The following is a 57,671-nucleotide window of genomic DNA, read 5'->3' on the forward strand; positions in this document are numbered from 1 at the left end:
CTCATTGCGATTAATCATATAAAGAAAAACGAAGAGTACACGGTAGGCTCGATAATAAGAGAGGCTTTTTCACGATATGGCCCAATCCTTGGCAGCAGTATCCTATTTGTACTTCTTCTCATCGGTCTAATAATCATACCAATCATTATCGTTGTGCTTGTCGGGGTTATTGGAGCTCTTGCAAATCCTTTTGCAGGAATTTTGATGGCGATTCTATTATTTATTGGGTTTGCTATCGGAATAGGACTATTGTTAACGCGTTGGGGTTTTTATTTTGGTGCAGTTGTCTTGGATGGTGAAGCAATCGGTTTTACAAGGAGCTGGAAACTGTCGAAGAAAAGAACATGGGCCTTATTCGGCTTATATATCGTATTTTCATTGATTGTTTCAACGATTAGCTATGCTGTCGAAGTCTCTTTCGGGCTGTTCTTAGGCAATAGCATCTTGCTATCGATCATTTCAAGTGTTGTTAGTTTATTTACGATGGTGATTTTTTCAGTTGGATATGCCGTCATGTACCTTGATGCAAAAACACGACATGATGCAGATGATTTAAAGGAAATGATTGAAGACTATAATGTGGTGCAATCGTGAATCGATTATTGTTAGGTGATATGAATGGAAAACTTGAATAAGGCAAAAGAAGAGATTCGCGACATTTTGAATGGAACAGAATATCAAATGTATGCGAACGAATCAAAAAGTATATTCACGATATGGTGGGAACGTGCAAAAGAGTGGATTGCCGATCAACTGGAAAAATTGTTCCCTTCTTTAGAATCGGCCAGTCATACAGCAGCTGGCCCGATTCTTATTGCCATTATCGTCGCAGTTGTTGCTATGGTTGGAGTATTAGTGTTGTTTCTCGTTCGGGGACAAATGCGGAAACGGAAATATAAGGATTATAAGCCTTTCCAATCTATGAAAGAAATGGACTGGACTTTTCAAACCCATCTAGAAGAAGCAGTAAGATTCGAATCATTAGGAGATTATACAACATCGACACGTCATCTCTTCCTTGCCTTGCTTTTATATTTCCATGAAAAAGAATGGCTCATAGCAAGAATATGGAAAACGAATTGGGAATACTACGATGAACTTCGCAAGGTGAACAAAGAGTGGGCTGAACGCTTTTTTAATTTGGCTCTTATTTTTGACGAGGCTACTTATGGAGAGAGGATTGTTGAAAAGGAAGAGTATGTACATTATAAATCGCAAGTGATGGAATGGCTTGGCGATTCACAGGAGGCGCCAACCAATGCAACAAAGTAAAAGATTAAAAACATGGATTTGGCTAGTCGTCCTATTAGTTATTTTTGTGCTGGCAAGCTTTCTTATGTTCTCACAAAAGCCGAAAAGTTATCCGAAGTATGTATCGGATTCTCCATCACCAACAGGAGTTAAGGCAGTATATACGTATTTACATAATCATTATGACACAGTAAAAAGATGGAAACATGCTCCTAATCTTTTAAATCATAGTGCAGAAAAACAGCTTCTTATTATAATAGAACCATTTTTTATGCCGACAACTGAAGAAATAAAAGAATATAAGGACTTTATGAAGTCTGGAAATACGATTTTATTTGTCAGTGAAAATCCTGAAGGCTTTTTCAATCTTAAATCGGAAAGGTTGGAAGAAGATCTTGCGGAAATAGAATTAAAAATTAAGGATCAAAACGAAACGAATTACAAAGGACAAATACATTCTTCCGTAAGAGTTCAAACACAAAAACAAGATAAAGTCTTATTACACGATAAAGAAGGCGCGATTGCCTTAAAACGATCATTTGGAGATGGGCATTTAATTGTTGCCATTACACCAGAATGGTTCACAAATGGCCAAATATTATCAAGTGACAATATTCCTCTCACTCTCTCACTTTTAAATGAGGAAAAGATTGATTCAATCCTTTTTGATGAATACATTCATATGGGGGAAAATGCCTCCACCATATGGACAGTCTATCCAAAATGGTTTTTAATTTTGATGCTGCAAATCATAGTGTTTTCCATTTTGTGGCTTTGGGCAAAAGGGAAGAGATTCGGCCCGATTTTAGTGCAAAGGGAAGAAACGGTCCGTTTTAGTGACGAGGGGATTAAGGCTTTGGCTGCTTGGTATTTGAGAGGTAGTAGATACAGAGAGTCTTTAGTAATACAGGCTGATTACGTAAAACAACTATTTCAGGAACGCTATGGAATTCCTACTACCATGGAGTGGACCGACATAGAAGATTTGTTGCAACGAAAACGCATCGACATTACGAATATGCAGATTTTGAAAAATATTGGGCAAGTTTTACTAAAAAATCGATTAAGCAAGCACGAATATTTAGTATGGTCGAAAAGATTAGATCGATTAAGAGAAGAGGTTGTCAAGCGATGAAAGAAGAATTACAGAACTTAATAGAAAAGTATGAAGAAAGAATATTAGGGCAAAGCTTAAATCTTAAACTATTATTGTCAGCAATATTAGCTGATGGGCACGTCCTTTTAGAAGGTGTTCCAGGCACAGGAAAAACACAAATGGTTAAAACACTTGCAGGACTTCTAGGCGGAAGATTTAATCGAATTCAATTTACACCCGACCTGTTACCTAGTGATATTACGGGAAGCACGATTTACAATATGAAAGATAGTACATTTGAAACGATTAAGGGGCCGGTGTTCACAAACATTCTTTTAGCAGATGAAATTAATCGTACTCCTGCAAAAACACAGGCTGCACTATTGGAAGCGATGGAAGAAAAGCAAGTGACGATTCAAGGGGAAACATATCAGTTGTCCGAGGTATTCTTCGTTGTCGCTACTCAAAATCCAATCGAATTTGAAGGAACTTACCCGCTGCCTGAAGCGCAGCAGGATCGTTTTCTTTTTAAGCTCTATATTGATTTCCCTAGCTTTGAGGAAGAAAAAAATGTATTGCATCAAGTAATAGAAAATAAAAATGGTTCTGGCCCTTTGTCAGCTATTATGAATATGGAAGAGTTTATTGCGCTGAAGGAAGAAATTTCCAGAGTGACAGTCGGGGACAATGTGATGGATTATATTATGAGAATAGTAAGAAAAACGCGGGAGGCAGAATCGATTCGTTTTGGAGCAAGTACAAGGGCAGCTATATCAATCGGTAGAGCGGCCAAGTCATGGGCCTATTTATCGGGAAGAGATTATGTTACACCAGACGATGTAAAAATGGTGTCAAAACCGTCTTTACGTCATCGTATTCAACTATCTCCACATATAGAATTGGAGGGAGCGTCTGTTGACCAAATCATTGAAGAACTTGTGGGCTCGGTTCCTGTTCCAAGGTAGAGGGATATTACCTTCCGGGCGCTTGCTCGCTATTTTCGGCATACTTTCCCTCGTACTTATTGCCTTAAGCTTCGGCAAGTTTTCATGGTGGCCCTTCATTATTGTAAATATTATTGTTTTTTTATTGAGCTTGATTGATTTATTTTTTTCTCCTAGGAAAAAGGAACTTCATTTTAGTCGTCATATTCCGGATGAATTGGAAAGAAATTTATCTTATAAGGTAGAGCTAGAAGTGACGAATCGTTCGAAGTATTCGTTGTTGTATTCGATGATAGATGGGATACCGCAAAGTTTTCAGAGAGTTTTTCCTCTGAAAGGGAGTATCACTCATGGAGTCACGTTAGTTGAGTATGAAACTGCTGCTCCAGTACGCGGAGACTATGAAGTAACAAAGCTGTATTTCCGTTATTCAAGTTCGTTGCGTTTATGGGAAAAACAATTGACAGTTGATTTAAGAGAAACTGTTAAGGTGATTCCTGACCTATCTGAGACAAAACAATTTTTAGAAAATGCTCAAAAATATTTGCTGTTCGAAGGTAATAAAATTCGCAGGCATCATACGGGAATTGGCGATTTTGCCCAAATACGCAACTATGTTGTAGGAGATGACCCTCGTAAAATAAATTGGCGGCAGACAGCAAAACTACGCCAAGTGATGACGAATGAATATGAACCTGAGCACGGAAAATATATTACGATTTTAATAGATTGTGGAAGAATGATGGGAGCTGAGCTCACAAAAGGAAATCGCCTTGAAAAAGCATTGGAGGCCGCTCATTTAGTCGCAGCAGCAGCACTGCAAAATGGTGATTATGTTTCAGTTTTAGCTTTTGCGAAGGATGTAAAAGTGTTTGTGCCTGCTGCAAAAGGAATGGCCCATTTACAAACAATCCTTCATTCCATTTATAACGTATCAGTTGATTCAGCAGAATCCAATTACGCTGCGGTTTTTTCTTTTTTAGAAACGATGCAAAAGAAAAGAAGCTTGCTCCTTCTATTTAGCGACGTAAGAACATTTTTGTATGAAGAACATGCCCTTTTGTATTTAAAGCGGCTTAGACAAAGGCACCTATTTTTAATGATTGGAATCGAGGACACGACTCTTCAAAATCGAGCTAATGAGACGTCAAATAGTGTGCAACAGACTATGATCAAAAGCATCGCACAACAGCAAATACTCTTTAAGAAGAAAGAAAAAATAAAATGGGAAAGGCAAGGGCTTGTCATGATAGAAGCCAAAGAAGAAAACCTAGCCACTGCCGCAGTTTCTCATTATATCGATGTCATGAACCGGAATTTGCTGTAGCAGTAAGACTGGCCAATCATCTAATAGAACTGGTGAAACGTCTAATAGAGTCGTTCAACCATCTAATAGAACTACCGAAACGTCTAATAGGACCGGTCAATCGTCTAATAGAAGCTACGAATAGCAAATACATTCTGCAAAACAGCAGAAAAAAAGAAAAAAAAGCGAATCTATCAACATAAAAGCTGGTAGATTCGCCAAATAGTGTATTTATATCTTATGAATTAGAAACTGAACGTTTTAACAGTATTTTTCCAATCAGTACATAAAGGATTAAGCCTAATACTGTTAGAATTGCTACTATGTACTTCCACTCTAAAGAGATTGCTGCTGGGGTAATGAAACCCTCAATGATTCCAGCGATAATAAATAGGGGGATGGTTCCAAGCAATAATTGTACGGATCGTTTTGCTTGGTGTTTTAAATGAAAGGACCTTGAAAACTGACCAGGTACTAAAAGCTTATAACCCATTAATAAGCCCGCACCGCCAGCAATGAAAATAGCAGTGAGCTCAATCATTCCATGAGGTACGATATATGCCCAGAAGTCATACGTTTTTCCGTATTGCCAAAATAGTGCAGCAAGGGCACCTATTATAATGCCATTATAAATCATTACATACACAGTTAATAATCCAAATGTTACGCCACCTGCAAAAGCCAAGATAGCAACTTGAATATTATTCGTCATAATACTAGCGGACATTAAAGGAGAATCAACAGCTCCATCACCGCTCCCCAACTGATTTGGATCAACATTTTGCGCAATTTCAGCAGGAAGGATTGAATACAAGTTCAAGGGATCGTTTATAACAGAGAAAAAACTACCGATTGCACCAAGGGAAAAGAGCAACATCGCAATGGCAACAGCTTTCCATTGTCCTAATAATAACCCAATAAATGTCGTACTAAAAAAATGTCTGATTTGCTTAAAACTTGAGATTTGATCTTTATATAAAAGATTATGAGATTTTGAAACGAGACCATTTAAGTATTCTGTTACTTCTTCTTTTGGAAAATACGTTTGACTATACGATAGATTTTGGGCAGCTTTTTGATAAAGCCTGTTAAAATGTTCGATATCCGCCGCTGTATACGTATTTTTCCGTTTTTGTAAAACATTTATAAGTTGTTCAAGCAGTTTCCAGTCTTCACGATGTTGCTTTATAAATTGCTTTAGATTCATCATAGCACCTGCACTATCTATAATTTAATTCCTAATCTATTCTTCTTATTATAGTAATTTAATTATAAAATAGAAACAGCTTCTAGAGAAATAACAAAGAAACGAGGTTTTTCTTTTGAACGAAGACCGTTTAGATATAAAAACACCCGAGTATGTATCTCTTCAATTTCAAGTTGCAGGACTTGGAAGCAGGACGGCTGCTTTTATAATCGATCAGCTTATTTTAATGGCTTTTAATATAGCAATTGTTGTCATCTTTCTTATTATTGCTTATGGGCAGCCAGACATTTTGTTTTTCCTTGATCTGCATTCATATCTTATAGCTTTTATCATCATCGGAATATTTTTTATAAACTGGGGCTATTTTTTTGCATTTGAATACTTTTCTGGGGGTAGAACTCCCGGAAAACGTGCGATGGGGATTAGAGTAATCCAAGAAAATGGGCATAGCATCACATTATTATCGAGTTTTATTCGTAACCTTTTACGAATCATTGATTCATTACCATCTGGTTATTTTCTAGGAATCATTATGATTTTCTTCCACTCAAAACATAAGCGTGTCGGTGACATAGTTGCTGGCTCGATTGTAGTACACGAAAGAAAAACGAATAGAAAAAACAAGCTTTCTCCTATTGAAAAGGAAATTCAAGCTAGGGGATTATCAAAAAACGATTTAATCATTGAAGAATGGTCATTAAAATCTATTAATATGAAAGATTGGAAATTAATCCAAACATATGTCAATCGTTTTTTGCAATTGCCGAAAAATGAAAAAGATGATTTAACGAAACAAGTTGCTGCAATTTTATTTCCAAAGCTTGGCATTGAACTAGAAGATGTGGATTTAGAAAATAAGCTGCTCATCGTCTATTTAATGTTAAAGGAAGAATGGGAATTTGAACTATAAGGGGCAGCTATATGGTAAAAATTCGTATATCTTTATTGTTATTGATTGGAATTTTGTTAGTAGGTTGTACTAATACTGAAGTAATTACTGAGCCCGAAAAGAAAGAAGAGGAGCCAGCAAAACAGGAAGTCAACATCATTGATTATTTTCTTCCCATAGAAAATTCAGAGATTCGAACAGAAATACCAACTCATGTGGTTTTACACTTTATAAGCAATGTAGGAGAAAATATTGAAGACCCTTATAATGTCGAAAAAGTGAATTCAATATTTACTGAATATGGCGTTTCAGCTCATTATTTAATTGGCAGGGCTGGCGAGATCTACCAGCTTGTGCCTGAAGATAGGGTAGCGTACCATGCGGGATCAGGTGTTTTACCTTATTTTACAAAGTACAGAAATAAAATGAATCAATTTTCTATTGGCATAGAAATGTTAGCAATTGGTACGAGGGAAGAAATGGAATCAATGATAAGTGGAGATATATATGATTCTATTAATCCTTTATTCATTGGATACACTGATGATCAATATAAAGCATTAATCTTATTATTGGATGACATTATTGATCGGAATTCATCCATCGAGAGAAATCGGAACTACATTATCGGGCATGATGAATATGCCTCTGGCAGAAAAACAGATCCTGGTTCATTGTTTGAGTGGTCGAAAATCGGGTTTTAGCAAAAAAGGTGATAATATGGAAAAAGAATTAATTATTTCTCAAACAGAAAAATTTGTTTATGAACAATTGCATGATGATTCAAGCGGTCACGACTGGTGGCATATATATCGGGTTACTAAAGTGGCAAAAGCACTGGCATTAAAAGAAAATGCTAATATGTTTATTTGCGAAATGGCTGCGTTCCTCCACGATGTGGCTGATGAAAAATTGAATGCATCCGAAGAAGAAGGAATTAATAAAGTAAGGGAATTTCTACTATCTATAAAAGTTGGAGAGGATTATATTTCCGCTATTATGGAAATCATTACGACTATGTCCTTTAAAGGTGGAGGACGGCCGCCAATGAAAACGCTAGAGGGAATGATTGTCCAGGATGCCGACCGTCTTGATGCAATTGGAGCAATTGGCATTGCCAGAACGTTTGCGTATTCAGGGACAAAAAATCAATTAATATATCATCCTAAAATAAAACCGGAAGAGAAATTGGATCCAACACAATACCGAAAAAGAGAAACAACAGCCATTAATCATTTTCATGAAAAGCTTTTTAAACTTAAGGATACTATGAATACTAAAATGGCTAAAGATATGGCTGAAAGCAGACATCAATATATGGAAGAATATTTAGAGACATTTTTAAAAGAATGGGGTGGAGATCTTTGATAAAAAAATCAAGATCTCTTTTCTTTACTTATTATTTCAGTAATAACAAAAGCTAAATTATCATTTCCAAATAAAGATAAAATATTTAATAAAGTATCGTTGCTGATGTCACTGCCATTTTCTTTAGCTACTGTTGAATGAATCGCTTTCCTTAAAGCCGAATTAGCTGCCTGATCAGGATATGCTTGTCCATATACTTTTTCTGGATCAAGGTCATGGTTTATACACCATTGAGCAAATATTAAAATCATCATTTCCTCGTCATTTTGATAATTTTCTTTTACACGTTTTTCTATATCTTGATAATTCAAGACTATTCACTCCTTTGAATGAAGATAATAAACCGTCATTTCAATATTTGGTAGTTGTGACAATAGTGATTTTCCTATATTATAGATTAGGCAACGTTTTTATTGAAACTCAATGTTTTAGAAATGAGGAATCATAATGAAACAATCAATATATGGATTGACAATGGAACAATTAACCGAATGGTTATTGGAACAAGGACAAAAAAATATCGTGCCCAGCAAATTTGGGATTGGCTTTATAAGAAAAGAATAACATCTTTTTCAGAAATGAAAAATTTAAATAAAGACTGCTTAGAATTATTAGAAGAACATTTCGAAATTGAACTTTTACAGGAATCCGTAAAACAAGAGTCAGCTGATGGAACGATTAAGTTTCTATTTGAATTGCCAGATGGAAATTTGATTGAAACCGTGTTGATGAGTTTTTCATACGGATTATCGGTTTGTGTGACAACTCAAGTAGGCTGCAATATCGGATGTAGTTTTTGTGCCAGTGGTATTTTGAGAAAAAGCCGTGATTTAAACAGTGGTGAAATTGTCGGCCAAATTATGAAAGTGCAACATTTCCTTGATGCGAGAGGAAGAGATGAGAGGGTTAGCCATATTGTTGTTATGGGTATCGGAGAACCATTTGATAACTATACTAATTTGATGAATTTCCTGCGTGTAGTGAATGATCCGAAAGGACTTTCAATTGGTGCTAGACATATTACCGTCTCAACAAGTGGACTCGCTCAAAAAATTCGTGAATTTGCTGATGAGGATTTACAAGTCAATCTAGCTTTATCCTTGCACGCTCCAAATGATGAATTAAGAACAAAAATCATGAAAATCAATAAAGCATTCCCAATTGAAAAACTAATGGCCGCCCTTGATTATTATTTAGAAAAAAATAACCGTAGGGTGACAATCGAATATATTTTATTGAGGGACGTTAATGATCATGAGAAGGAAGCATTGGAACTTGCAAAGCTGCTTCATGACAAGCGTCATCTCACATATGTTAATTTGATTCCATATAATCCAGTTAATGAACATATACAATATGAGCGCAGTGAAAAGAAAGATATTCTTGCTTTTTATGATATATTAAAGAAAAAAGGCATTCAATGTGGTATTCGCCATGAACAAGGTACGGATATCGATGCTGCATGTGGACAGCTTAGAAGTAAACAAATAAAGAAAACAAAAGCAGTGTAAAACGTATCTATTGTATAGATGCGTTTTTTTTTATTGAGAGGAGATAGAAAAATGATTGAGGCTGTGTTTTTCGATCTATATGAAACGTTGATAACAGAGTGGGAGAACGGAAAAAAGAAAGCTGATTTTAGTCCCGCAAGTATGTTAGGAATGGAGCAAGTAATTTTTAAAAGAGAATGGAGCAAAAGAAAGGAACGAAGGATGGATGGATCTTTTTCAGATGCAAAAAGTTGTTTAGTCGATATATTAAATGCATTGGATACTCCTATTAAGATGGATGAAATTAATAATGCCATCGAACAAAGAAAGAAAGCAAAAGCAATCCCATTTCAATCAATTGATGAAAAAATTATTGAGACGATTTTGCAAATAAAAGCAAAGGGCATCAAAGTCGGACTAATTAGCAATTGTGCACCTGAAGAGGTATTAGAGTGGGAGAATTCATCATTAGCCAATTTATTTGATACAGTTATTTTCTCATATGAGGTAAGATGCGCCAAACCGAATAAACAAATATATGATATCGCGTGTACTAACTTGAATGTTTTACCTGTACATTCCTTATTCATTGGTGATGGCGGATCGAATGAATTATATGGGGCAAGAGAGGCAGGTTTAATGGCTTATCATGCAACATGGTTTCAACCATCATTTATCAGTAAAAAAATATCAGAATTTCCAAAGCTAAAAAAACCATCTGATATCCTAAAGTTTATAAAATCAAATAGTTATAAAACCTCATAACATATCATGAGGTGATCTTATGGCTAAATGGATCAGTATTTCGACATCAAAGCATCAACTAGCACTCCATGATGGAAACAGAATCATTAAAGTGTACCCGATTGCAGTAGGGAAAATGTTAACTCCAACACCTTCAGGAACGTATACCATTATTAATAAACAACCCCATCCAGGTGGTCCGTTTGGAGTGTTGTGGATGGGGTTATCAAGACCTCACTATGGAATTCATGGGACAAATAATCCTTCATCGATTGGAAAAAATGTTTCCCATGGCTGTATTAGAATGCATAACCGTGATGTATTAGATTTATCCTCACGCGTTCCAATCGGGACAAAAGTTGTTATTCATCGATAAACGACTAAGCTTGAGAAGTAATCGGATGTTTTATGTGCCTCGGAAAACTATCATTATTCGATTTAACAAATAAAACTTCAGAGCCACTATACTTTTTTCGCCCAATTTGAATATTTGGATAGTCTGGTGTGTAATGAAATATTATTTTTCTGGTTGCATCATCTGAAATTTCACATAAAATTTGTTGAATGTCAATTTCATTTTTACTGACGATGTCAAAAATATGGATGTGATCATGTTCTTTCTTAAAGAGCACGATCACATTTTCTTTTTCAATAAAGTAGATATCGTTAGGGAAAACGCTCAGGCAATAAAACATCAAAACCCCTATTGCATTTTCCGTACAAAACTTTTGGGAAAGTGGTGCTCTTTCAGATACGAACTGATGGATGAAATTCAAATCCTTTGGATTCTTTATATCTAGTTTACGTATGTTTGCAGGAGAGGCTTCCTCAGCTTTAAAGTCTATTGAAAACTCATCCTCCTCAACTGCTTTAAATCCAAACTTTGGATAAAAGTCTAATACAGACTGATTAGCGAACAAATAAATAAAGTCACACTTTCCTTCATACTCTGCCATTACTTTACGCATTAAAGCACCTGAAAGTCCTTTATTCCGGTAATCAGAATGGGTCATGACAGTCCCGATCTGGACGGCTATTTTTCTTTCTCCGTCAATGAGTAGGTTTAATAAATTGACCGATACATTAGCAATAACATGATTTCCATCCACGTAAGAAAAAGGAATGTAATGACCATCCCAGTATCCTTTTTGATACCATTCTTCAAAATCAATTCCAAAAATGTGATTTGCCAACTCATTGAAACTTTTTCTTAAGACATCATTTTTTTGATAATCTGTTATAAATTGTAGTTGTTCCATATCTCAACCTAAATCCTGTCCGGTTATGAGAATATAACCTATTAAAAATATATTTAAAACAATGATGACAGCTGTGCATATCCATGCCAATACTTTTGTGCCTCTTTTATTGGCAAATACACCCATTTTCTTTTTACTATTCGTGAATAAAATGAGCGGTACAACAGCAAAAGGAAGTTGTAAACTAAGAATAACTTGACTCCAAAGCAGAAGATCTGCCGTTCCTCTTGATCCTGCAATCCATGTAACTACAAAGGCTGGTACGACAGCAAGCATACGAGTAATAACCCTTCTAAGCCATGGAGAGATTCTTAAATGTAAAAACCCTTCCATCACAATTTGACCAGATAATGTTCCGGTAATCGTTGAATTTTGCCCTGATGCAAGTAGTGCGACAGCAAATAATGTACTTGCAATTCCAACTCCTACAGTAGGGCTTAGTAATTTATATGCTTCTTCGATTTCGGATACTTGTATTCCGTTTCCATGAAAGGCAGCCGCTCCTAATATTAGTATCGCAGAATTGATCAAAAAAGCCATCGTTAAAGAAAAAGTAGAATCAATAACGGAAAATTTCACCGCTTCTTTTTTGCCTTTTTCCGTCCTTTTATATTGACGCGTTTGCACAATGGAGGAATGCAAATAAAGATTATGCGGCATTACTGTAGCACCTAGAATCCCTAATGAGATAAAGAGCATTTGAGGATTTGTTACAATTTCCATTTTTGGAATATATCCATTTAATAGAGCGCCAATTTCCGGTTTTGAAGCAATAACTTCAAAAACAAAAACGCCAAATATCGTAACCATCAGCACGATGACGATTGATTCAATAATACGGAATCCTTTTTTCTGTAATAATAAAAGCAATAATACATCAACTGTCGTTATTAAAATTCCGATCAGTAAAGGAATTCTAAAAAGCAAATTCAATGCAATAGCAGAGCCAATAACTTCGGCAAGATCGGTTGCAATAATCGCAAGTTCCGCCATGATCCATAGGAAAAATGCTGTTTTCACGCCTGTAGCATCCCTTGTTGCTTGGGCAAGATCCCTTCCAGTTACAATCCCAAGTTTTGCAGACAATGTTTGTAATAAAATAGCCATAAGACTAGAAATTAATATGATTGAAAGTAATATATAGCCGAATCGGGCTCCGCCTGCAATAGAAGTTGCCCAATTTCCGGGGTCTACATACCCGACAGCCACAAGAGATCCTGGGCCGGAAAATGCGAATAATTTTCTCCAAAACCCAGCATTATCAGGGATTCGAACAGAATTATTTACCTCTTCTAAGCTAATGTTGGAACTACTTTTTAACCAACCTTGCTTATGATCTAAGACAGTATCTTTATTCCTCAACTTTCCCACCCCTTAAATTTTAGCTGTTAACTAAATAAGTTTACCTTGTGCAAATTTTATTGTAAAAAAATCCTTTTGTTTTTATAATAAATCCATATCCATTTAATTTGCAAGAAAAACAATCGAGTTTTTTGTGGAAATATATGATGATGTTAGCGATTTACATTGTATGATATTCTATAATCGAACTGAGGTAACTATAGGTGGAAAAAAAATGTTTAAAAGAAGAAATAATTCTATATGAGGGAAAAAAAAACCGGTATTAACCAAAAAGGTTATTCATCGGTCTTTTTTTATATCTCCAATTTAGAAAAAGGCTGGAACAGCTTCACACCTCGGCGATTTTTACGGAAGATTTTCATATCCAATAGTAAATGACTAGCATAGCTCACGGTGCAAACGAGTAAAATGCCATTTATTTGAAAATCCTTTTCTAAAAAGTATCCAATTAAAGAAAAATAAAACAATCCAATAAATGAATGGGTTAGGGAACGGTGGGGGAGAAGAGCTGCGATACAAATATAGATACCCAGCAGCATCAACCACGTGTTTTGTTGATAAATCCCTAAGATTAAAGAGGTTGCACCTGTCAGTAATAACATATACTTTTGTTTAATCAAAAAGGGTGGAATGATCATTAAGGCTAGTCCTAACCCAAAACCAAGCCAGCGATCAACATCCTTATAGACTATGAAACTATTTACAATGATTAATAACCCTAATAGTCCTAAAAGGGTGATGATCCAATTTTTATTTAGCGAAATTTTATTAGAAAGTGTTCCCTTTACATCGAGATCGGGGACTAAGCCAACACAAGCCCCTAATAAAGTAAAAGAAATAGCAGTCGGCAGTTCCGCTCCTACATAACTTGCCACCCCGATTCCTGCAATTCCTCCTACGATAAAATGAGTTTTACCATCCATCAAAAGCATCCTCTCATGTTGTACTAAAATAGTATCGTAACATGATTTTAGGAGTATTAAAATAAAAATAGGATTAACACCATAAATGGTACTAATCCCTATACATTACCAAGAAATATATACCCAGCCTTCTTCTTGGAAAATCGAATATCCTTCATAACCATCAGTCATATTTACTTCTTTACCTGTTTTTAAAACAGTATTTAAGTTATTTAGAACTTCTTTAAGGTTATCAAATCCACTGAAAGCAAGTGATTCTGAAAGGAGATCTTTGTATTCTCTTAAAGCGGATTTTGCACCGGTACTCATGAAAAAGATTGGGTCTCCATCTTTTACAATAGCAAAAACGTCACTTTCGGGTATCGCATATAAACCTGCATTATATTTACGAGCCAATTCACTCATACTTGAGAATTTTTCTTCATTCATAATATTTACAAATACAGTATCGTCAATTGTAACCTCATCAGGCAGTGCCTCTTCTTCGTCAACAACCGTAACTTCTTCGGGTTCTGTTTTCTCGGCAATAACTGTGGATACTGATTCAGCTTCTACTGTTTTACTTTTTTCCATTACAGGATCTTTAAGTATTACACGTTTAGATAATTCACTATTGGATTTTTGAGGGTGTTTCAAAATATCTGATACTTCTTGTTGTGTGGCATTGCTGTGCAGCCCTTCATGCCCAATCGCTCCGGCAATGAATAACACGAAAGACATGATAATAATGGCATAAAATTTTGTTTTCATCTTTAACACTCCTCGTTTGTTCCTATACTTAATAGACGCATGAAAACAGAGAAAGTTTCATTTTTTATCAAAAATATTTCTATTATTACAAACTTGTTACAAAAATAGTAATTTACTATCAGTATATATATTACCTATTTAAAACATATTAAAACGGATTTTCTGTTCTATTAATCCAGAAAGATGGTACACTATCCATATTGATAATATATTTAGTTAAGAGGCGAGGACGAAAATGATTAAAGCGATATTTTTTGATTTAGATGATACTTTACTATGGGATCAGAAAAGTGTAAAAGAGGCATTTGCAGCTACATGTAAAATTGCTGAGGAACGATACGGAATAGATATAGAGATGTTGGAAGAAGCTGTTCGCAAAGCTGCTAGTTATTTATACTCGACGTATGAAACGTATCCATTTACACAAATGATTGGAATCAATCCATTTGAGGGCCTTTGGGGAAACTTCCTTGATGATCAACCTGATTTTATAAAAATGAAAGAAATTGTTCCGACTTATCGAAAAGATGCTTGGACAGAAGGTTTAAAAATAGTAGGCATCGATGATCCTGAATTTGGATTAGAACTTGCGGAGCGATTTCCATTAGAGCGAAGGAATCTTCCTTTCCTGTATGAAGAAACATTTGAAGTACTAAACAAATTAAAGAGTCATTATCGACTATTACTTTTAACGAACGGATCACCCGATTTACAAAATATAAAATTAACGATTACACCTGAGCTTTCTCCATATTTTGAACATATCGTAATTTCTGGAGGATTTGGAAAAGGGAAGCCCGATCCATCTATTTTTGAACATGCTTTATCACTAATGGATTTAAATAAAGATGAAGTACTAATGGTTGGAGATAACCTAAATACAGATATTCTCGGTGCCAATCGTACTGGAATTAAATCAGTATGGATTAATCGTCATAATAAAGAACGGACAGATGTAGTACCAACATATGAAATTCAACATTTAGATGAGCTATTTGCGATTTTGGATAAGCTAGCTAGTAACGTTGGAATTCGATAATGGTAGAGCGGCTATGAAAATTAGAAAATTACATAGTAGGGAAGAAGCTCCATCGGATTTATTACTTTTGGCTGATCCCTCACAGGAACTAATAAGGGATTATTTAAAAAGAGGGGAATGCTTTGTAGCTGAGGTTAATCATGAAAAAATAGGGGTTTATATTTTATTGCCAACACGACCTTGTACGATAGAATTAGTCAATATTGCTGTGGCTGAAAACGACCAAGGTAAGGGAATAGGAAAACAATTGGTAATAGATGCGATGAATAGAGCGAAAAAAAAGGGATATAAAACAATAGAAGTTGGAACTTCGAACTCTAGTATAAATCAACTGGCTCTTTATCAAAAATGTGGGTTTAGAATAACAGGCATCGATAAGGATTTCTTCATTCGCCATTACCATAAAGCTATAGTTGAAAATGAAATACAAGCCATGGATATGATACGTTTATCCAAAGATTTATGAATCTATTAAGTGGGCGAGATGCTTATGAAAACGACGAATAAATATTATCGTATTTACAAAGTATTATCAATGTTCTTTATAAGCTTTTTCCAAATTTATTCTTATAAAATTCGGAGAAAGTCTGACGCTGACTGGGAAAGGCTTTGGGAGAAAATAGGAGAGCGGTTTAGGAAGACATTATTTGAATTAGAAGGGCTCCTTATCAAAATCGGACAGATGCTTAGTATTCGCGGCGATATACTTCCGAATGCGTTTATTAAACAATTACAAGACCTTACGGACAATGTTCCACCTTCCAAATTTGACGAAATTGAGAAAATCATAGAAAAAGAATGGGGATGCAATTTAAACCAACATTTAATTTCTATTGAAAAAAAAGCCATTGCATCAGCGTCCATTGGTGAAGTGTATAAAGGCGAGCTAAAGGATGGTTCGACCATTGCAATTAAAGTGCAGCGCCCACGTATTGACTCAATCATTAAAACTGATTTCAGAACATTAGGATTCATTATTTGGTTTACCGATCATTTTATACCGATTCCGAAAGGTTTTATTAACTTAAAAGTTTTATTTAATGAACTAAAAGAAGTGATTGAAAGAGAACTGGATTTTTTAAAAGAACAAAAATCCCTTCTTACATTTAAGGAACGGTTTAATGATGATGAACGTATTAAAATCCCTGCTGTTTATACGGAATTAAGTACTCAAAAAGTTCTTGTAATGGAATGGATAGAAGGTGGCAGGATAACAGAATCCGAGAATCTAAATCGATTACCAATTAACCGAAATGAATTAGCACAGAAACTCATTTCTGTTTTCCTTCCGCAGTGGCTAGAGTCGGGAATTTTTCATGCGGACCCACATCCAGGAAATGTTCTCGTATCGAAAGGAGGCAGCATTATCTTACTAGATTTTGGCATGGTGGGGGAAATATCCAAAAAAGATGCTACTCATTTTCAAACCTTAATTGAAAGCTTTCTTTCAAAAAATTATGCAAAAGCCGTTGATTGTTTTGTTCAGTTGGGATTCGTTCTGCCAGAAGCTGATACAAGAACGATGGAGAAACTTCTTTTTGAACTTATGTCTTTTCAATCTTTCCAGCTGAAAGATATTGATTTAATCGCATTTAAAATGGAAATGAATGACATCATTCGAGCGCTCCCTATTCAAGTTCCAACACGATTTGTATTTTTAGGAAGAGCATTCGTCACAATCGAAGGCATGATTCGTGAATTGGTACCGGAAGAAGATCTTTTCGATTTAATTAAACCAGTCTTTATGGAATGGCTAGAAAAGAAAGGGAATAATAAATGGTCTTTCGTCTGGCATTGGATTCAGTCGCAGCCATTATTTAGAATTGTGTATTCTATAAAAGAGTTTCTAGCTTTACCTCAACAAATTGAACGTATAAAAGAAGTTGAACAAAGAAGGCATTTTCAATTTGCGATTTATGAAAACAATAAAAAACGGTTATTTCAAATGATGCTCATAGGCATGATCGGTATCCCTATTGGTTTCTATATATCACAACCTTTGATTTGGAAAATAGCAATCGGTGTATTCGTCATTAGTGGTTTAGGATTTCTTATTTATAGCTCACGGGAGAAAAAATGGATGAAATATATGCAAGATCATAGAAGAGGATGAGGTGGGGGAACAGCATTGTTCACTCTCCTCATCCTTTATTTTTATTAATTTGATTATGAAAAAAGGTTTATGGATCTTCTATCCATAAACCTAGTAATGAGAATTAAACTCCCATTTTCCTTCTTGTGTTGCTCGTTTTTTTCGTCTGCTGACTTTTTAGTATTTTAGTTTCTGTACTGCCTTTTACACTAGCTTTTGAATTTTGCGCCGCCTTTTTTTCAGCAAGCTTCTTTTGCATCGCTTCCTGCAATGAAATTTTTTTAGAACCTTCTGTCATTGTTTCAGCCTCCCGATATTATGTCTTAGAAATAGTATAAAAAATGATTGTGCAAATGTATAGTAGCTGATGTTTTTTTTCACATATTCTCTTGCTTTTAATCTTGCAGAATGTAATAATAAGGAAAATATTTTTATAAAACGATGATGAGAAGAGTAAATCAACAGTATTCTTATACAGAGAGCTTCGGTAGCTGAGAAGAAGCAAAGAAAAGTTGATTGAAGATGGTCTCTGAGTAGCATAGCTGAACTTTTAATAAGAGTAAGGCTATGACGAGATTTGGCACTCGTTATAAATGTCAAAGTATAAGAACTTTTCCGTTCCGTACTTATGGAGGCTAATCATGTGAGTGATTAGTGAATAAAGGTGGTAACACGAGGTAAACCCTTGTCCTTTGACTATTTTGTCTTTGGGCGGGGTTTTTTTGTTTCATTAAAAAAGGAGGGAAGATCATGAATATTTTGATTGGTGGAGCTTGGCCATATGCGAATGGATCTCTTCATTTAGGTCATATCGCCAGCTTATTATCAGGGGATATTTTAGCAAGATATTATAGAGCTAAAGGGGAGAAGGTACTATATGTGTCCGGCAGTGATTGTAATGGAACGCCAATTTCAATCAAAGCAAAGCAGGAAGGGGTTTCTCCTGAAGAAATTGCAGATAAATACCATGAAGAGTTCAGTAATTGTTTTAAGAGGCTAGGGTTTACGTATGATTGTTATACACGTACAGATACCGTACTTCATCATAAAGTTGTGCAAAATATATTCTTGAAATTATTAAACAATGGATACCTTTATAAAAAAGAGGTTGAGCAAGCATATTGTCATACTTGTGATCAATTTTTGCCTGACCGATTTGTAGAAGGTATTTGTCCAAACTGCAGCAAGGATGCAAGAGGGGACCAGTGTGATCACTGCTCACAAATATTGGATCCATTAGAACTGTTGGAGAAAAGTTGCAAAATATGTGGAGACTCCCCTGCCGCAAAGAAAACAAAACATTTTTATTTCAAATTAAGTTCATTGCAAGCTGAATTAGAAACATATGTTGATTTCGCTAAAAGGCATAAATTGTGGAGAGGAAATGCCATTCAATTAACGGAAAGATATTTAAAGGAAGGGTTGCACGATCGGCCAGTTTCTAGAGATTTACCAATAGGAGTCCCTGTACCTGTTAATGGCTATGAGGAGAAGAAAATCTATGTGTGGATAGAGGCAGTTGCAGGCTATTTTTCAGCTAGCAAAAAATGGGCGAAGGATCGTAATCTAAGTGAATCTGATTTTTGGGATAAAGAAACACGGTCTTATTATATACATGGTAAAGACAATATCCCTTTTCATCAATTATTTGGCCTTCTATCTTAATGGGAGCGGGATTCTATAGTTTACCTACCCATATCGTTTCGAATGAATATTTAACTGTGGAAAAGAAAAAGCTTTCAACTAGTAAAAATTGGGCAGTTTGGGTTCCAGATATGTTGAAAAAGTATGAACCAGACTCGATTCGGTATTTTTTAACGATTAATGCACCAGAAAACAGAGATTCCGATTTTTCTTGGAGAGAGTTTGTATACAGTCATAACAGTGAATTATTAGGAGCATATGGAAATTTCGTCAATCGTACTTTAAAATTTTTAGAGAAGTCATACGCCGGGAGAATCACAAGAGGAAACATTGATGAACAAATAAAAGTTGGGATAGAACAGCTTTATACAAAAGTGGGAAGACATATTGAAAAAACTCATTTTAAACAGGCACTGGAATTGATTTTTGAATTTGTTAGGCGGGCAAATAAATATTTTGATGATGAAAAGCCATGGATTCAAATTAACGAAACTCCAAAAGAATGTGAAAACACATTATCGACTTGTGTATTTATCATCATAAATTTGGCTCAGATATCCCATCCATTTTTACCATTTTCAAGTGAAAAGGTAAAAGACATTTTAGCAATACCCGGTTTTAAGTGGAATGTAATAGAGAACACCGCAATTTCGTTGAACAACGTCAATCCATTATTTAAAAGGATCGACGTCGAAAATATCGAGTTTGAAATTGAAAAATTAAATAAACAATCGAAAAATTCATAGTGAATGCCGGAAGTGAAAAATTAACATATTTAAACATCCTATAAAAGGGTAATTTCCTCTTTTTTACCTGCAAATCACTTAGAAAATATTATAGACAGGGTTATAAACTAAGCTTGTTAATGACCCGTAACATAGAGTACGATAAGTATATAAATAAATGTTCGGGGGAAAGCCATGAAAGAAAGTACAAAAAAAGAAATGTTTTCTTGGATAAAATCAATTGCATTAGCTTTCATTATCGCTTTTATGTGTAGGCACTTTTTTTTCACACCTACGACGGTTTTTGGCGAATCAATGTCACCTACCTTTCATGAACACGATAGGATTGTAGTAAGTAAGACGACTAAAATTGAACGATTCGATGTGATTGTGTTTAATGCGCCTGATGCAGATAAGCATTATATTAAGAGAGTAATTGGTCTACCAGGGGATAGTATAGAAGTGTTAGATGATGTACTGTATGTCAATGGCAAAGAAATCAAGGAACCATACTTATTAGAAAATAAAAAAGATGCTCCATTAAGTAAACTCACTTGGGATTTTACGTTAAAAGAAATTACTGGGAAATCAAGCGTGCCAAAGGGATTTTATTTTGTTATGGGAGATAACCGTCTATATAGTAATGATAGTCGATCATTTGGATTTGTGTCTGCCGATTCGGTTATTGGAGAAGCAAAATTTCGATTTTATCCATTGCAGAAAATAGGTATACCAAAATAATTCGTAAAAAACTTTTTCAACCGTATTTAAACAAATCCGTTTCCCAATAAAACATAAAAACCATCATTTCCATTTTGGGAATCATGGTTTTTATGTTTTATTGTATAAAGTTGGTCTTTTTTCGTTTTTGTTCTTCTCGTTCTCATATCAGTGAAAGCGAAGGGGCTTCTGTTGTCTGCTGGATTTCTTCGTCCTTCACGAGCTATTTTTTGTCTTTGTTTTTTTGCCTTGGAAGATGCCAAGTCAATCACTCCTTATAGTTTAATTATAAATAATTATATAAGTAAAATAGTTATTTTGCCATATATACGGAAGTGAATTCAGGCAAGAAAACAAAACCTTTCGCAAAATTGAATTGAAAAGTTTTGTTTTTCACTTATAGTTAAAACCCATCTCCTAAACGTCTTACAACGGCATTTCCCAAATGTCCTTTTGTTACATTTCTCGTATCAAAAATAATTGGGGCATGATTTAATATTTTATTAAGAGGAATAGCCGAATGGTCAGTTAATATAATCACACAATCAACTTCCCGTAGTAAATCTTCTGTTATATCAGTGTTCATATATAATTTATTTGCGATATTTAACGAGGGAATATATGGGTCATGATATAAGACTGAAGCGCCTTTTTGGCTAAGCTTTTCAATTATATCAAGTGCTGAAGAGTCACGAGTATCTGCAACATCCTTTTTATAGGTCACACCATATATTAGAACTTTTGCCGAGGAAAGCTTTTTGTTTGGCTTCAGAATCTCTTCTGTTTGATTAATAATGTAATCAATTATTTTTTGGTTCACTAATTCCGATAAAGCAATAAATTCGCTATTTGTACCTAATTGTTGAAGTTTCCATTGAAGGTAAAAAGGATCAACTGGAATGCAGTGCCCCCCAATACCCGGACCTGGATAAAATGTCATAAATCCATAAGGTTTTGTACTCGCAGCGCCAATGACTTCCCATATATCAACCTTTAGATGATTGCAAAGAATTGCTATTTCATTAATAAATGAAATATTAATGAAACGAAATGTATTCTCAAGGAGCTTAGTAAATTCAGCTGCTTCTGTTGAGGAAACTGGTATTACCTCATTATAAATATTGCTGTAAAGAGACATGGCCTCTTGTTTACACTTATCTGTTTGTCCGCCAATTACCTTAGGTATTTCTGCTACTCCATATTGATGATTACCCGGATCCACCCTTTCAGGAGAATTAGCTAGGTAAAAATCCTTACCTACTCGTAAACCACTTTTTTCAAGAATTGGCAAAAAGACTTCCGTCGTAGTACCTGGGAAAGTTGAACTTTCTAGAACAACAAGATGCCCTTTTTTAAGCCTTTGTTGAATTTCTTCCCCCGCCTTTATTATATAACGTAAATCCGGTGTTTTCATTTTTGTAAGGGGCGTTGGCACACAAATAATGATGGTGCCAACATCCTTTATCACATCAATATTAGTAGTTGCCTCGAATTTTCCACTACCTATAACTTCATTTAATCTATTATTCTCAACGTCTCCAACATAACTTATTGAGTGTTGAAGTTTACGTACTTTACTCTCATCCATATCTACTCCAATTACATGAAATTCTTTTTCAGCAAGCATGATAGACAATGGAAGTCCCACAAATCCCAAACCTATAACAGCTATTTTATTTCTCAAGATGTTTGAATCAATGGTATTCATTCATCTCCCCCGTCTCAATTATTAATTAATACTTTCTAAATTATGTATCTTAATAATATTGGTAATGGACAAACATCATATTTTATAAAATATGTGTCGAGGAACTAGAAACTTTATCCCTATACATAGTAGTTTTAAAGAAAAATTAGCATGGGGACTGGTTTTCAGCCGTTACTATGCTGATATATTTGTCATAGATTATATGAATTATCTAATGACTATATCAAGAAGGCATCCAAAAATGTTTTATAAAAGAATTTACCTAAGGCACTTATTGATATAGGGAAAGGGAGTGGATGATGATTAATTTAGTAAATTTAAAACGTCAGTTTCAAAGTGTTAAAGATGAGATACTTCAAGCGATTAACGATGTTGTTGATAACGGCGACTATATTTTAGGACCAAAAGTGAAAGAACTCGAGGACAAAATTGCGAGAAAATTGGGTGTTCAAGAAGCAATCGCGGTTGCAAATGGAACCGATGCACTAATTCTTACTCTAGAAGCTTTTGGAGTGGGGAAGGGGGATGAAGTTATTACAACACCATTTACCTTCTTTGCAACAGCAGAAGCAATCTCACGTGTTGGAGCCATTCCTGTCTTTGCTGATGTAGATCCAATAACCTTCAACCTAAATCCATTAGAAGTTGAAAATAGAATAACCCCATCTACTAAAGCGATTATTCCAGTTCATTTATTCGGACAGCCCGCAGATATGGATGAAATTAATGAGATTGCCAAAAAACATAGACTATTAGTCATTGAAGACGCATGTCAAGCCTTTGGAGCTACTTATAAAGAGCGATGGGTAGGAAGTTTAGGAGATGCAGCTTGCTTTTCTTTTTTTCCTACGAAGAATTTAGGAACCCTTGGCGACGGTGGAATCATAACCACTTCAGATGCTGAAGTTGCAAATAAAATTAGAAAGCTTCGCACCCACGGCACAACTAAAAAATACTATCACGATAGAATAGGGTATAACAGTCGGTTGGATGAAATTCACGCAGCCATTCTGCTTGTTAATCTTACAAGAATAGATCAATGGAATGGGAATAGAAGAAAGATTGCTAACCGATATAGACAATACCTAAAGGACGTTCCTTATTTAAAACTCCCGAGTGAAGCTAGCGATCGAACACATATTTTTCACCTGTATTGCATTGAATCTGATTATCGTGAGGAAATAATGGAGGCTCTAACAAACGCAACAATTCAAACTGGTATTTATTATCCACGTTGTTTACATCTTCAAGAAGTATACAGGTCATTCAATTATAAAAAAGGAGATTTTCCAATCTCTGAATTGTTATCAGAAAAGTTATTTGCAATTCCTATGGATCCGTTTATATCAGAAAGTGAACAAGATAGAATTATAGCTATTTTAAGTGAAATGAGGGGTACATAGATGGTCGTACGATTTGGCTTGATAGGCTGTGGATATATATCCAATAAACATCTATTGGCCCTCGCGTCCTGTAATGGAGCTCAATTAACTGCAGTGAGCGATCTTAATGATGGGAGAATGGAAGAAGCGAAGAAGTATTATCAAACTATCTTAGGTGAGGAATATCCTATAAAATTCTTTAAAAATTATAAAAAAATGCTTGAAGATGATCAAATTGATGCGGTAATCATAGCATCATTCTCAGGCCTTCACTTTCAGATGGCAAGAGCTGCAATCTTAGCAACTAAACATGTTGTTTTAGAGAAGCCAATGGCATTATCTATAAAAGAAGCAAACGAGTTAATTCATCAAGCACAAAAACAAAAGAAGCAGCTTATGATCTGTCATCAACTTCGCTTTATGCCAATAATGCAAAGAATTAAGAAAAACATTGATGATGGGAAACTTGGAAGACTATTTTTAGGTGCTTGTTCAATTCGCATCAATCGTTCCCCAGCTTATTACTCATCGGCTTCATGGAGAGGAAAATGGGAAAGCGATGGTGGAATGCTGATCAACCAAGGGATTCATGTTATTGACCTACTACAGTGGTTTTTAGGTGATGTTGAGACAGTGTATGGGGAGACATTGCAGCAATTATCTCCTTTAAAGGAAACTGAGGATGTCGCTGTAGGAGTAATCAACTTCCGTAATCAAGCGAAGGGAATTGTTGAGGCAAACATCGTTACCCAGCCAAATAACATGGGATACTCCTTATCCATCTTCGGGGAAAAAGGAACCATTTGTATAGAAGGCCCATCCCTTAATAACATTTCCCGCTGGTTTATTGATGGTGAGGAAGTAAATAAAGATGAATTAAATGATCTCATTAATGATAAAAATGAGGAAATTTACATGTATGAGAATTTTATTGAAGCCGTTAATTCCGATAATAAGTACGTCCTAGTAGACGGAAAAGAAGGAAAAAAAGCACTTGAACTTATTTTTGCCCTTTATCAATCAGCAATTAAATCCGAGGTTGTGAACTGTCCTTTAGAAATATTTTCAACATCTGATATGAACAGAAAGGAAGGAAATTAATCGATGAATTTAGGAAAAGTAGTGGTTACAGGCGGAGCAGGATTTTTAGGTTCACAGCTAGTTAAGAGGCTGATTCCTGTATGTGACCATATTTATATAATTGATGATTTATCTACCGGAAACAAGGATGCAATTCCAGATACTGACAACATCACATTTTATAAAGAAAGCATCACTAACGTAAAGATATTAGAAGAAATATTACCAAAGGTAGATTATATTTTTCATTTTGCCTGTAAAAATCTTATTTTATCAGTTGAAAATATAGAAAGTGATTTTGAAACAAATTTATATGGAGGCTACTTGCTCCTTCAAAAGGCCCGTGAATGCTGTTCAGAACTAAAGAGATTTGTATATGCTTCTACCACCTCAATATACGGTCAGGTCTCTATTTTACCTACACCAGAATCATATTATAATATCAATCTTCCATATGCAGCTAGTAAATTCTCGATGGAGCATTATTGTCATGTTTATCATAAGATGTTCCAATTTCCAGTCAATATCCTCAGATTTTCAAATGTTTATGGTCCCGGTCAACTTTCCTCAAACCCCTATTGCGGTGTAGTTGCTAAGTTTTTTGAATCCGCTCAAAATGATAAACCTATGATCATTTTTGGTGATGGCAGTCAGACGAGAGATTTCACATTTGTCGAGGATGCTATGGATGCTATTATACTAGCAGCAACTTGCGAAAAAGCAATTGGGCAAGTCTATAATGTTGGAACTGGAGTGGAAACAAGCATTCTAGACCTGGCAGAGGAAATAAAAAAAGCTAGCAGTGACATGAATCTTCCACTTAGTTTTGAGCCGAAGCGAAAAGTGGATGTAGTGGAGCGGAGATGTATTAATGCTGAGAAAATTAAGATAGAACTTGACTGGAAGCCTCGTCATTCTTTAGAAGAGGGGATAAAGAAAACTTACTCTTGGCTAAAAGGAGATGAGTCCCATCAGGATATTCCACGGAACAACTGAGATAGCAGGTCAAATGGGGATTTTGAGTAGTGCCCTTATTAATAAAGGACACTACTCTCGTGGTTACAACACCTTTCATTCTTATTTAGGTTATAAAGATCATTTAATAAATCTCGATCATGAGACACTTGAGGAAAGCTATCAAGAAATTCTTGATTCATTTGACCTGTACCATTTTCATTATGGCACGACTCTCAGCTCAGATTTTAGCGACTTGAATGAACTTAAAAGAAGAAATAAAAAAATGATTATGCATCACTGGGGAAATGATGTTAGGTTTCATGATCAAGCAAGAAAAAATAACCCCTATGTTTATACCGAAGATTCACCACCGAATGAGACCATTCATGATAAGTTAACGAAAATAACAGCTTATATTAAGGAAGCTATTGTTCAAGATTACGAAGTATATGATTATGTTAAGAATTATTATGAAAAGGTACATGTATTACCAATTGCTATTGATCTACAATATTTTCATGCTAATTATCCATCTGTATTAAAAGAAAAGCCACTCATTCTGCACGCCCCAACAAATCCTGATTTTAAAGGAACTTATTATATTGAGAAGACGTTAGAAAATTTAAAGCAGGAATATGACTTTGAATATAGAAGAATTGAGAAAATGAGTCATGATGAAGTTATAAACATCTACAAGGATGCAGATATCATTATTGACCAGGTTTTATGCGGTTCCTACGGATTGCTAAGTGTCGAATCCATGGCACTTGGAAAACCAGTGATAGCCTATATTCGGCCTGACCTTGTTTCTTGCTTCCCCGCTGAATTGCCTATTGTTAATAGCAGTCCAGATAATTTGTATAATCAGGTAAAAGCGTTGCTAGACAACCCAATACAGCGTAAGAAATTAGGAATTAAGGGACGTGAATATGTAGAAAAAATTCATTCCCATAATGTCGTTGTCAATCAGCTGCTTGATATTTATTTAAACCTATAAGAGCAAAAGGAGTAAAAAGCTAGTTCAAATTTTTTGAACTAGCCTCTATTTTTCTAAGGATAAAGCGGAAGGGATACTACCATACGATTGTAGAATTACGATTCGCTGGAAACGCAGCTGTAGGATAAATTGGCTTATAGCTCTTTTTTATAAAAGAATACAGATAATCATAATCTCTAGGGTGATTATCATAGATTTCTTGCAAAGTTTGATTGGGAAATTGATAAACAAGCAAGCTATCATTCATATATTTTTTGTATATACCACTATTTAAATAATCAATCAAGTGATTTTCTTTAAAAAGAACACCTTTTCCAAAAATAATTTGCATACCTGTATGGTAATACTTAGCAAATATCGTTGAGTTCGTAATCCAGCTTATATTTAGGACCTTATCTCCATAATAATTAGGATGAGTGCAGGCAGCATCAAAACCAAACTTTTTCCACTCCACACACCCAGCTGAGCCATACTGCTGCAGCCATAAGGCGAGAAAGTTTTCCTTATGAATAAAATTATTTATATTTTTAACCAGTTCTTCATCTCTACTATCTATAGATACTCGTGGCCATACAAATCCTCTGAAGGATAACTTTTCATGTAAGTGTTCAGCTTTTCTCCATTTTTCTAAAAACTCAAGAATCCACCATTTTACTGCTTCAATTCGATTTGATTCAATTTTAAAGTTTATACTCCTACCCTTCATTTTTCCGAAATTAGTTTGATTAGGAGTAGGGTATGGGAGGGTGACCCATATATCCGTTTTCTCTCCTTTTTCCGTATTAATTGCTGCAGCATCAAAATTATATTTTTTATAAAATAGTCTATTTAATGCTAATTCCCAATCCTCTTTTTCCGCTAATAAGCCAATATTCGCATACATAGGGTGAAGAAAACGATTTATTCTTCCAATGATAGGATGGAAAATCAAGCCCTTAAACATCGTATCAAAGGCTAAATTATTAAAGAGATAATATTGATAAGGTTTTAAGTCTATTACTGACCATTTCGAAATTCCGCTTTCTGATTGATCTCCACAAGGAAGTAGGCATATATGATTTTGTACGCCGAGCTCTTCCGCCGTCATATAGTTTTTTATTGGCAAACATGATCCCACCTTTTTAAAGTCCTATTATACAGAATATGACTTAATAGTGTTCCTGTGTGTCAGCTATTTATTCAATTCTGAAGCTAGATATAACCGATTTGTCCTTTCGAGAATATACTAAATCGAAAGGAGAGGTTGACATGAAAATTGTGCATGCCCCGACAGAAATAGCCGGGCAGATGGGTATATTATGTAATGAACTTAGAAAAAAGGGGCATAATGTTTCCGGATATAATTGGTTCCATACTTACTTAAGCTATAAAGGAGATATAGTAAATACGGATGCATGGGAACTAATAAAAGAACTTGATTTCCTACTAAATAATACAGATATTTTTCAATTCCACAATGCTAATACGTTTCTTCTAAATTTCAAAGACCTCCCCATACTTAAAGAGAAGGGCAAGAAAATGGTGATGCAGCATTGGGGTAGTGATGTGCGCACCGTTAAAATGGTTAAAAAGCTAAACCCTTATCCGCTTGAGCCAACCTACTATACAGATAAGGAACTTCACCAACAACTTACTACTATTTCTAAGTATATTGATACCGCTATTGTTCAAGATTATGAGGCCTATCATTATGTAAAAGATTATTATAAAAATGTTTTCGTAATACCTCTTGCTTGTAATGTAAAGGATTTTAGAGTGTCTTATCCGCCTGTAACGAATAATAACCCCCTTATTGTTCACGCTCCAACAAACCGCAAATTTAAAGGATCATTTTATGTTGAAAGGGCAATTAGAAAAATTCAAAACAAGGGTAAGTTTACGTATAAAATTATAGAAAAAATGAGCCACGAGAAAGCCGTCGCAGAGTATATGAAAGCTGATATCATTGTTGATCAATTACTATGTGGAACGTATGGAATGTTTAGTGTGGAAGCAATGGCAATGGGTAAACCGGTTGTTGCTTTTATTAGGGATGATGTGCGTGAAAAATTCCCAAAAGATCTTCCAATTGTTCAAGCAACGCCAGAAACTATTGCTGATGTTCTTTTAGAACTTGTACAAAATCCTAAACGGCGTCATGAACTAGGGAGAGCAGGGAGAAGGTATGTTGAAAAATATCATTCTGCCAAACGCGTGACAGATGAGCTTGTAAAGATTTATCGGAAACTATAAAGGATTAAAAAAGAAAAGGAGCGCTAAGTATGATAGATCCATCAGCGAAAATAGGAGAAGGCGTCTCCATTGGAAAAAATGTAGTAATTGAAGAAAATGTTATTATTGGTGATTATGTGACGATTGGGCATCATGTAGTTATTAAAAAGGATACGAAAATTGGAAATCACGCCCAAATTGGAGAGCTTACTATTCTCGGTAAATCACCGTCCTCCAATAAAAAAATGAACCGCAAACCCTTGAAAGATCTTGAGTGTCTTATTATAGGAGACCATGCTATCGTTGGTTGCAATAGTGTTATTTATCGTGGTGTTAACCTTGAGAGTGGAGTTTTTATTGGCGACTTGGCAAGTGTTCGTGAAAAAGTAACAATTGGCGAAGATACAATTATTGGTAGAAACGCAATAGTGGAAACAAATACAAACATTGGGAAACGCGTGACCATCCAAACCGGGTGCTATATCACTGCGGATATGATAATTGAAGACGAAGTATTTTTTGGTCCATGCTGTTCTACCTCTAATGATAAGTATATGGGGAAGGGCAATTTCAAGCATCAAGGTCCAATTATTAAAAGAGGTGCAAAAATTGGCAACAACGCCACCTTGCTACCAGCGATCACTATTGGGGAGAATGCTATTGTAGGAGCCGGAAGTGTTATTACTAAAGACGTCCCTGCACATAAAACGATTGTTGGAAATCCGGGAAGAATAGTTAAATAAAATATTGATGGACTATTGTAAATTATGATAAAACGTGATGTGATCTTCAAATGAGGGTCACATTTTTCTTTTGCTAATAATAGTAGAAAAGGGGATTGCACCTTTTTGTTAAATTATTAGACAGGATAGTGTATTAAATGGTAACTTTTGGAAACCCTTTCCTGGTTTTAATACTAATAATTCTGACTCATCCGTATATTCTTATTTTCAGGGTTTTCTTTTTGGAGCAGCTAGTTTAAAATTAAGTTGTAATATGGAACTTATAGTCTAAATACTAAATGAAATTTAATCAAGCTTAGCCTTGCCGTAAATAAAGAAATTAAGGTGTTGATGTCATATTGCAACAAAATCGAAAAAACACTCGACTTATACAAAGCTTTCATGAGCTGATGAGCTTACTACATATTCAAAATCCTCCGGAAATGTGGGGTAAAAATTGGGAAAAAGCAATAGCTTTATATAATGGTAATCAGCAATTGTATTTTTTAAGAAATGAATATTTTACAGAGGCAAATCGATATTTCAAGTTAAATGAAGAGAAATCTGCTGCTTTTTATCATGCTTTGGAGCTTATTAGAGGAAGGGAGGATTTGATCACTCTCGTATGGCTTTGGAAATGCCTGCTTTATGAAGAAAATAGTTCTGCCGATGCCTATGACGTAGAGAATTGGCCTTTACCAGAGGTGGCAATGGGTCCTGTAGTACAGATGTTTCCGTTGATAGTTGCAGTTTCCAATCTTCCAAGTTTAATAGAAAACTATAAGATGCGTGGCATACCGGAATCTATCCTTTTTGATACCTTATCCGATATCGGAATCATTATGGAAGAATCGAGAAAACGAACAGGTGTATGGGGAATCGAAAATTTTCTTCTCGGTTGGTTATTAAATCATTTTCAGGGCAGGCTCTTCCGCATTGGCCGCCTGCAGTTCATGCCTAAAAAATATGATCAACGTTTCAGTGTTTACCGTCACTTAAATACTAGAAAAGTGATTGCATTAAAAAGTGAAAGGCGATTGACTGATAATGCAGATTTCGTTAAAGGGTGCCCTATAACTCCACTCGGTAAGGTTCTGCAGAAAACTGTAACAATATCATTAGCAGAATGGGAAGCAGTGTTAATACATGGTGATACCATGCTGGATGTCCATATTCCACGCGGAGATAAATTAGAATATAACCAACTGGTTGAATCGTATCGAAGCGCAATAGCAATATACTCCAAGCTGTTTCCTGAACAGCAGTTCAAGGGTTTTATTTGTCACACCTGGATGTTTGACCCGCTTTTACAGGAAATTTTACCTGAGGATTCCAATTTAGTGAAGTTTCAGCGTGATTATTATTTGTACGAACTTTTTGATGATGATTCAGTATTTCAAACTGTATTTGTATCCAAACCGGAAGATTTGCAGACTTTACCGGAAGAAACTTCATTGCAGCGTGCAATCAAAAGTCAGGTCTTGTCAGGTAAACAGATGCGTTCTGCGGCAGGATTCCTGTTATTTGACGATCTTTATAGTGGTCCAACGTATTACCAAAAAAATCAAGGAGAAGTTCAATCGTTACTAGAAGCATGTGAATAGAATATGGAAGGAGCTAGTTGCATGAATTTGATAAGTATTCCTCTTGCAATACAAGTTGTAATAGATGATGCAGGATGGTGGACAGGCCGTTCTAGCGTTAGTGAGAACGGGCCGTGGAGAACAGGCATAAATCGGGACCATCATCCATTGGATTATGTAGCGATCGCCGAACTGGGCAAACAGCTAGGCATGCGTCCTCAGGCTTCCTTCATTTTAAGTGAGTGGGACTTGACAGACCGTCTAAGAGCACTGCCTGACGCAACATATTTGGGTGAAAAATGGAGAAATCCATGGAAATCTTCACCACTGTTAAAAGAGGCGGCAGCTATCATTAGAAACGAGAACCGTTTTATTGAAGTGGGCTTGCACGGTATCGGTCATGAATATTGGGGTAACGGGGGCGTTATGGAGAGGGCGGAATGGCATGATGTACACGGAAACATGAGGCCAAGAGAAAGTGTAATAGCACACTTGGAGGCATTCGCTGAAATACTTGAAGAAAACGATCTCGGACCTTTTCCAGAATCATTCGTAGCTACCGCACATCAACACCACTACGGTGCAGGGGAAAAAGGGCTTGCATTTATTCTGGAGCAATTCGGAGTGAAGTATCATTCCCTTCCGTTTGAAGGAATGCCTAGGTCGAAGCAGCCAGAATCGGAACTCTTTGGATTTGACGGACCCTTAATAGCGGTAAATCGCGGAGCGGACCTAATTTTTTGGGACGTGATCGAGCCTGAAGTAAGCGGTAAAATAACCGGCCCGATTTGCGGCATGCACTGGCCAAATTTGCTCCATTCCGACCCTGAACGGAATGGAGAAGTGGTGAGCCGTTGGGTTAAATTGTTAGAACCGCATCAAAATCAATTCGACACGATGCTAGCTGCCAACACGGCAGAAGGATTTAGTCAAGTGGTTTATCATTCAGAAGTATCGTTTAAAGCAGATTCGTCTGGTTGCTATCTTGATTTTTCAAAACTTTCCGGTTTAAAATCGAAGCCGCCCGGCTTGCTAAATTATTTTACAATCAAGGTAAAAAACAATGTCCGTATCGTTTCCGCGTCAAAGGAAATTGAGTTAGTTGAAAATGGCCAACTATCTACTAAAGAATATAAAACCTTAGTAGTCAAAAGGAAAAACGACACAAATTCAGCGTACATTAACTGGTCATTGGAAGGAAATTGAATAGAAGTGATTTAATAATAAGTTGTTGTGCTAATTTGTGCGGTAGTCCAAGAAGGATTATCGCTTATTTTTGTTAACGTTTTTGTACTAACGGAGACTTTACCTTAAGAAGGAGTAAAGCCCTTTTGCTTATTGAACTAAAGCAGCAATTTGTTAAAAAGAAAGTGTTTTTAAACCAAAATGATGTGAAAGTGAAACAGCAAAAGCTTTTATCCGTAATACATGTAGAATAGTAGTTCGTTCATTCGGAAAGGTAAAGGGGTGGCTTTGTGACATTAAAAAAAATAAAAAAAATAGTTTCAGAAAGTATGTTTTTAAAGATTTTGTTATCCATTTTAATAATTGGAATAGCAGTTTTCTATTTTAAAACATTTTTCACTTATGGCGTCTATTTTGGAACTGAAAATATATTTTTAAAAAAGAAAGAATTAACTTCCGAAACACATTATATTGGTAGCACCTGGAACGATGACTATCAAATTGTAATTAAAGGGGTAAAGAATACACAAAGTAGTGTGGAAGTGGTATTTGAGTTGCCAAATGATATTCATAGACAATATACGGTTACTTTTAAAGATGCTATTCATTGGGATAAAGGTATTCATATAAAAGATACGAATGGTAATATCATTTTCAAAGGTGAATATTTAAAAAATAGTCCATTTTTATTTGATGAAATTGGCAATCCAGTTATGAGTGAAACTTTAGTTTTAGTAAATGGAGAAACACCTTATACAGAAGCGTATAAAGTGCCTCTAAAAACGATAGCGGATTTAGCCATGTTTTCAAATGAAACATTTCGAGGGGAAATTGCTTTTCTGATTTTAGCCTTGTTTAGCTTTTTGCTTACAGCGATAGATTACAAGTTTCCGTTATTTTTCTTTAAACTTAAAAACATATTGGAAGTCAAAGATCCAGAGCCACATGATTTTTACATTCTTACTCAGAGAATTTCGTGGTATGTTTTACCAGTAATTGGATTAATATTATTGATCATCGCAATATTATAATTTCAAATACGTGCAATCGCTTTTTTAGTATCGGACAGATTCGTTCTAAAAGATGAATCCTTTAAAACAATATTGAAATTCAATACCACTATTAATACGTGAGGTGTTGTTATGAAGATAAGAATGTTATTGATACTTGTAGGAATATTATTTGTATCTGCTTGTAGTCAAGAATATATTAATGAGAAACACAAAGTATTTCTATCCAACAAAGGGTGGAGAATTAAAGAATTTATAGAAGTTGAAACCTTTATCATTGATATTCCTAATGAAATGCTTAGTAATTATGAAGCGAGTGGTCTTACATTTTTGAGTGAGTATTTAGGAGAAGAGGTTACACAATATTCCTATGAGCTAAAAGAAAAAGATATTGAAGGAAAACGTTTGAAAGCAATAGTATACGAAGCAGAAGAAGAGATTATTGGAGGTTATGGAATTCTTCCAAGTTGGACACCCGGTAGATTTAATTTGGACGATAAAGAACGTCTAATAAGTGAACAAATGATTAAACAATAAAAGTTTGTGTATAGTTTAGTATCAGCTAAATCACGAAGCTTTGGTGCAAAATTCCATCAGAGTTGTTTTTGTTTCCAATGGAGAACTGATAAACTGAGATAGAAAAGTATATTTAACGGGATGTGTTTTACTTGAATAAACAAATAGGATTTATCGGTTGCGGAAAAATGGGACAGGCGATGGTTTCAGGGATGATTACAGCGGGTGTTGTACCGGCTGATTCAATAAAGGTAAGTACAAGCTCAGAAAATTCGTTACAAATAGTTAAGGAAAAACTACATGTTCAAGGAACGCTAAACAATAAAGAGATTGCCGAATTTGCAGACATCTTATTCTTAGCAGTAGATCCTTCAAGTTATGCGAAAGTCATCGAAGAAATTAAATATGATGTAAAAAAAGAGGCTGTTATTATAATAATTGCAGCAGGTATTTCTATTCAAACGGTGGAGTCTGCTTTCGGCAAGCCCGTTAAAATAGTACGGACGATGCCAAATACACCTTCATTAGTTAGAGAAGGAATGACAGTCATTTCCATAAATGAATTAATCACTGAAATAGATTTGGCGGATGTTGTGGAAATCTTGAATTCATTCGGAAAAACTGAACTTATGAAAGAAGAACTAATGGATGCTGTGCCCGCTATTAGCGGCTCTTCTCCAGCCTATGTGTATATGTTTATAGAAGCATTAGCTGATGGAGGGGTCAGAGATGGAATTCCGAGAAAGCAAGCGTACAAATTGGCTGCCCAAGCTGTACTCGGGGCGGCGAAAATGGTGCTTGAAACGGAGAACCATCCAGGAAGTTTAAAGGATGATGTATGCACACCAGGAGGATCAACTATTCGAGCTGTTGCTGCATTGGAAGAAAGTAATTTCAGATCATCGATCTTGAATGCAATGAAAGCATGCACTCGGAAAAGTAAAGGATTAGATGACAAATAATAATAGAAGAGAAGGCAGTTACGATTCTGTATAAGGTAGAAAAACTAAGAACTATGAAAATATGCTAATAAAAATATAATTATGACATTTTACCATTATATCTTGCTTACACAAACAAATGTTCGTATAATAGAGATAAGAATACATAATAGGGGGAAGGGGAAATGGCAAGGAAACTTGGGATCACTGATGAAATGATTATTCAAATGTATAAAGATGGCATGCCTTATAAGGAAATGGTACCAATTATAGGAATTTCAGAAAGAGCAATCCGGAATGTCATGTATAAACATGGAATCAAAATGAATCGTGAACAATCATCAGGGCAGCCACGGAAACATAAAGTTAATGAAGATTTCTTTAAGGTTTGGTCTCATGAGATGGCTTGGATTTTGGGGCTGTTTATTACAGATGGGAGTGTGAATAAACACATTCATAGTATTTCCCTTGCCCAGAACGATATAGATATACTCAAAAAAGTAGCAAATGCTATGAATGCCGATTTAGTCATTGCTTCTCCAAAGGGCACTAGAACAACTCCTTCATTAATTATCAATTCCAAAACATTAAAAACAGATATAGAGAAGCTTGGGGTTCATTCAAATAAATCTTTAACTATAAAATTTCCTTCTGTACCACAGCAATATTTACCTTCTTTTATAAGAGGGGTTATTGATGGAGATGGTTGGGTAAGTAAGGAAGGATATGTTATGAATGTAACTACAGCAAGTATTGCATTTGCCAATGGACTTTATTCTGTTTTTCAATCTTGGAACTTACGGACAGAAATCACATCTCAAATAACACTTACAAAAAAACCTATTTATCGTGTTTGGGTAAAAGGAAAATATGAACTTCCTAAACTAGCAAATATCATTTATAATGATGCTGCAGATGAAAATTATATTGTATATAAGAAAAAGTATATGAATCTACATTCAAAACGATAAAATTGGGAGTTGATTATTTATGTGGAAATTAGTTAATGGTAGATTAGTTCATACAACTGATGATTCAAGAATAGAATTCCGCACAAACATAAGCAAAAACATTTTAGAACAATTGAAAGTTATGGCTGCTCAAAATGATACACACATTAATTATCTTCTAGAAAATGGACTTGAGAATGTTTTGTCTACAGGCACTATTATTTTTAACAAAGAAACAAGACCTAAAGACAGAATTCAATACAAAACAACTTATAATAAAGATTTGTTGGAAGCTGTAAAAAAGTTTGCTAAGAACCACAAACTATTTATTAATGATGTGATTGAATATAGCATCGACTTTATAGATATGAATACAATAAAAAATACTGACTATAAAAATAGGGTGGTTCGGAAATAATAATATTTCACAGAACGCCGTCTCCATAATATATATTATCGGAAGCTATTATGAAAAGTTCAAATCTGTTTCATATCAAAAGTATACTACTAATATTGAGACAGAAAATGAATTTCCATCCATAAATAATTCAGGCATTTGATTTATTTAAATCCAAATGCCTGAATTATTTTATACAATCTACAATCTATCTCTGTCTTTCTAAATCCAACAGCCTCGTTTTCATCTCCAATCCGCCCCGAAACCCAGTCAATGATCCATTTTTTCCGATTACACGATGACAAGGCACGGACATTAAAATTGGATTTGCTCCTATTGCTGATCCTACTGCACGAACAGCTGTTGGTTTGTTTATAGCGTTTGCTACGTCGGAATAAGATTTCGTCTCACCGTATGGAATTTCACATAGTGCATTCCAAACCTTTTTTTGAAATTCCGTGCCCTTTAAATCAGTGGGAAAAGTAAAATTCTTTCGATTCCCTTCCAAATATTCAACAATTTCTACCTTATATTCTTCAAGCTTGATATTATCCTCATTCAAAAGACTTTCTGGAAAATGCTTTTTGGACCATTTGGACAATTCATCAAAAGATTCATTAATCGGACCGATATAACATATCCCTTTTGATGTCGCAGCGATATACAATTTCCAATTATCTTTTTCTAGCAATGACCAATATAGTGTTGGTTTATTATTGTGGTCCATATTCAATCACCTCATTGACGATTTTAACACGAAATTCATTATAAAATAGAAATAATAATTCCAGTAACCATTCCAATTGGTCCACCAAGATCAAATATAATGGCTGCGAAGCGGGTTAAAGAAATCTGAAGGTTCAGTAGCGTCGTATGATTTCCAACTCTTAGTGATTTTCCATATTATTGAAGGCTTCGACCACATAAAAGCACGACCTAGCAAAAAAATGTGCCCAATATAACTAATTGTGCACCCTCCTCCATTTGTATATCCCCCATTTAAGTTTTATAAATATACGTATGTATTGTTTTAAAAGATTCATTTTTCCATTTTGTCTAAAATATAGATTACTGGTCAATTCATTACCACTTAGTCAGAACTTGACTATTCAATTACATAATAATTATAATTTACTTACTCGGTAATAATTAGCTGATAAGGAGGCTGCCATGGATCATCGATCATTACTTCTTCTCGGGTTGCTTATGTCGGATAGTCAACATGGGTACCAGATTCATGATTTCGTTGAAAAAAATCTCACATTTATCTCAAACATGAAGAAAGCAACGGCTTACTCTTTATTAGATAAATTAAGCAAGGAAGGGTTGATTGATGTTTCTGTTGAATATGATGGAAATCGTCCGCCCAGGAAAGTTTATTCTATTAATGAGTCTGGTCGAAAACAGTTTTATCATTTACTTGAAATAAATCTTTCTGCTGCTGAAAACATTTTTTACGAAGGCGATATCGGTTTTATGTTCCTTGATCAACTGCCATTGGATAAGTCAATCGAATTTTTGCAAAAAAAACATGAAATGTTAAGAGAAATATACAACACAATCACACATCTTTCTATTCACGAATGCAGCAGCGGCGTTACCATTGCCATGAATCATAAAAAAAGAATGCTTGAAGCCGAATTATCTTTTATTACAGAAACCATTCAACAATTAAATAACCATACTATTCACCAAGAAACGGAGTGAGTTCCATGTCCGAAACTAAAAAAGCCTTGCCAATATTATTCGCCGTCATGTTTTTAGTCATGGTCGGCTTTGGGATTATTATACCAGTACTCCCCTTCTACGCGGAAAATATTGGAGCTACTCCTACACAATTAGGATATTTAATGGCCGTCTATTCGCTTATGCAGCTGATTTTTGCTCCGATGTGGGGAAGAATTTCTGATAAGATTGGCCGTAAACCCGTTATCATGATTGGGATATTCGGACTGTCTGTTTCTTTTTTCTTAATGGGGCTCTCTTCTCAACTTTGGATGCTTTTTGCTGCGAGAATCATTGGGGGATTTTTATCTTCTGCAAATATGCCTACAGTGATGGCTTATGTTGCTGATATTACAACCCCTGAAGATCGTGGAAAAGGAATGGGCATCATTGGAGCAGCGGTTGGGCTTGGATTTGTGTTTGGCCCTGCCATTGGAGGTATTTTTTCAAAAATTAATTTAAATATGCCTTTCTTTATAGCGGGGGCATCTTCTTTGATTACTTTTTTCCTTGTTGGTTTCCTTCTGCAAGAATCGTTAACAAAGAAAGGTGGAAGCCAAGCAAATACAGAAAAAATCTCAATATGGCAAACTTTTAATGGTCCGTTATCTATATTGTTTATTTTACAATTGTTTATTTCACTTTCACTCTCTGGTTTAGAAGCAACATTTGCTTATTATGCTGCCAAAAAAGCTGGTTTAGGTACTGTGACTTTAGGCTATTTGTTTATGATTATGGGGCTTGCAGGAGCAATCGTTCAAGGTGGATTAGTTGGGAAAATGACTAAAAAATATGGGGAAGGATTCGTTATCCAATTAGGAATTGTTATATCCACTATTGGATTTGGCCTTATTTTACTTGTTGACAGCTTTACGTCGGCAGCGATTTTCTTATCTATTTTTGGCATTGGGAATGGCGTGATTCGTCCTAGTGTTTCGGCATTGTTAACGAAAAAGTCGACATCCGGTCACGGCAGTGCAACCGGCTTATTATCTTCCTTTGATTCTTTAGGAAGAATCGTAGGTCCCCCGTTAGGCGGTTGGCTCTTTTCAATTGCAATCGGTCTACCATACATATCTGGTATTGTTTTATCTATCGTCGCGCTTTTTTTGTATCAGATGTATACATTTAGGTCAAAAAAATACGCGACAATGAATTGACAGTTAGATTCCTTTGACATATAGTAAAATTAATTAAAAACGGAAGGGTGAATGTATTACATGTGGAACTAATCCTATTGATTGAAAACAATCGAATGAAGGCATTTTTAAAACGGAGAGATTTCTGTTTTATTTATGGTGCCTTTACTCGGCGTTTTTCAGAATAGGATTGGACCTTCATGTTTACCTAAAGGGAGTAGTCTCTTTATTTGGTATGCACCCGTGCCTCCTATTCTGAAGAATATAGGAGGCATTTTTTTGTCTCCATCTTTGTAAAATTGGAGATGGTATGATGGTTTTATTAGAAGCTAATCATTTAAAACTATTTATTAAAGATCGATTACTCATCGATCTTGATCACTTGTTAATTCAGGATCGTGATTGCATTGGGCTTGTTGGAAGAAACGGCAGTGGCAAAACGACACTTTTGGAGCTTCTTGCGAACAAACAAACGCCTGATGAAGGAAATATCACTTCGTATGCGGATTATGTGCTGCTACCACAGTTGAAAAATACAAATACTACAAAAAGTGGCGGTGAGATTACTCAGGAATACATTAACCGTGCACTTGCGCAAAAACCAGATATACTCCTTGCAGATGAGCCAACAACGAATTTGGATACATTCCATATCGAAAAATTAGAAAGCCAATTGAAAAGATGGCAAGGTGCGATTGTGATGGTATCGCATGACCGTGCATTTCTCGATTCCCTTTGTACGAAAATATGGGAAATTGATGATGGCAACGTTAAGGAATTTAAAGGTAATTATTCTGATTATCTTAACCAAAAAGAATTGGAACGAAAACAGCAGGAAAATGCTTATGAACAGTATGAGCGCAAGAAAAAGCAATTAGAGGAAGCACTTATTTTAAAGGAACAAAAAGCGGCACGTGCAACAAAAGCTCCCAAAAAAGTAAGTCCATCGGAAACAAGAATTATGGGGGCAAAGCCATATTTTGCAAATAAACAAAAGAAACTAAGAAAAACTGCGAAAGCTATCGAAACTAGGTTAGAAAAATTAGAGAAGGTTGATAAAATAAAGGATGTTCCCCCAGTAAAAATGAAGCTTCCTAACGAAGAAGCTTTTAAAGGGCGTACTGTTTTGAGGATAAAAGATGTTAGTGGGTCGGTCCCAAATCGATTGCTTTGGAAGAACACTAGCTTTGATGTAAAAGGTGGAGATAAGCTAGCCATCACCGGGAAAAACGGCAGCGGAAAGACGACACTAATAAAAAAAATAATGGATATTGAAGATGGAATTTACCTCTCCCCTTCCATGCAAATTGGTTACTTTAGCCAAAATTTAGATATTTTAAATGTAAATGAGTCAATTTTGAGAAATGTGCAATCCACATCTGCACAAGATGAATCTTTTATTCGAACAGTACTCGCAAGATTACGATTTTTTAGAGATGATGTTTATAAAAAAGTCAGTGTCTTAAGTGGCGGTGAACGGGTAAAGGTTGCTTTTGCTAAAATATTCGTCAGTAATATCAACACATTAATTTTAGATGAACCGACCAATTTTTTAGACATAGAATCGGTGGAAGCACTAGAATCACTTCTGCAAGACTACGAAGGAACAGTTTTACTCGTTTCCCACGATCGAAGATTCATTCAATCAATCGCGAATCGGATTTTATCGATTGAAAACGAGGAGATTCAAGTTTTTGATGGGACATATGAGGAATATCAACAATATAGTCCGACAAAAGACCGTAATACTAAAGAAGATGAGTTACTTTTATTAGAAACGAAGATTTCAGATGTATTAAGTCGTTTAAGCATTGACCCTTCAGATGAATTGGAGTTGGAGTTTCAAGCCTTAATTACTGAAAAAAACAAAATAAAAAAGGGATGAGGATTTATCTCCTTTCCCTTTTTTTTGACCAATTAATCCTAAAAGGTTAAAAACTTCCTTGGAGTGCCATAGTTTTTGATTAATCTCAGCTGTTGGAAATTTGATACATATTCGATCAGGATTGGTGCATCAAGGAGCCATGGAACATGTTTAAACAGGTCGTAATCGGATTTAATAATATGGGATATCATTTCCGGTAATATCGAATGTAAATGATTAAATCGATTTATTGCTTGTTCTTCGTCATATTCCCCACCACTTATATAAATTCTTCCGGAAAATACGTATTCACCAAGTTTAGATATCTATTCGGCAGTGAAAATATCTTCACAATTTTTATATATGCTTACATTGTATTTTGTACCAATGGTTAAATGTTGGGAATTACCTGTATCCGAAGTACTAAGTGTGTATTTTCTTCCATCTACTGGCCCATATGAAGTGGCGGGTGGTGCAATCATTACGGTAAACTGGTCGGTTTGCAGCTTTTCCATTCTGCAGCTCCCCTTTTTACGTGTTTACTGTATTATATGGCAAATGCCTATTTAGGTGAGTTGAATTGATTTATTTCATATTTATATGATATTTACGATTCAATGAACAATTACTTTAAAAAGCGGAACCAACCAAAATCAAAATTAGCCCCTGGCAGAAATATAAAAGTTAACTTTTGTATTCCTTTTATCCTTTCTAGTTCAAATACGCGTTCTTCATACTCTTTCGACTGCCTAAATTCAATAATTTGGGTACTAACTTTTTTATCGCCCGAAAGTTTCAAGTGAATCGTATTATTATCAATGTTCGATCTTCCGAAAATGACCAATTTAGAGGCGCCTTCGTTTGTAAAATCCATTTGATCAAATTCAATAGATACATTATTTCCTATAGATTCCACGTATTGTCCATTTCTTTCAAAGGTATCCCCATATATATTGTCGCAAGCATTAGCAAAATTTTGTTCAAACGCCCTGTTCTTTTTTTCAAAAGAGAATCCTTTAATATGCACCTTATTATGAAGTACAAAACAAATGGAAGTTATACCACGTAGTCTTTTGGATAATTGATAAGTTTCTTCTTGGTATACATTCCACTTTGATTCTTTTTGATAAATAACATCGGCCAATCGTTCACTTCCTTCTTCACCAGGCATTCCTTCCCATATATGCAAGGAGTATTCCTCATTTGTGAGGGAAAATATCGGTATTGTAATAAGATCTGAACCATATGGGTCAAAGTCGATATCACGAAACCCTACTTGAGTTTCACCATCTCTACTTGTTGCTACTCCTCTTTCATTTCCATTTCCAACTTCCCCTTTACTGTAGTCATACAGTCCACCAGAAATAAATCCATACGGGTCCTTATAGGCGGTGCCTAAGTTGATCACTTTAAACTCTAATTCAGAAATTAATTTTGTTTTATCTGTTCCGTTCTTACTTGTACAACGAAGTCTAAATTCTCCATCCCCGAATGCGCTGACCCTTGCTTTATGACCATCTGCCATTACTTTCGCAATATTGGATTCAATCCCCGTATCAGTTACGACACTCCACTCAATTTCTTTGTAAGAGGTATTCGTCGGGTATAATTTAGCTTGCACCTCTATTTCTTTTCTTGATTCATTGAAAACACGATTGGAATCACTAATAATTTCAATCTTGCGAACAGGTATTTCATCTGTCTTCCCCATAATACACGGTAATTCATGATTTCTATCATTTGTTGTTATTCCTTTAACGGCTCCAGCCTTGCTGGAGATAGATTTGAAGTGTAGTGTTTTACTTTGAAGACCTGGAGAGGTAACCTCGATTTTAATATTTCCTGATTCTAAGGTGGAACCAATGATGGCCATTAATTTACCACTGAATAATCTTCTGTTTGTTCCTTTATATTGATCATAATCGGTGCTATCCCCATTATCTAAGCCTAGTAAACGTCCCGCTCCCGATACATGAACAGAAACTCGATTATTAGCATTTTCTACTTTACGACCATTTTCATCTTCAACATTGATCTCAATAAAAATCAAATCTGTCCCGTTTGCAATCATTTTTTCTTTATCAGCAAGCAAACAGATCTTTTTCGCATCACCAAAGGATCTTCTTACATCTATCGCAATTATGTCGCCTGTTTCATCATAAGCTATTGCCTTTAGTTCCCCTTGTTCATATGGGACCTTCCACCATCCAACAAGCTCTGTACCATGTTTATGGTCAATATCATGTGTTCCAATGGAATGACCGTTTAACAGTAATTCAACTTTTGGAGCATTTGAACAAACTCGAACATCAATCATTTTCCCTTCATTAAAATCCCAATATGGGAATATATGAACCATAGGTTTTTTCTTATAATCTGTCCATGCCGCTTGATAAACAAAATATGAATCCTTCTTAAATGTTGCTGTATCAATTTGCCCAAAATAAGAGTTCTTTGTATGGTAGGGAGTTGGTTCACCTATATAGTCAAATCCAGTCCATATGAACTGTCCCAGGGAAAAAGAAGTATCTCTTTCTGCTAAAATGCAAGCTTCCGCCGACTTTGCTCCCCAGCTTGTTGAACTATTTCCAAGAGCGGAGCATTGTTCATCATCATCAGCTAGTATCGATTTTTCATAAGGAAAATGGTAAATACCTCTACTTTGTACGACAGAAGATGTCTCACTTCCATAAATAATCCAATCGGGATGTTCTTTATGGTGTTTTTCATAATATTTTTCTGCATAATTATAACCGGCAACTTTCACAATATCCGCGCATTTTTGTGCATTTTCCCAAGGCATATAGTTTGAACCAATGGTAACAACAGCATTCTCCTTTGGATCATATGTTCGGACAGTGTTAGTAAGTATCTTTGTTATTTCTTGTCCTCTTTCGTCCGCGTGTGTATCATAAATTTCATTTCCGATACTCCACATTAATAAGCTTGGATGATTCCGATCTCGCATGATCCAATTTTTCACATCGATTTGTGCCCATTCTTTAAAAAATCGAGCATAATCATAAGGTGTTTTTGGTCTCTCCCACATATCAAAAGCTTCAGAAACGATAAGTAGTCCCATCTCATCCGCTAATTCCATCAGCTCTTTTGCGGGCATATTGTGTGCAGTTCGGATCGAATTGACACCCATTTCTTTCAAAACATTAAATCTTCTCTTTAAAGCTACCTTGTTAAAAGCAGCTCCGAGTGCCCCTAGGTCGTGATGTTCACATACTCCATTTAATTTCATCTTTTTGCCATTCAGTCTTAAACCGTCATTGGAATCAAGGGTAATATGCCGAAAACCAATACTCTGAGTTATGGACTCTACTTTTTCACCTGAATCAGCTTTAAATAATTGTGTTTGAAGCTCATAAAGATTTGGATCATCTGTACTCCATAACAAGGGGTCTTTAACAAATAATGTTTGACGACTTTGGGAAGGAGAACTACTCATAACTATTAACTTCTCTGAAGAAGTCGTCACTGCTTGACCCTTATAAGAAATAATGTGGGTTAATTCAACATTCTCAAAAATGTTTACATCAGTATCAACTTCAACTTGCCATCCGTCCTCTAGAAGTTTAGTGCTCACATAAATACCGTCTGTTATTATATGATTTTTGTCTCTTGTCTTTAGCCACACATTCCTATAGATTCCAGCGCCAGAATACCATCTACTATTGGGACTCTGAAAAACTACTTTCACTAGAATTTCATTTTCTCCTTCTGTGACGATATTTGTAATTTCGTGTTCAAAAGATGAATAACCATTTTTCCATTCTCCAACAAACTGATTATTCACATAAACAGAGGAATCCATATAAACCCCATCAAAACATAAAAGAATCTGCTTTTGTTCTTGCATATATGTAAATTTTTTACGATACCAACCTATACTGTTTTCATAAAGGTTCAATGTATTAAAAATAAGCCAATCATGAGGAAGGTCCACCGCTCTATATTCCAAACCCGTTGGATCTGTAACTTCTAGATTACTTTTGGCGAATTCCCAACCTTCGTTAAAAAGTGGTTTTTTATTCATGCTTATATATATCCCTTCTCCAATTCATCTCTCCATGGTCATTATAATATTTGGAAAACTGGTTTTTCCTCGATAAAATGGACAGGTATATTTGGAAAAAGTGATTGTATATTCTGTGCTAAGTATTCCATACCTGCTTTCTCACTTTCTGCATGCCCAAGGAAAATTAAAGCCTTTTTTCGTCCTTGCTGAACAGCATCTCTTACATATTCCGGCGTTTCCCATTCAGGTCCTTCTCCTGAAATAAGTAAATCAAGCTGAGTTTCGTGAAAAAAAGGAATTGAAATTTCGCTACCTCCCCTATAGCCGACCGAAACTCCTACACGCTCACAAACAAGTGATAAATCACCAACAACACGTACATATGGAATATTTAATTTGGATTTAATATAGTACACAATTTCACGTAACGACATGGCAGGTAAAGTAAGGATAGAAGCCGCGGCATCATCCTTCTCAACAAAAGATTCCCAGTTTAATATACGAATCAATCCAGATGTAATACCATCAGGCTTATACTTATGAATATAATCATGGAGCCGGAAAACGGCTATTTTTGATTGTTCGATCAAATTCTTTTTCTCTAAAAAAATGAAATCATGCTGCCATTTTTCCGTTTTATCAAAGTGACTATAGTACAGCCCTTCATGGATAATCAACAGATTCACACCTAGTTTTTTTGCTTGTTGTATTACATTAGTCGTTGCCAAAAATGTTGTTGCAATTCCTTTGACATACTCATCTTGATATCCTGTTATTAGCATATCTACAGTATTTTCTATTTTCGGTACAGGCTCTTTCAATTTATCCAATACATCTTTAATCGTAATTGTCATTTAGCTATCAGCTACTTTCACGCTTATTTTGTATAATTCATTTTAATATCGTCTATCACCTCTCTGCTATTTAAAGTTAATAGATAACTAAGGATGCTGGCGATAAATAATAAAAGAATATCTGTAGTTATAAACGTGAAAAATAAAGCAATTATTATTATCCCGATATTGCCAGTCGCAATTTTCACCTTTTTAAAACTGTAGTAGATAGATAGCTTATATGTGTCTCTAATTCTAAATTTGTATTTAGCTGTAATTGGGAATACATACAAAAAGACACAAATCAGTAATCCAATCGCAACAAGAAACACTATTGCCATGATTTGGTTGATTTTCGTACTATCCTGATTAAAATATTGCAAATCAATAATTAAGATAAATATTACAGCAAGCAAAGGTAGCCAAACCTTTAATGTATCTATAAAATTTATTCTATAACCGTAGAAAAAATCTTTTGTAGGAGAAATATCTTTTTCACGTACTAATTTATCCATCACATAGCATAATGCCGTAATGGCGGGCCCCGTCGGAATTAGCGTCAAAAAAATAATTATAATATTTGAAATAACAGGCTCTAGTGTAATGAAGGCAAATAAAAAAATAATATTGCAAAATATAAAGTAAATATTGGTTAGCATAAACCAATAAATATAACTAGAAATTACGAAAAATATGCCTTGGCCAAATTCTTTGCGTTTATCCATCGTCGTTCATCCTTATTAGTTTTGTTAACGCATTCAATTGTAAATGTTTTAAAATATGTAAACTACCCACAATAAATTGCAGGTAGTTTCTAACATTTATCCTTATTTTTTATAAACTTTATTTGCTAAATCTACGTAATCATCCATTCCCATATTTTTCAAGTCTTTAACATAATCATTCCATTTTGCTAAATCACGATCGCCGAGAATAAATTCATAAGTTGCCGTATTGACAAAGTCTTTTAACGGTGTACTTAATAGGGTTGATTGTTCAAGTTCCATTTCATCATATTTAATTGGTGGGTCAGGTAAAATAAGTTCTTTCGTCTCATGCATCGCTTCTTGGAATTCGATCTCTTCCTCACTAAACATAGAATGAAGAAGATCCGTTGTCCCACCGTAAGCGAAGTTTCCTCCTGAGAATCCAAAATCAGCATTCAACGCTTTTGTACCTTGTGGATTTAGACCAACATAATTCACGTCCTCGGCAAGTACGCGTTTGCCATCTACACCTTTCTCATACGTAACTCCTTCTACTCCCCACTTAGTGAATTCTTGTCCTTCATCACTATACCATAACCAATCAATAAACTGTAAAAGCGCTTCAAAGTTAGGGTCATCCTTCGCCTTTGCAGAAATCATAATTCCATTTTCTAATTTAGATCCTCCCATTACCTGTCCAACCGGTCCACCTGGGACAATGATTTTCTTAATAGAGAAATTACCTTCTCCTAAGATTTCATTCATATCTTTACGATAATCAACAATTGTTTGAGAGTTCGTGCCAATGACAAATGACTTCCCATTAACAAATTTCTGTACTGCTTGGTCATCTTCTTGTGTGACACTTTCTTTATCAAGTAACCCTTTTTCAACAAGACCATGGAAGTAAGTTAGCATTTGCTTATAACCGTCAGATGCTGGACCAAAATAAAACTCATCTTTTTCTTTATCAAACTTTAAAGCTGATCCTAAGCCCCAACCAGCAGAAGTGCCGAAACTTGTCGCTGCGACATTAAGTGTACTGCTGAATGTCCATCGATCAGAGAAAGGAGTAGAGTCTGGATATGCTTGTTTCATTGCAACTAGTATTTCTTCAAGTTCATCCCAAGTCGTTGGCATCTCAAAACCCAGTTCTTCCACAATATCTGTTCTAATTGCTAAAGTATAGTCTGGCCAAACATCTTCATGAAGACCAGGTAATACATAATATTTACCATCATCATGACGCAACCCTTCTAAGAAAGGCTCTATATTCCACTTTTCTACTTTATCCTTATAGTTTGGCATTAGGTCAACGTAATCACTTATAGGAAGAATTGTGCCTGAAGCAACAAATGGAGTTTCTTCACCAGGATATGTTTTCGGAATAATATACGGTGCATCCCCACTACTTATAAGCAAACTTCTTTTTTGGCTATAATCACTCATTGGAATGATTGTCATATCTAAATTTACATTTGTTCTTTTCTTTATTTCCTCTATTAATAGCCAGTCTTTTTTGTATGGGTAATTCGGGTGATCACTAAATGACATAGTGAAGGTCAATTCGTTTTTTGCTTTAAATTGATCTCCCAATCCGTAGTTTTCCACAGCGTTTTCACTCTCTGGTACATCAACAACCTGTTTGTCTCCTTCTTTTTTCCCTTCTGTTTTTTCAGAGTTATTACAGGCAACTAATAAAAAGCTAAAGATTGTTAAGCTAGCTATTAGGAACAATAACTTTTTAAACCGTTTCTCCATAACATTCTCCCCCTTATTTTTTCCATTAACTTTAGGAATACATTTGATAAATAAAAAGTGAGTGATCCACCTCCTTAAAGCTTACTGGATCGTATTCTTACTTTTTAACCTTTAACAGATCCCAACATTACACCAGAGACAAAGTATTTTTGCACATACGGGTACACACATAAAATGGGTAGGACTGTCAATACCATTGTTACCGCTTTAATATTTGCAGAAATTTGGGTTAGGTTATCTGCACTCGTTGCTCCTGACGAAAGGCTTCCTTCTGCACCTTTTATTAAATTCCTCAAATAAATTTGTACGGGAAACAGTTCTTTGTCATTAAGGTAGATAAAGGCTGGAAACCATGAATTCCAATTGCCTACTGAATAAAATAGGATCATTGTTGCAATAACGGGCAAGGAAAGCGGCAGTACGATTTTCAACAATGTTCCGTATGTACTGGATCCATCCATAATGGCCGCTTCCTCAAGTTCCTCTGGAATATTTTGAAAAAACGTTTTCATAATTAACATATTAAAAACACTAATCGCTCCAGGAACGACAATCGCCCACATTGTGTTGCCAAATCCAAGCGATTTTACTAAAACATAGTTTGGAATTAAGCCGCCGCCAAAGAACATAGTAAAAACCGCAAACATCGTAAAAAATTCTCTTCCTAAAAGACGTTTTTTCGATAATGCATAAGCAAACATAGTAGTCATGACCATCTGAATAGCTGTTCCTACAACTGTATAAACAACTGTGTTTTTATAATTAATCCAGAACATACTATCTCTAACAATGATTTTATATGTCCCTACATTAAATCCTTTTGGCCATATGTTTACTTTTCCCGCATTGATATACGCTTCTGAACTAAATGATTGTGCGACAATATTCAAAAAAGGATAAAATGTCAATGCGACAATCAGAATTAATAAACTAACATTAAAAACTCTAAATACTTTATACTGTATGGATTCTTTCAAAATACTTCCTCCCTTCTTACCACAAACTATTATCAGTCAGTCTCCTTGAAATATAGTTAGCCGAAAATACTAAAATGAGTCCTATAATTCCTTCAAATAACCCAATCGCAGTTGCATAACTAAAGTTACTAGATTCTAGACCGACTCGAAAAACATAGGTAGCAATGACATCAGATGTCTTATAATTTAATGGATTATATAAGAGTAATATTTTTTCAAATCCAACTGCTAATAAGTTTCCTATATTCAATATTAGTAGTGTAATAATCGTGGGAAGAATTCCCGGTATAGTAATATAAATCGTTTGCTTCCAGCGATTGGCACCGTCAATCTTAGCTGCTTCATATAATTCCCCATTAATGCCAGTTAGTGCAGCTAGATAAAGTATCGCTCCCCAACCTAAGCCTTGCCATATTTCAGATCCAATATATATCGTTCTAAACCATTCAGGTTTCTGGATAAAACTTATCTTTTCCCCTGTAAAAAATTCAACAATATTATTAATCGATCCATTGAGGGCTACTAGTTCCAAAATCATCCCTGAAACAATAACAATAGAAAAAAAGTGCGGTAAATATGAAGCAGTTTGAACAAACCTTTTAAATTTCATTGATTTTAGTTCATTCAATAAAAGCGCAAAAATAATTGGTGCCGGAAAAGTGATAAGTAATGTCAAACTACTAAGAATGAGAGTATTTTTAAAAACTTTTAAAAAGGTTGGATCAGATATGAACATTTTTACATAATGTAAACCTACCCAATATTCTCCAAATATACTTCCTCCGGGTACAAATTTACGAAAGGCAATAATATTCCCTGCCATTGGTCCGTATTTAAAAACAAGTAAATAAATGATTGGTAGGATTAATAAAGAGTACAGCTGCCAATCCTTCCTAAGCGTTCTAAGAACTGTCAATAATTTCGTTGTTTTTTTATTTGATACTTCAACTTGCGTCTTTTTGCCAATTTGTTGCACATACATTCCCCCTATGCATCTCTGTCAAGTTATCATGCATAATCAAGCGCTTTCAATATTGAATAATGATCATTAAGACCTATAACTAACCTACTAGTATGGTACATTGTGAAAAAAACTACTAACCTACTAGTATGTTAGTTTTATCTATATAATAACTTTAATCATTAAAATAATCAATACATATTTTTTAATACCTTTTTCCTAATTGTTTTGGCTTATACTAATTAAAGTATCATTTATTTGTGTTGATACGCATTTCTGTTTTCTTCCGTTCTCTAAAGAATCCCATATTCCCCAGAGATACATAATTCCTAATGCTCTATCGTATAAACCATATCCGGGTCGACATTCCTCATCCCAAATATGTCTTCCGTGATCGGGACGGGCATACCCAGTAAAGCCGTATTCATGAAATGCTTCTACAACATTGGTAATATTAATCGACCCATCTTTCGTTCGATGCGATGTTTCAATAAAATCTCCATTTTCATAGATTTTTATGTTTCTTATATGAGTAAATGGAATGCGATCCGCAAATTCCCTAATCATTGCTGGGATATCATTTCTAGGATTCGCCCCTAATGAGCCGCTGCATAAAGTTAAACAATTGAATGGGCTATCAACTAGTTTTAGCAGCTTTCGAATATTCTCTTGAGATGTAATTATTCTTGGCAAACCAAAAATCTCCCATGGTGGATCATCCGGGTGAATCGCCATTTTAATATTATGCAATTCAGCAATAGGAATAATTTTATTTAAAAAGTATTCTAAGTTATCCCATAATCCTTCTGTAGATACATTACTATAAGCAGCAAAAAGTTGTTTTATCGACTTTAAACGCTTAGGTTCCCAGCCAGGCATTGTATATTCTGGATTATGGGCAATTTGTTCAATTAATTCGAATGGATCCATGCCGCCAACTTTAGCCTCTTCATAAAATAAAGCAGTGGAACCATCTTCCAATTGTTTATACAAATCAGTTCTTACCCAATCAAATACAGGCATGAAATTATAGCAAATTACCCTTACGCCTACTTGGGCTAAGTTTTCAATTGTTTTAATATAGTTTTCAATATATTTATCTCTAGTCGGTAGACCAAGCTTAATATCATCGTGAACATTGACACTTTCAACCACTTCGATATGAAACCCACATTCTTCTGCTTGTTTTTTCTGTTCCAATATGCGGTCCAAAGGCCATACTTCACCCGCCGGTATATCGTGAAGCGCCCAAACAATCCCCTCTACCCCAGGGATTTGTCTAATATGACGTAAACTTACTCCATCATTGCCTTTACCAAACCATCTAAACACCATTCTCACTGCCTATTCCTCCGATCATGCATCCATCAATCATCTTCTTAATATATAATATGCTGAAAAAGGAATTTCCTAGGAACTCCTTTTTCAAACACCATTAATATATTGTTCTATTTTTTTCATCTGCAATACCTGATTTTCGATAAAAGTAAGTATTGATCTGATCACGCCAAGATTTTGCATTCTCCAATTGAAGATTTAAACGTTCCTGTACATTTACATATCTTATTTCATCAATTTTGTCTTTCAATTTATTCCAATTATTTATTAGCTCCTCAACTTGTTCTACGCCCCTAAAATGAGTGTTATAAATATGTTGAATAACAGTTTCCCCTGATTTCAATTTATGCGTATAGGGGACATGGTGGAAGAATAATAATAATTCATCTGGACATGTATTCAGTGAGTTATATATTTCTTTATTAGGAGAGAAATATTGATTTGCATATCCTGTTCCTGTTTCGATTGTTCGATCTACTCCGATTCCATCCCGATCGGCAAAATGATATGTGCCCCATACGGAATATTCGTACCCATCAATATTCGGTCCATAATGGTGTCCAATATTTACCATCCAACCAATTCCTAGAGGAGCGGTATAGTTTTCATATATTGGCCATGATTCTAATAACATGTTGTTTATTATCTCAATAACAACTGGATCGTGGCCAAAAGTCATACGGATCCAATCCTCCGCTATGGTCTCTGATGCAAGCTCGGGATCCCAAATGAGACGACCATACCCATATAAATTTGCTTGGGCAAGCGTATGACCAGTCCAGTTCATATCATTTCCTATATTGGAAACTGCACATATACCGCTATACTTATACTTATATAGAGACCCATTGACGATATTTTTAACTGTTGATCCTTCGCCCTTTGCATACGTGTCAAATTCCAATACTTCTTTCCATTGCGGGACAAGGTAGCATAGATCTTTTTGCTGTCCTGTATATTCTTGTGTTACTTGAAACTCCATCATTTGATTTGTTTTTTCAAGTGCTCCAAATAAAGGAGAAACTGGCTCCCTCACTTGAAAATCCATTGGGCCATTTTTCACCTGCAAAATGACATTATCAAGAAATTTACCATCTAATGGTTTAAAGTGGTCATATGCAGCTCTCGCTCTATCCGTAGAACGGTTGCGCCAATCTTGTAAGCAATTATAGACAAAACATCTCCAAATAACGAGTCCCCCGAATGGTTCTAAAGCTCGCCCTAATAGATTCGCTCCGTCAGCATGGTCGCGATTATATGAAAAAGGACCTGGTCGATGTTCAGAATCGGCTTTAACGACAAATCCACCAAAGTCTGGAATATATTGATAGATTTCTTTAGCCTTATTTTCCCACCATTTTATGACATCTGAATCAAGGGGATCTGCGGTATCCAACTGACCAATTTCGATTGGACTAGCAAAATTTATACTTAAAAAAGTTTTGATTCCGTAGGCTCGGAAAATATCCGCAATTTTAGCTACATCAGGTAAAAACTCGTCGGTGATTAATTTCGTTTCTACTTTCCAGACGTTAACATTATTAATCGAAATGGCATTAATTCCAACTGAGGACAGAAGTCTTGCATAATCTTTAATTCGAGCTAGGTTTTTAGTTATTTTATTATCTTCAAAAAAAATAGACTGCCCTGAGTAACCACGCTCAATACTAGCGTTCATATTATCCCATTGATTTAACATTCTTATCTGATTTTTCGGGGATTCAACGATTTTTATCTTTTTGAGTGAATCACCAAGTTGAATCATACGCAGCAAATGATGAGTGGCATAAAGCACAGCTTTATCCGACTTCCCAAGAAGTAAAAGGCTTTCATTTTCACCATTATTTACTGACTGAATGATATAACCTTCATCATTTAATTCATCTATTTTATATGTATCTATTCCATAGTTTTGCCAATCAATATCATTGTATATTCCGAGAATGATTGAAGCGTCAATTGTCTTATCAGAAACGATTGGTTCTTCCCCAAGCATTGATTGAATGCCTTGTCTCAATTCATAAAGAGAAGATTGTAAAATAGGTGAATTTCCTATTACTGCTATACTTCGACAAAGTGAAGAATGATTTTCATACCATTCATTGTCTGTAATTCTTTCATATTGGAGCCAGCATGCATAACTTTTCTTCCATGCAATATGTTCTTTCAGACTAGTTTCCATACTTAAATCTCCTCCATATATTGATAGCTTGATGATAACGATTACAAAGGTATAATTACAATGAGAGCCAAAACATATTCATATTGTAACATTAATTTAGAGTTTTGTATACTAGTATGGTAATTTTATGTGAATAAAAAGATACATACTATCAATAATAGCATGCATCTTTTTTGACTTACCCCATTAAAGCAACCATCAAAGCTTTCTGTACATGAAGACGGTTTTCTGCTTCATCAAACACATAAGATTGTGGCCCATCAATCACGTCCGTTGTTACTTCTTCCCCACGTTTTGCAGGTAGACAGTGAAGGAATATTGCGTCATTTTTCGCAAGTGACATCAATTTGCTATTCACTTGGAAGGCTTTAAAAGCTTGTAGTCTGACCTCTTTTTCGTCCTCCCATCCCATGCTCGTCCAAACATCCGTATAAACTGCATCTGCACCGCTTACCGCAGCTAGGGGATCATTTAACACTTCGACATGTGCACCTGTTTCTTTTGCGATCTTAAGGGCAAGTTCTGTGATTTCCTTTTTAGGTTCATATCCTTCTGGAGAGGCAATGGAACAATGTACCCCAAGTTTTGCGCACGCAATCATTAATGAATGGGCTACATTATTTCCATCCCCTACATAGGCTAGTTTTTGGCCAACCAATGTTCCCTTCACTTCATAAAGGGTCATTAAATCCGCAAGTGCCTGGCAAGGATGAAAATCATCCGTCAACGCATTGATGACGGGTACACTTGAATTGGCAGCCAATTCTTCAACAGCTTTATGTTCATATGCACGTATCATAATGCCATCTACATATCTTGAAAGTGTTTTAGCAGTATCGGGGACCGTTTCTCCTCTTCCAAGTTGAATATCATTACGACTTAAGAAAAGTGCATGACCACCAAGCTGGTTCATTCCGACCTCAAAGGAAACACGCGTTCTTGTTGAAGATTTTTCAAAGATCATCGCTAATGTTTTCCCTTTTAGATATGGATGGAGTTCTCCTTGCTTCTGCATTTTCTTTAAACCAATAGCTACATCGATTAATTGAGTGATTTCTTCTGTCGAAAGCTCAGATAAGCTCAATAAGTGTTTTCCTTTTAAACTATTAGCTGTTGTTGTCACCATCAAATCACCCTTTCTTTTTTTGTTAATTGTCCATGCCATTCCTGCATAGAGAATGGTTTTTCATTGCTTTGTCTATAAGCAGCAATTGTCGTTAGCAATGTTTCCATTTCTGTTATGACGGAAAGCTGTGAATTAGATGCTTCCATCCGCATTTCTTTCGATTTTTTAGAAGTCCCAAGACTTAAGAAAATGGATCCGTTGCTTTGTTTCAACCAATCAGCAAATGAATAGTTTTCATTTGCAATTGAAACTCCTTCTTTTAATAAAATATCTTGGATAAGTGCAAACTCATTTTCTTTTACATCAATATATACTTCTAATTTTAGCGTTTCTTTATTTGCATTCCACTTAATTGCTTTCGCCAACGCTTCATCAAATGTTTTGCCAAATGCAATGAGTTCCCCTGTTGATTTCATCTCAGGAGTTAATCGTGGATCGACTCCATCCAGCTTCCCTGTTGAAAAAACAGGATTTTTTATCGCGTAATACAATTGAGATATTTCATTATCCATAACTTTTCCACCTGTTAAAATATTGATACATTCATCTATAACATTGACGCCTGTCATTTTACTAATAATCGGAACAGTTCTTGATGCTCTAGGGTTTACCTCCAACACATAAACTGTTTCATTGTAAATAACGAATTGAACATTAAAAATTCCTTTAAAATGAAGTTTTAGTGCAATTTTTTTTGAATACTCATAAGCTTGCTGCTGATAGTTATCACATATCGAAACTGGCGGTGTAACAGCCATACTATCTCCAGAATGGACCCCCGCTTTTTCTATATGTTCAAAATATCCGGGAATAAAAATATCTTCCCCATCCGACAATACATCTACTTCCATTTCTGTCCCTTTATAATAAGCGTCAATTAGAACAGGATATGCAATTTTATTAAGATGTTCATGTAATTCTTGCTCGCTGTCAATAATCAACATCCCTTGACCACCAATGACATACGATGGTCTCAGAAGTAGAGGAAAACCAATTTCAGCAGATTTTGCAACTAAATCCACCTCATTTAATGCCGTTAATCCTGGGATATGAGGAATATCCAATTCTTTCAGAAGCGTATAAAAACGTTCACGATCTTCAACTATATCAATTTGGTCTTGAGTGATCGAAAGTAATGGGATTCCATTCTCTTCTAATTCTTTAGCAAGATTAATGGAAGTTTGCCCGCCAAATTGAAGGATGACACCATCTGGCTGCTCGTATTCGAGTACATTTAACACATCTTCTGCCCGAAGAGGCTCAAAATATAAGCGGTCAGCAATTTGAAAATCAGTACTAACCGTCCCGGGATTATTATTGATCAAGATCGCTTCGTAGCCTGCTTTCTTTAAAGCTAGCACTCCATGGACTGTACAGTAATCAAACTCTATTCCTTGACCAATTCGAACCGGACCGGAACCAATAATAGCGATTTTTGGTTTTTTTCCTCCGGATATTAAATCTCCTTCACCTTTCCATGTGGAATAAAAATAAGGAGCAGCTGCGGGGAATTCTCCTGCACACGAGTCAACCATATTATATACAGGCTTAATCTCAAACGTTTTTTGTTTTTCTCGTACCTTTTTTAAATTAGTATTCCAAACATATGCAAGCCACTCTTCTGAAAAACCCAGTGTTTTTAACTCTTTTAATAAATCTTGTGAAATGGTGTCAAGATTGACAGCCTTCGCCTTTTTCTCATAATTCACTAATAATAGTAATTGATCCAAAAAAAAGTACTGAATGTTAGTTGCTTTATGGATTTCATCTGTCGTTACCCCACGTCTCATCAATTCGAGTATGGAAAAAAAGCGAATGTCATCGGGTAAAGTTACAGAATTCCAAAGCTCAGCATCACTGTAGGACGATATTCCTGTTAGCTCAAGTCCGATTGTTTTAATTTCAAGGGACCTGACTGCTTTTTGTAATGCTGCAGGCAGATGACGTTCAATCGCCATGATTTCTCCGGTTGCCTTCATTTGGGTGCCTAATTTTCGGTCTGCTTCTATAAACTTATCAAATGGCCACCTAGGCATTTTAACGACGGTATAATCGACTACTGGCTCAGAGCTTGCAAAGGTCGTACCTGTTACTGGGTTGATTAATTCATGCAAATGATAACCAAGTGCAAGCTTTGCTGCCATTTTAGCAATAGGATAGCCTGTCGCTTTGGAAGCAAGGGCTGAAGATCGACTTAATCGCGGATTTACCTCAATTAAATAATATTGTGAGCTATCGGGATCCTGGGCAAATTGAATATTACAGCCTCCGACAATTTTCAATGCCCGAATAATTTTTACTGCAGAAGTATAAAGGGCTTCATATTCCTTATCCGTTAATGTTTGTTGAGGAGCGACCACAATCGAATCACCTGTATGGACCCCTACAGGATCAAAGTTCTCCATGCTGCAAACTGCGATGCAAGTATCATTTGCATCTCGAATCATTTCGAATTCTAACTCTTTAAAACCAGCAATACTTTTTTCAATTAAGCATTGTGTTATTGGACTTGCTTCAAGTCCTTTTTTTACGACGGATATTAATTGTTCTTCTGTAGACACAATCCCTCCACCACCACCACCT

54 protein-coding genes, 2 pseudogenes and 1 other annotated feature (2 of these 57 cut by a window edge) are annotated in these 57,671 nt (G+C 35.5%); of the genes and pseudogenes, 32 read left to right on the top strand and 24 right to left on the bottom strand.

The features are described from left to right. The 5 genes in view from NQ185_RS14460 to NQ185_RS14480 are tightly spaced (at most 24 nt apart) and all read left to right on the top strand, a layout consistent with a single transcriptional unit that may run on beyond the window. A protein-coding gene (locus NQ185_RS14460; RefSeq protein ID WP_257582656.1) for a DUF7847 domain-containing protein crosses the window boundary here: on the top strand, window positions 1–594 show its 3' portion. The gene continues 315 nt to the left of window position 1, outside the view; the window shows 594 of its 909 coding nt (coding positions 316–909); the start codon falls outside the window, past its left edge; its stop codon occupies window positions 592–594. A 24-nt stretch (window positions 595–618) separates the two neighbouring features. Beyond that, the gene (locus NQ185_RS14465) at window positions 619–1,272 is read left to right on the top strand and encodes a DUF4129 domain-containing protein (protein ID WP_257582657.1); all 654 of its coding nucleotides are present in this window, start codon (window positions 619–621) and stop codon (window positions 1,270–1,272) included. Beyond that, a complete protein-coding gene (locus tag NQ185_RS14470; RefSeq protein ID WP_257582658.1) occupies window positions 1,259–2,386 on the top strand; it encodes a DUF4350 domain-containing protein in 1,128 nt (375 codons plus the stop codon). The genes NQ185_RS14465 and NQ185_RS14470 overlap by 14 nt, the downstream gene beginning before the upstream one ends. Then, window positions 2,383–3,312, top strand: coding sequence for an AAA family ATPase (locus tag NQ185_RS14475; RefSeq protein WP_257582660.1), 930 nt, complete (start codon window positions 2,383–2,385; stop codon window positions 3,310–3,312). Before NQ185_RS14470 ends, NQ185_RS14475 begins: the two co-directional genes overlap by 4 nt. Then, window positions 3,263–4,618, top strand: a complete 1,356-nt coding sequence (locus NQ185_RS14480; protein ID WP_257582661.1) for a DUF58 domain-containing protein — start codon at window positions 3,263–3,265, stop codon at window positions 4,616–4,618. The genes NQ185_RS14475 and NQ185_RS14480 overlap by 50 nt, the downstream gene beginning before the upstream one ends. A gap of 217 nt (window positions 4,619–4,835) precedes the next feature. Here the strand turns inward: NQ185_RS14480 and NQ185_RS14485 are convergent, their stop codons facing one another. Beyond that, window positions 4,836–5,804, bottom strand: a complete 969-nt coding sequence (locus tag NQ185_RS14485; protein ID WP_257582662.1) for a stage II sporulation protein M — start codon at window positions 5,802–5,804, stop codon at window positions 4,836–4,838. Window positions 5,805–5,919: 115 nt separating this feature from the next. Between NQ185_RS14485 and NQ185_RS14490 the strand changes: the two genes are divergently transcribed. From NQ185_RS14490 to NQ185_RS14500, 3 genes are read left to right on the top strand one after another with little or no spacing between them, the layout of a single operon-like run. Continuing rightward, a complete protein-coding gene (locus NQ185_RS14490) occupies window positions 5,920–6,714 on the top strand; it encodes an RDD family protein (protein WP_257582663.1) in 795 nt (264 codons plus the stop codon). Window positions 6,715–6,725: 11 nt separating this feature from the next. Continuing rightward, the gene (locus NQ185_RS14495) at window positions 6,726–7,397 is read left to right on the top strand and encodes an N-acetylmuramoyl-L-alanine amidase (RefSeq protein ID WP_257582664.1); all 672 of its coding nucleotides are present in this window, start codon (window positions 6,726–6,728) and stop codon (window positions 7,395–7,397) included. A gap of 16 nt (window positions 7,398–7,413) precedes the next feature. After that, window positions 7,414–8,061 carry an HD domain-containing protein gene (locus NQ185_RS14500; protein WP_257582665.1) on the top strand — a complete coding sequence of 216 codons (648 nt, stop codon included), beginning with the start codon at window positions 7,414–7,416 and terminating at the stop codon, window positions 8,059–8,061. Between the two features lie 8 nt (window positions 8,062–8,069). Here the strand turns inward: NQ185_RS14500 and yxiS are convergent, their stop codons facing one another. Then, window positions 8,070–8,372 (bottom strand): protein YxiS, encoded by a 303-nt coding sequence (gene yxiS / locus NQ185_RS14505; RefSeq protein WP_257582666.1) that lies wholly within the window; start codon window positions 8,370–8,372, stop codon window positions 8,070–8,072. A 136-nt stretch (window positions 8,373–8,508) separates the two neighbouring features. Between yxiS and rlmN the strand changes: the two are divergent. From rlmN to NQ185_RS14520, 3 genes and pseudogenes are all read left to right on the top strand, one after another. Next, window positions 8,509–9,572, top strand: a pseudogene (gene rlmN / locus NQ185_RS14510) (dual-specificity RNA methyltransferase RlmN). 51 nt (window positions 9,573–9,623) lie between these two features. Beyond that, the gene (locus NQ185_RS14515; protein WP_257582668.1) at window positions 9,624–10,316 is read left to right on the top strand and encodes an HAD family hydrolase; all 693 of its coding nucleotides are present in this window, start codon (window positions 9,624–9,626) and stop codon (window positions 10,314–10,316) included. A 19-nt stretch (window positions 10,317–10,335) separates the two neighbouring features. Continuing rightward, window positions 10,336–10,671 (top strand): L,D-transpeptidase, encoded by a 336-nt coding sequence (locus NQ185_RS14520; RefSeq protein ID WP_257582669.1) that lies wholly within the window; start codon window positions 10,336–10,338, stop codon window positions 10,669–10,671. 4 nt (window positions 10,672–10,675) lie between these two features. Here NQ185_RS14520 and NQ185_RS14525 read toward each other — a convergent pair whose 3' ends face one another. The 4 genes from NQ185_RS14525 to NQ185_RS14540 all read right to left on the bottom strand — a co-directional run bounded on the left by NQ185_RS14525 (window position 10,676) and on the right by NQ185_RS14540 (window position 14,589). Beyond that, window positions 10,676–11,554 carry a GNAT family N-acetyltransferase gene (locus NQ185_RS14525; protein ID WP_257582670.1) on the bottom strand — a complete coding sequence of 293 codons (879 nt, stop codon included), beginning with the start codon at window positions 11,552–11,554 and terminating at the stop codon, window positions 10,676–10,678. A gap of 3 nt (window positions 11,555–11,557) precedes the next feature. Then, window positions 11,558–12,916: an Nramp family divalent metal transporter gene (locus tag NQ185_RS14530; RefSeq protein ID WP_257582671.1), complete on the bottom strand. Its 1,359-nt coding sequence runs from the start codon at window positions 12,914–12,916 to the stop codon at window positions 11,558–11,560. A 293-nt stretch (window positions 12,917–13,209) separates the two neighbouring features. Continuing rightward, window positions 13,210–13,839, bottom strand: a complete 630-nt coding sequence (locus tag NQ185_RS14535) for a metal-dependent hydrolase (RefSeq protein ID WP_257582672.1) — start codon at window positions 13,837–13,839, stop codon at window positions 13,210–13,212. Between the two features lie 105 nt (window positions 13,840–13,944). Then, complete coding sequence (locus NQ185_RS14540; protein ID WP_257582673.1) at window positions 13,945–14,589, bottom strand: hypothetical protein; 645 nt, start codon at window positions 14,587–14,589, stop codon at window positions 13,945–13,947. Between the two features lie 235 nt (window positions 14,590–14,824). Here NQ185_RS14540 and NQ185_RS14545 point away from each other — a divergent pair, with 235 nt between their 5' ends. Genes NQ185_RS14545 through NQ185_RS14555 form a run of 3 tightly spaced genes read left to right on the top strand, consistent with a single transcriptional unit; the run spans window position 14,825 to window position 17,741 of the window. Continuing rightward, window positions 14,825–15,628 carry an HAD family hydrolase gene (locus tag NQ185_RS14545; RefSeq protein ID WP_257582674.1) on the top strand — a complete coding sequence of 268 codons (804 nt, stop codon included), beginning with the start codon at window positions 14,825–14,827 and terminating at the stop codon, window positions 15,626–15,628. A gap of 13 nt (window positions 15,629–15,641) precedes the next feature. Beyond that, window positions 15,642–16,094 (top strand): GNAT family N-acetyltransferase, encoded by a 453-nt coding sequence (locus NQ185_RS14550; RefSeq protein ID WP_257582675.1) that lies wholly within the window; start codon window positions 15,642–15,644, stop codon window positions 16,092–16,094. Window positions 16,095–16,118: 24 nt separating this feature from the next. Beyond that, window positions 16,119–17,741, top strand: a complete 1,623-nt coding sequence (locus tag NQ185_RS14555; RefSeq protein ID WP_257582676.1) for an ABC1 kinase family protein — start codon at window positions 16,119–16,121, stop codon at window positions 17,739–17,741. 103 nt (window positions 17,742–17,844) lie between these two features. Here the strand turns inward: NQ185_RS14555 and NQ185_RS14560 are convergent, their stop codons facing one another. Beyond that, a complete protein-coding gene (locus tag NQ185_RS14560) occupies window positions 17,845–18,018 on the bottom strand; it encodes a hypothetical protein (protein WP_257582677.1) in 174 nt (57 codons plus the stop codon). Between the two features lie 134 nt (window positions 18,019–18,152). Continuing rightward, window positions 18,153–18,416: a binding site (T-box leader), on the top strand. Between the two features lie 54 nt (window positions 18,417–18,470). On the opposite strand from NQ185_RS14560, the pseudogene metG reads away from it, so the two are divergent. Continuing rightward, a pseudogene (metG, locus tag NQ185_RS14565) lies at window positions 18,471–20,110 on the top strand (methionine--tRNA ligase). Window positions 20,111–20,284: 174 nt separating this feature from the next. Continuing rightward, on the top strand, window positions 20,285–20,830 hold the full coding sequence (gene lepB / locus NQ185_RS14570; RefSeq protein ID WP_257582678.1) for a signal peptidase I: 546 nt from the start codon (window positions 20,285–20,287) through the stop codon (window positions 20,828–20,830). Window positions 20,831–20,856: 26 nt separating this feature from the next. Here the strand turns inward: lepB and brfA are convergent, their stop codons facing one another. After that, window positions 20,857–21,072, bottom strand: coding sequence for a ribosome rescue factor BrfA (brfA, locus tag NQ185_RS14575; protein WP_257582679.1), 216 nt, complete (start codon window positions 21,070–21,072; stop codon window positions 20,857–20,859). Between the two features lie 140 nt (window positions 21,073–21,212). Further along, window positions 21,213–22,517, bottom strand: a complete 1,305-nt coding sequence (locus NQ185_RS14580; protein WP_257582681.1) for a nucleotide sugar dehydrogenase — start codon at window positions 22,515–22,517, stop codon at window positions 21,213–21,215. Window positions 22,518–22,816: 299 nt separating this feature from the next. Between NQ185_RS14580 and NQ185_RS14585 the strand changes: the two genes are divergently transcribed. From NQ185_RS14585 to NQ185_RS14600, 4 genes are read left to right on the top strand one after another with little or no spacing between them, the layout of a single operon-like run. Next, window positions 22,817–23,920: a DegT/DnrJ/EryC1/StrS family aminotransferase gene (locus NQ185_RS14585; RefSeq protein WP_257582682.1), complete on the top strand. Its 1,104-nt coding sequence runs from the start codon at window positions 22,817–22,819 to the stop codon at window positions 23,918–23,920. After that, entirely contained in the window at window positions 23,921–25,000 is a 1,080-nt protein-coding gene (locus tag NQ185_RS14590; RefSeq protein ID WP_257582684.1) for a Gfo/Idh/MocA family protein, read from the top strand. A gap of 3 nt (window positions 25,001–25,003) precedes the next feature. After that, a complete protein-coding gene (locus NQ185_RS14595) occupies window positions 25,004–25,975 on the top strand; it encodes an NAD-dependent epimerase/dehydratase family protein (RefSeq protein ID WP_257582686.1) in 972 nt (323 codons plus the stop codon). A 13-nt stretch (window positions 25,976–25,988) separates the two neighbouring features. After that, complete coding sequence (locus tag NQ185_RS14600) at window positions 25,989–26,933, top strand: glycosyltransferase family protein (RefSeq protein WP_257582687.1); 945 nt, start codon at window positions 25,989–25,991, stop codon at window positions 26,931–26,933. Window positions 26,934–27,009: 76 nt separating this feature from the next. Here the strand turns inward: NQ185_RS14600 and NQ185_RS14605 are convergent, their stop codons facing one another. Next, a complete protein-coding gene (locus NQ185_RS14605; protein ID WP_257582688.1) occupies window positions 27,010–28,038 on the bottom strand; it encodes a DUF4855 domain-containing protein in 1,029 nt (342 codons plus the stop codon). A gap of 143 nt (window positions 28,039–28,181) precedes the next feature. Between NQ185_RS14605 and NQ185_RS14610 the strand changes: the two genes are divergently transcribed. From NQ185_RS14610 to NQ185_RS14650, 9 genes are all read left to right on the top strand, one after another. Next, window positions 28,182–29,165 (top strand): glycosyltransferase family 4 protein, encoded by a 984-nt coding sequence (locus tag NQ185_RS14610; RefSeq protein ID WP_257582689.1) that lies wholly within the window; start codon window positions 28,182–28,184, stop codon window positions 29,163–29,165. Between the two features lie 29 nt (window positions 29,166–29,194). Beyond that, window positions 29,195–29,887, top strand: a complete 693-nt coding sequence (locus NQ185_RS14615) for an N-acetyltransferase (protein ID WP_257582690.1) — start codon at window positions 29,195–29,197, stop codon at window positions 29,885–29,887. A gap of 338 nt (window positions 29,888–30,225) precedes the next feature. Further along, window positions 30,226–31,470, top strand: coding sequence for an acyltransferase domain-containing protein (locus NQ185_RS14620; protein WP_257582691.1), 1,245 nt, complete (start codon window positions 30,226–30,228; stop codon window positions 31,468–31,470). Window positions 31,471–31,491: 21 nt separating this feature from the next. Next, window positions 31,492–32,655: a hypothetical protein gene (locus NQ185_RS14625; protein ID WP_257582692.1), complete on the top strand. Its 1,164-nt coding sequence runs from the start codon at window positions 31,492–31,494 to the stop codon at window positions 32,653–32,655. 269 nt (window positions 32,656–32,924) lie between these two features. Continuing rightward, window positions 32,925–33,665 (top strand): DUF6199 family natural product biosynthesis protein, encoded by a 741-nt coding sequence (locus NQ185_RS14630; RefSeq protein ID WP_257582693.1) that lies wholly within the window; start codon window positions 32,925–32,927, stop codon window positions 33,663–33,665. A gap of 111 nt (window positions 33,666–33,776) precedes the next feature. Further along, the gene (locus NQ185_RS14635; RefSeq protein WP_257582694.1) at window positions 33,777–34,181 is read left to right on the top strand and encodes a DUF4830 domain-containing protein; all 405 of its coding nucleotides are present in this window, start codon (window positions 33,777–33,779) and stop codon (window positions 34,179–34,181) included. Window positions 34,182–34,312: 131 nt separating this feature from the next. Further along, window positions 34,313–35,122 (top strand): pyrroline-5-carboxylate reductase, encoded by an 810-nt coding sequence (gene proC, locus NQ185_RS14640; protein ID WP_257582695.1) that lies wholly within the window; start codon window positions 34,313–34,315, stop codon window positions 35,120–35,122. 164 nt (window positions 35,123–35,286) lie between these two features. Continuing rightward, window positions 35,287–36,072 (top strand): LAGLIDADG family homing endonuclease, encoded by a 786-nt coding sequence (locus NQ185_RS14645; RefSeq protein ID WP_257582696.1) that lies wholly within the window; start codon window positions 35,287–35,289, stop codon window positions 36,070–36,072. A gap of 19 nt (window positions 36,073–36,091) precedes the next feature. Next, the gene (locus tag NQ185_RS14650; protein WP_257582697.1) at window positions 36,092–36,469 is read left to right on the top strand and encodes an rRNA methyltransferase; all 378 of its coding nucleotides are present in this window, start codon (window positions 36,092–36,094) and stop codon (window positions 36,467–36,469) included. Between the two features lie 187 nt (window positions 36,470–36,656). Here NQ185_RS14650 and NQ185_RS14655 read toward each other — a convergent pair whose 3' ends face one another. Further along, window positions 36,657–37,175: a methylated-DNA--[protein]-cysteine S-methyltransferase gene (locus NQ185_RS14655; protein ID WP_257582698.1), complete on the bottom strand. Its 519-nt coding sequence runs from the start codon at window positions 37,173–37,175 to the stop codon at window positions 36,657–36,659. A 90-nt stretch (window positions 37,176–37,265) separates the two neighbouring features. After that, window positions 37,266–37,391 (bottom strand): DUF6199 family natural product biosynthesis protein, encoded by a 126-nt coding sequence (locus NQ185_RS20370; protein WP_506323685.1) that lies wholly within the window; start codon window positions 37,389–37,391, stop codon window positions 37,266–37,268. A gap of 227 nt (window positions 37,392–37,618) precedes the next feature. Here NQ185_RS20370 and NQ185_RS14660 point away from each other — a divergent pair, with 227 nt between their 5' ends. The 3 genes from NQ185_RS14660 to NQ185_RS14670 all read left to right on the top strand — a co-directional run bounded on the left by NQ185_RS14660 (window position 37,619) and on the right by NQ185_RS14670 (window position 41,197). After that, window positions 37,619–38,155 carry a PadR family transcriptional regulator gene (locus NQ185_RS14660; protein ID WP_257582699.1) on the top strand — a complete coding sequence of 179 codons (537 nt, stop codon included), beginning with the start codon at window positions 37,619–37,621 and terminating at the stop codon, window positions 38,153–38,155. Window positions 38,156–38,160: 5 nt separating this feature from the next. Next, window positions 38,161–39,333 (top strand): MFS transporter, encoded by a 1,173-nt coding sequence (locus NQ185_RS14665; protein WP_257582700.1) that lies wholly within the window; start codon window positions 38,161–38,163, stop codon window positions 39,331–39,333. A 292-nt stretch (window positions 39,334–39,625) separates the two neighbouring features. Beyond that, window positions 39,626–41,197 (top strand): Vga family ABC-F type ribosomal protection protein, encoded by a 1,572-nt coding sequence (locus NQ185_RS14670; protein WP_257582701.1) that lies wholly within the window; start codon window positions 39,626–39,628, stop codon window positions 41,195–41,197. Window positions 41,198–41,235: 38 nt separating this feature from the next. Here the strand turns inward: NQ185_RS14670 and NQ185_RS20375 are convergent, their stop codons facing one another. From NQ185_RS20375 to carB, 12 genes are all read right to left on the bottom strand, one after another. Then, complete coding sequence (locus NQ185_RS20375) at window positions 41,236–41,502, bottom strand: staygreen family protein (protein WP_373370814.1); 267 nt, start codon at window positions 41,500–41,502, stop codon at window positions 41,236–41,238. Further along, entirely contained in the window at window positions 41,503–41,691 is a 189-nt protein-coding gene (locus NQ185_RS14675) for a staygreen family protein (protein WP_257582702.1), read from the bottom strand. A gap of 110 nt (window positions 41,692–41,801) precedes the next feature. Further along, window positions 41,802–45,221 (bottom strand): glycoside hydrolase family 2 TIM barrel-domain containing protein, encoded by a 3,420-nt coding sequence (locus tag NQ185_RS14680; protein WP_257582703.1) that lies wholly within the window; start codon window positions 45,219–45,221, stop codon window positions 41,802–41,804. Window positions 45,222–45,262: 41 nt separating this feature from the next. Next, entirely contained in the window at window positions 45,263–46,057 is a 795-nt protein-coding gene (locus NQ185_RS14685) for a Nif3-like dinuclear metal center hexameric protein (protein WP_257582704.1), read from the bottom strand. 23 nt (window positions 46,058–46,080) lie between these two features. Then, window positions 46,081–46,761: a YesL family protein gene (locus NQ185_RS14690; RefSeq protein ID WP_257582705.1), complete on the bottom strand. Its 681-nt coding sequence runs from the start codon at window positions 46,759–46,761 to the stop codon at window positions 46,081–46,083. Window positions 46,762–46,863: 102 nt separating this feature from the next. Then, window positions 46,864–48,504 carry an ABC transporter substrate-binding protein gene (locus tag NQ185_RS14695; RefSeq protein WP_257582706.1) on the bottom strand — a complete coding sequence of 547 codons (1,641 nt, stop codon included), beginning with the start codon at window positions 48,502–48,504 and terminating at the stop codon, window positions 46,864–46,866. 104 nt (window positions 48,505–48,608) lie between these two features. Continuing rightward, the gene (locus NQ185_RS14700; RefSeq protein WP_257582707.1) at window positions 48,609–49,481 is read right to left on the bottom strand and encodes a carbohydrate ABC transporter permease; all 873 of its coding nucleotides are present in this window, start codon (window positions 49,479–49,481) and stop codon (window positions 48,609–48,611) included. 16 nt (window positions 49,482–49,497) lie between these two features. Next, complete coding sequence (locus NQ185_RS14705; protein ID WP_373370815.1) at window positions 49,498–50,448, bottom strand: ABC transporter permease; 951 nt, start codon at window positions 50,446–50,448, stop codon at window positions 49,498–49,500. Window positions 50,449–50,661: 213 nt separating this feature from the next. Continuing rightward, window positions 50,662–51,783: a mannonate dehydratase gene (gene uxuA / locus NQ185_RS14710; protein ID WP_257582708.1), complete on the bottom strand. Its 1,122-nt coding sequence runs from the start codon at window positions 51,781–51,783 to the stop codon at window positions 50,662–50,664. A gap of 94 nt (window positions 51,784–51,877) precedes the next feature. After that, window positions 51,878–53,962 carry an alpha-glucuronidase family glycosyl hydrolase gene (locus NQ185_RS14715; protein ID WP_257582709.1) on the bottom strand — a complete coding sequence of 695 codons (2,085 nt, stop codon included), beginning with the start codon at window positions 53,960–53,962 and terminating at the stop codon, window positions 51,878–51,880. A 178-nt stretch (window positions 53,963–54,140) separates the two neighbouring features. Continuing rightward, on the bottom strand, window positions 54,141–55,088 hold the full coding sequence (gene argF / locus NQ185_RS14720) for an ornithine carbamoyltransferase (RefSeq protein WP_257582710.1): 948 nt from the start codon (window positions 55,086–55,088) through the stop codon (window positions 54,141–54,143). Beyond that, window positions 55,088–57,671 carry the 3' portion of a carbamoyl-phosphate synthase (glutamine-hydrolyzing) large subunit gene (gene carB / locus NQ185_RS14725; protein WP_257582711.1) on the bottom strand. The gene runs 521 nt beyond the window's last position, so the window shows 2,584 of its 3,105 coding nt (coding positions 522–3,105); its start codon lies off the right edge, out of view; its stop codon occupies window positions 55,088–55,090. Before carB ends, argF begins: the two co-directional genes overlap by 1 nt.

The sequence above is a fragment of the Lederbergia panacisoli genome (assembly GCF_024626525.1).
GTDB classification, from domain to species: domain Bacteria; phylum Bacillota; class Bacilli; order Bacillales; family Bacillaceae_C; genus Lederbergia; species Lederbergia panacisoli.

Coding starts and splice junctions, on each gene's coding strand:
- NQ185_RS14485 (WP_257582662.1), bottom strand. CDS start 5,804: ATGAATCTAAAGCAATTTATAAAGCAACATCGTGAAGACTGGAAACTG.
- NQ185_RS14515 (WP_257582668.1), top strand. CDS start 9,624: ATGATTGAGGCTGTGTTTTTCGATCTATATGAAACGTTGATAACAGAG.
- NQ185_RS14625 (WP_257582692.1), top strand. CDS start 31,492: ATGAATTTGATAAGTATTCCTCTTGCAATACAAGTTGTAATAGATGAT.
- NQ185_RS14500 (WP_257582665.1), top strand. CDS start 7,414: ATGGAAAAAGAATTAATTATTTCTCAAACAGAAAAATTTGTTTATGAA.
- NQ185_RS14555 (WP_257582676.1), top strand. CDS start 16,119: ATGAAAACGACGAATAAATATTATCGTATTTACAAAGTATTATCAATG.
- NQ185_RS14475 (WP_257582660.1), top strand. CDS start 2,383: ATGAAAGAAGAATTACAGAACTTAATAGAAAAGTATGAAGAAAGAATA.
- NQ185_RS14695 (WP_257582706.1), bottom strand. CDS start 48,504: ATGGAGAAACGGTTTAAAAAGTTATTGTTCCTAATAGCTAGCTTAACA.
- NQ185_RS14685 (WP_257582704.1), bottom strand. CDS start 46,057: ATGACAATTACGATTAAAGATGTATTGGATAAATTGAAAGAGCCTGTA.
- NQ185_RS14615 (WP_257582690.1), top strand. CDS start 29,195: ATGATAGATCCATCAGCGAAAATAGGAGAAGGCGTCTCCATTGGAAAA.
- NQ185_RS14660 (WP_257582699.1), top strand. CDS start 37,619: ATGGATCATCGATCATTACTTCTTCTCGGGTTGCTTATGTCGGATAGT.
- NQ185_RS14610 (WP_257582689.1), top strand. CDS start 28,182: ATGAAAATTGTGCATGCCCCGACAGAAATAGCCGGGCAGATGGGTATA.
- NQ185_RS14520 (WP_257582669.1), top strand. CDS start 10,336: ATGGCTAAATGGATCAGTATTTCGACATCAAAGCATCAACTAGCACTC.
- NQ185_RS14580 (WP_257582681.1), bottom strand. CDS start 22,517: ATGAATACCATTGATTCAAACATCTTGAGAAATAAAATAGCTGTTATA.
- NQ185_RS14670 (WP_257582701.1), top strand. CDS start 39,626: ATGGTTTTATTAGAAGCTAATCATTTAAAACTATTTATTAAAGATCGA.
- NQ185_RS14665 (WP_257582700.1), top strand. CDS start 38,161: ATGTCCGAAACTAAAAAAGCCTTGCCAATATTATTCGCCGTCATGTTT.
- NQ185_RS14465 (WP_257582657.1), top strand. CDS start 619: ATGGAAAACTTGAATAAGGCAAAAGAAGAGATTCGCGACATTTTGAAT.
- NQ185_RS14470 (WP_257582658.1), top strand. CDS start 1,259: ATGCAACAAAGTAAAAGATTAAAAACATGGATTTGGCTAGTCGTCCTA.
- NQ185_RS14525 (WP_257582670.1), bottom strand. CDS start 11,554: ATGGAACAACTACAATTTATAACAGATTATCAAAAAAATGATGTCTTA.
- NQ185_RS14560 (WP_257582677.1), bottom strand. CDS start 18,018: ATGACAGAAGGTTCTAAAAAAATTTCATTGCAGGAAGCGATGCAAAAG.
- NQ185_RS14585 (WP_257582682.1), top strand. CDS start 22,817: ATGATTAATTTAGTAAATTTAAAACGTCAGTTTCAAAGTGTTAAAGAT.
- argF (WP_257582710.1), bottom strand. CDS start 55,088: ATGGTGACAACAACAGCTAATAGTTTAAAAGGAAAACACTTATTGAGC.
- NQ185_RS14635 (WP_257582694.1), top strand. CDS start 33,777: ATGAAGATAAGAATGTTATTGATACTTGTAGGAATATTATTTGTATCT.
- NQ185_RS14715 (WP_257582709.1), bottom strand. CDS start 53,962: ATGGAAACTAGTCTGAAAGAACATATTGCATGGAAGAAAAGTTATGCA.
- NQ185_RS14655 (WP_257582698.1), bottom strand. CDS start 37,175: ATGGACCACAATAATAAACCAACACTATATTGGTCATTGCTAGAAAAA.
- NQ185_RS14495 (WP_257582664.1), top strand. CDS start 6,726: ATGGTAAAAATTCGTATATCTTTATTGTTATTGATTGGAATTTTGTTA.
- NQ185_RS14595 (WP_257582686.1), top strand. CDS start 25,004: ATGAATTTAGGAAAAGTAGTGGTTACAGGCGGAGCAGGATTTTTAGGT.
- NQ185_RS14535 (WP_257582672.1), bottom strand. CDS start 13,839: ATGGATGGTAAAACTCATTTTATCGTAGGAGGAATTGCAGGAATCGGG.
- lepB (WP_257582678.1), top strand. CDS start 20,285: ATGAAAGAAAGTACAAAAAAAGAAATGTTTTCTTGGATAAAATCAATT.
- NQ185_RS14600 (WP_257582687.1), top strand. CDS start 25,989: ATGGGGATTTTGAGTAGTGCCCTTATTAATAAAGGACACTACTCTCGT.
- NQ185_RS14650 (WP_257582697.1), top strand. CDS start 36,092: ATGTGGAAATTAGTTAATGGTAGATTAGTTCATACAACTGATGATTCA.
- NQ185_RS14545 (WP_257582674.1), top strand. CDS start 14,825: ATGATTAAAGCGATATTTTTTGATTTAGATGATACTTTACTATGGGAT.
- NQ185_RS14550 (WP_257582675.1), top strand. CDS start 15,642: ATGAAAATTAGAAAATTACATAGTAGGGAAGAAGCTCCATCGGATTTA.
- NQ185_RS14645 (WP_257582696.1), top strand. CDS start 35,287: ATGGCAAGGAAACTTGGGATCACTGATGAAATGATTATTCAAATGTAT.
- NQ185_RS14540 (WP_257582673.1), bottom strand. CDS start 14,589: ATGAAAACAAAATTTTATGCCATTATTATCATGTCTTTCGTGTTATTC.
- NQ185_RS14690 (WP_257582705.1), bottom strand. CDS start 46,761: ATGGATAAACGCAAAGAATTTGGCCAAGGCATATTTTTCGTAATTTCT.
- NQ185_RS14675 (WP_257582702.1), bottom strand. CDS start 41,691: ATGGAAAAGCTGCAAACCGACCAGTTTACCGTAATGATTGCACCACCC.
- NQ185_RS14590 (WP_257582684.1), top strand. CDS start 23,921: ATGGTCGTACGATTTGGCTTGATAGGCTGTGGATATATATCCAATAAA.
- NQ185_RS14680 (WP_257582703.1), bottom strand. CDS start 45,221: ATGAATAAAAAACCACTTTTTAACGAAGGTTGGGAATTCGCCAAAAGT.